Origin of the sequence: Catellatospora paridis, assembly GCF_009720365.1 — a bacterium.
GTDB lineage: Bacteria > Actinomycetota > Actinomycetes > Mycobacteriales > Micromonosporaceae > Catellatospora > Catellatospora paridis.
The window spans coordinates 54918-111835 of record NZ_WBZD01000045.1; the positions used below are offsets into that span (position 1 = coordinate 54918).

General features: G+C 71.8%; 51 protein-coding genes, 1 tRNA gene and 2 riboswitches (1 of these 54 only partly in view). Of the genes, 23 read left to right on the plus strand and 29 right to left on the minus strand.

Annotated elements, in window-relative coordinates; all coding sequences use genetic code 11:
- Positions 1 to 90: riboswitch (SAM riboswitch) on the plus strand (it extends 27 nt beyond the left edge of the window).
- A 38-nt stretch (positions 91 to 128) separates the two neighbouring features.
- A complete protein-coding gene (locus F9C41_RS39600; RefSeq protein ID WP_155391991.1) occupies positions 129 to 1403 on the plus strand; it encodes an aminotransferase class V-fold PLP-dependent enzyme in 1275 nt (424 codons plus the stop codon).
- Positions 1404 to 1538: 135 nt separating this feature from the next.
- Here the strand turns inward: F9C41_RS39600 and F9C41_RS39605 are convergent, their stop codons facing one another.
- Positions 1539 to 2696, minus strand: coding sequence for an FUSC family protein (locus F9C41_RS39605; protein ID WP_155391992.1), 1158 nt, complete (start codon positions 2694 to 2696; stop codon positions 1539 to 1541).
- A gap of 58 nt (positions 2697 to 2754) precedes the next feature.
- On the opposite strand from F9C41_RS39605, the gene F9C41_RS39610 reads away from it, so the two are divergent.
- On the plus strand, positions 2755 to 3396 hold the full coding sequence (locus F9C41_RS39610) for an HD domain-containing protein (RefSeq protein WP_155391993.1): 642 nt from the start codon (positions 2755 to 2757) through the stop codon (positions 3394 to 3396).
- A 45-nt stretch (positions 3397 to 3441) separates the two neighbouring features.
- Here F9C41_RS39610 and F9C41_RS39615 read toward each other — a convergent pair whose 3' ends face one another.
- A complete protein-coding gene (locus F9C41_RS39615) occupies positions 3442 to 3729 on the minus strand; it encodes a DUF4031 domain-containing protein (RefSeq protein ID WP_155391994.1) in 288 nt (95 codons plus the stop codon).
- A 19-nt stretch (positions 3730 to 3748) separates the two neighbouring features.
- Here F9C41_RS39615 and F9C41_RS39620 point away from each other — a divergent pair, with 19 nt between their 5' ends.
- Entirely contained in the window at positions 3749 to 5140 is a 1392-nt protein-coding gene (locus tag F9C41_RS39620) for an FAD-binding oxidoreductase (protein ID WP_155391995.1), read from the plus strand.
- Positions 5141 to 5251: 111 nt separating this feature from the next.
- On the opposite strand, the gene F9C41_RS39625 is transcribed toward F9C41_RS39620, so the two are convergent.
- A complete protein-coding gene (locus F9C41_RS39625) occupies positions 5252 to 6991 on the minus strand; it encodes a glycerol-3-phosphate dehydrogenase/oxidase (protein WP_155391996.1) in 1740 nt (579 codons plus the stop codon).
- A 70-nt stretch (positions 6992 to 7061) separates the two neighbouring features.
- Here F9C41_RS39625 and F9C41_RS39630 point away from each other — a divergent pair, with 70 nt between their 5' ends.
- The 3 genes from F9C41_RS39630 to F9C41_RS39640 are packed head-to-tail and all read left to right on the plus strand — an operon-like array spanning position 7062 to position 12079.
- Positions 7062 to 9695, plus strand: a complete 2634-nt coding sequence (locus tag F9C41_RS39630; protein WP_230690370.1) for a S8 family serine peptidase — start codon at positions 7062 to 7064, stop codon at positions 9693 to 9695.
- 11 nt (positions 9696 to 9706) lie between these two features.
- Positions 9707 to 10600, plus strand: a complete 894-nt coding sequence (locus F9C41_RS39635) for a GNAT family N-acetyltransferase (RefSeq protein ID WP_155391997.1) — start codon at positions 9707 to 9709, stop codon at positions 10598 to 10600.
- A gap of 57 nt (positions 10601 to 10657) precedes the next feature.
- Positions 10658 to 12079 carry a sugar porter family MFS transporter gene (locus tag F9C41_RS39640; RefSeq protein ID WP_196280160.1) on the plus strand — a complete coding sequence of 474 codons (1422 nt, stop codon included), beginning with the start codon at positions 10658 to 10660 and terminating at the stop codon, positions 12077 to 12079.
- Positions 12080 to 12257: 178 nt separating this feature from the next.
- Here the strand turns inward: F9C41_RS39640 and groL are convergent, their stop codons facing one another.
- The 4 genes from groL to F9C41_RS39660 all read right to left on the minus strand — a co-directional run bounded on the left by groL (position 12258) and on the right by F9C41_RS39660 (position 15755).
- Positions 12258 to 13880 (minus strand): chaperonin GroEL, encoded by a 1623-nt coding sequence (gene groL, locus F9C41_RS39645; RefSeq protein WP_144127789.1) that lies wholly within the window; start codon positions 13878 to 13880, stop codon positions 12258 to 12260.
- A 325-nt stretch (positions 13881 to 14205) separates the two neighbouring features.
- Complete coding sequence (locus tag F9C41_RS39650) at positions 14206 to 14409, minus strand: hypothetical protein (RefSeq protein WP_155391998.1); 204 nt, start codon at positions 14407 to 14409, stop codon at positions 14206 to 14208.
- Positions 14406 to 15392 carry a hypothetical protein gene (locus F9C41_RS39655; RefSeq protein ID WP_155391999.1) on the minus strand — a complete coding sequence of 329 codons (987 nt, stop codon included), beginning with the start codon at positions 15390 to 15392 and terminating at the stop codon, positions 14406 to 14408. The genes F9C41_RS39650 and F9C41_RS39655 overlap by 4 nt, the downstream gene beginning before the upstream one ends.
- A 159-nt stretch (positions 15393 to 15551) precedes the next feature.
- Positions 15552 to 15755: a cold-shock protein gene (locus F9C41_RS39660; protein ID WP_033342363.1), complete on the minus strand. Its 204-nt coding sequence runs from the start codon at positions 15753 to 15755 to the stop codon at positions 15552 to 15554.
- A gap of 306 nt (positions 15756 to 16061) precedes the next feature.
- Between F9C41_RS39660 and F9C41_RS39665 the strand changes: the two genes are divergently transcribed.
- Positions 16062 to 16853: a serine hydrolase gene (locus F9C41_RS39665; protein WP_196280161.1), complete on the plus strand. Its 792-nt coding sequence runs from the start codon at positions 16062 to 16064 to the stop codon at positions 16851 to 16853.
- A 107-nt stretch (positions 16854 to 16960) separates the two neighbouring features.
- Here the strand turns inward: F9C41_RS39665 and paaN are convergent, their stop codons facing one another.
- Complete coding sequence (gene paaN, locus F9C41_RS39670; RefSeq protein WP_407924782.1) at positions 16961 to 18604, minus strand: phenylacetic acid degradation protein PaaN; 1644 nt, start codon at positions 18602 to 18604, stop codon at positions 16961 to 16963.
- A gap of 110 nt (positions 18605 to 18714) precedes the next feature.
- Here paaN and F9C41_RS39675 point away from each other — a divergent pair, with 110 nt between their 5' ends.
- Both F9C41_RS39675 and F9C41_RS39680 read left to right on the plus strand, forming a co-directional pair.
- Entirely contained in the window at positions 18715 to 19164 is a 450-nt protein-coding gene (locus tag F9C41_RS39675; RefSeq protein ID WP_155392001.1) for a hypothetical protein, read from the plus strand.
- Positions 19165 to 19185: 21 nt separating this feature from the next.
- On the plus strand, positions 19186 to 19917 hold the full coding sequence (locus tag F9C41_RS39680; protein WP_155392002.1) for a TetR/AcrR family transcriptional regulator: 732 nt from the start codon (positions 19186 to 19188) through the stop codon (positions 19915 to 19917).
- Between the two features lie 6 nt (positions 19918 to 19923).
- Here the strand turns inward: F9C41_RS39680 and F9C41_RS39685 are convergent, their stop codons facing one another.
- The 11 genes from F9C41_RS39685 to F9C41_RS39735 all read right to left on the minus strand — a co-directional run bounded on the left by F9C41_RS39685 (position 19924) and on the right by F9C41_RS39735 (position 32281).
- Positions 19924 to 20721, minus strand: coding sequence for a hypothetical protein (locus tag F9C41_RS39685; protein WP_155392003.1), 798 nt, complete (start codon positions 20719 to 20721; stop codon positions 19924 to 19926).
- Positions 20722 to 20795: 74 nt separating this feature from the next.
- Positions 20796 to 21845: a GNAT family N-acetyltransferase gene (locus F9C41_RS39690; protein ID WP_155392004.1), complete on the minus strand. Its 1050-nt coding sequence runs from the start codon at positions 21843 to 21845 to the stop codon at positions 20796 to 20798.
- Between the two features lie 103 nt (positions 21846 to 21948).
- Complete coding sequence (gene thrC / locus F9C41_RS39695) at positions 21949 to 23229, minus strand: threonine synthase (RefSeq protein WP_155392005.1); 1281 nt, start codon at positions 23227 to 23229, stop codon at positions 21949 to 21951.
- Positions 23230 to 23239: 10 nt separating this feature from the next.
- Positions 23240 to 23353: riboswitch (SAM riboswitch) on the minus strand.
- A 191-nt stretch (positions 23354 to 23544) separates the two neighbouring features.
- Positions 23545 to 24294 (minus strand): hypothetical protein, encoded by a 750-nt coding sequence (locus F9C41_RS39700; protein ID WP_155392006.1) that lies wholly within the window; start codon positions 24292 to 24294, stop codon positions 23545 to 23547.
- A complete protein-coding gene (locus tag F9C41_RS39705; RefSeq protein ID WP_155392007.1) occupies positions 24284 to 24571 on the minus strand; it encodes a hypothetical protein in 288 nt (95 codons plus the stop codon). Before F9C41_RS39705 ends, F9C41_RS39700 begins: the two co-directional genes overlap by 11 nt.
- Positions 24572 to 24743: 172 nt before the next feature.
- Positions 24744 to 25640, minus strand: coding sequence for an ABC transporter permease (locus tag F9C41_RS39710; RefSeq protein ID WP_155392008.1), 897 nt, complete (start codon positions 25638 to 25640; stop codon positions 24744 to 24746).
- Positions 25641 to 25834: 194 nt separating this feature from the next.
- Positions 25835 to 28681: an alpha/beta fold hydrolase gene (locus tag F9C41_RS39715; RefSeq protein WP_155392009.1), complete on the minus strand. Its 2847-nt coding sequence runs from the start codon at positions 28679 to 28681 to the stop codon at positions 25835 to 25837.
- A gap of 99 nt (positions 28682 to 28780) precedes the next feature.
- Complete coding sequence (locus F9C41_RS39720; RefSeq protein ID WP_155392010.1) at positions 28781 to 29182, minus strand: DUF3263 domain-containing protein; 402 nt, start codon at positions 29180 to 29182, stop codon at positions 28781 to 28783.
- Between the two features lie 154 nt (positions 29183 to 29336).
- On the minus strand, positions 29337 to 30317 hold the full coding sequence (locus F9C41_RS39725) for an ABC transporter permease subunit (RefSeq protein ID WP_155392011.1): 981 nt from the start codon (positions 30315 to 30317) through the stop codon (positions 29337 to 29339).
- A 64-nt stretch (positions 30318 to 30381) separates the two neighbouring features.
- Positions 30382 to 31374 carry an ABC transporter ATP-binding protein gene (locus F9C41_RS39730; protein ID WP_155392012.1) on the minus strand — a complete coding sequence of 331 codons (993 nt, stop codon included), beginning with the start codon at positions 31372 to 31374 and terminating at the stop codon, positions 30382 to 30384.
- Between the two features lie 121 nt (positions 31375 to 31495).
- The gene (locus tag F9C41_RS39735; protein ID WP_155392013.1) at positions 31496 to 32281 is read right to left on the minus strand and encodes a DeoR/GlpR family DNA-binding transcription regulator; all 786 of its coding nucleotides are present in this window, start codon (positions 32279 to 32281) and stop codon (positions 31496 to 31498) included.
- Between the two features lie 189 nt (positions 32282 to 32470).
- Between F9C41_RS39735 and F9C41_RS39740 the strand changes: the two genes are divergently transcribed.
- From F9C41_RS39740 to F9C41_RS39770, 7 genes are all read left to right on the plus strand, one after another.
- Positions 32471 to 33346 carry an SIS domain-containing protein gene (locus F9C41_RS39740; protein WP_155392014.1) on the plus strand — a complete coding sequence of 292 codons (876 nt, stop codon included), beginning with the start codon at positions 32471 to 32473 and terminating at the stop codon, positions 33344 to 33346.
- Positions 33343 to 34284: an ROK family protein gene (locus tag F9C41_RS39745; RefSeq protein ID WP_155392015.1), complete on the plus strand. Its 942-nt coding sequence runs from the start codon at positions 33343 to 33345 to the stop codon at positions 34282 to 34284. Before F9C41_RS39740 ends, F9C41_RS39745 begins: the two co-directional genes overlap by 4 nt.
- A 117-nt stretch (positions 34285 to 34401) precedes the next feature.
- Complete coding sequence (nagA, locus tag F9C41_RS39750) at positions 34402 to 35493, plus strand: N-acetylglucosamine-6-phosphate deacetylase (protein WP_155392016.1); 1092 nt, start codon at positions 34402 to 34404, stop codon at positions 35491 to 35493.
- A complete protein-coding gene (locus tag F9C41_RS39755) occupies positions 35493 to 36338 on the plus strand; it encodes a class II fructose-bisphosphate aldolase (protein WP_155392017.1) in 846 nt (281 codons plus the stop codon). Before nagA ends, F9C41_RS39755 begins: the two co-directional genes overlap by 1 nt.
- A gap of 33 nt (positions 36339 to 36371) precedes the next feature.
- Complete coding sequence (locus tag F9C41_RS39760) at positions 36372 to 37331, plus strand: 1-aminocyclopropane-1-carboxylate deaminase/D-cysteine desulfhydrase (protein WP_230690371.1); 960 nt, start codon at positions 36372 to 36374, stop codon at positions 37329 to 37331.
- 9 nt (positions 37332 to 37340) lie between these two features.
- Positions 37341 to 37673 carry a hypothetical protein gene (locus F9C41_RS39765; protein ID WP_155392018.1) on the plus strand — a complete coding sequence of 111 codons (333 nt, stop codon included), beginning with the start codon at positions 37341 to 37343 and terminating at the stop codon, positions 37671 to 37673.
- A complete protein-coding gene (locus F9C41_RS39770; RefSeq protein ID WP_155392019.1) occupies positions 37670 to 37993 on the plus strand; it encodes a type II toxin-antitoxin system PemK/MazF family toxin in 324 nt (107 codons plus the stop codon). Before F9C41_RS39765 ends, F9C41_RS39770 begins: the two co-directional genes overlap by 4 nt.
- 3 nt (positions 37994 to 37996) lie before the next feature.
- On the opposite strand, the gene F9C41_RS39775 is transcribed toward F9C41_RS39770, so the two are convergent.
- The 3 genes from F9C41_RS39775 to F9C41_RS39785 form a co-directional block, all read right to left on the minus strand.
- Positions 37997 to 39214: an APC family permease gene (locus tag F9C41_RS39775; protein ID WP_155392056.1), complete on the minus strand. Its 1218-nt coding sequence runs from the start codon at positions 39212 to 39214 to the stop codon at positions 37997 to 37999.
- A 129-nt stretch (positions 39215 to 39343) separates the two neighbouring features.
- Positions 39344 to 40018: a phosphatase PAP2 family protein gene (locus F9C41_RS39780; protein WP_155392020.1), complete on the minus strand. Its 675-nt coding sequence runs from the start codon at positions 40016 to 40018 to the stop codon at positions 39344 to 39346.
- 162 nt (positions 40019 to 40180) lie between these two features.
- Positions 40181 to 41503: a trypsin-like serine peptidase gene (locus tag F9C41_RS39785; RefSeq protein ID WP_155392021.1), complete on the minus strand. Its 1323-nt coding sequence runs from the start codon at positions 41501 to 41503 to the stop codon at positions 40181 to 40183.
- Positions 41504 to 41625: 122 nt separating this feature from the next.
- Between F9C41_RS39785 and F9C41_RS39790 the strand changes: the two genes are divergently transcribed.
- Both F9C41_RS39790 and F9C41_RS39795 read left to right on the plus strand, forming a co-directional pair.
- Positions 41626 to 42912 (plus strand): DUF4032 domain-containing protein, encoded by a 1287-nt coding sequence (locus F9C41_RS39790; protein WP_155392022.1) that lies wholly within the window; start codon positions 41626 to 41628, stop codon positions 42910 to 42912.
- Positions 42913 to 43196: 284 nt separating this feature from the next.
- The gene (locus tag F9C41_RS39795) at positions 43197 to 43961 is read left to right on the plus strand and encodes a phospholipase A2 (protein WP_155392023.1); all 765 of its coding nucleotides are present in this window, start codon (positions 43197 to 43199) and stop codon (positions 43959 to 43961) included.
- Here F9C41_RS39795 and F9C41_RS39800 read toward each other — a convergent pair.
- Positions 43873 to 45657 carry a potassium channel family protein gene (locus F9C41_RS39800; protein ID WP_155392024.1) on the minus strand — a complete coding sequence of 595 codons (1785 nt, stop codon included), beginning with the start codon at positions 45655 to 45657 and terminating at the stop codon, positions 43873 to 43875. The two genes, F9C41_RS39795 and F9C41_RS39800, sit on opposite strands and share 89 nt — an antisense overlap.
- 165 nt (positions 45658 to 45822) lie before the next feature.
- On the opposite strand from F9C41_RS39800, the gene F9C41_RS39805 reads away from it, so the two are divergent.
- On the plus strand, positions 45823 to 47661 hold the full coding sequence (locus F9C41_RS39805) for a hypothetical protein (protein WP_155392025.1): 1839 nt from the start codon (positions 45823 to 45825) through the stop codon (positions 47659 to 47661).
- A gap of 175 nt (positions 47662 to 47836) precedes the next feature.
- Here the strand turns inward: F9C41_RS39805 and F9C41_RS39810 are convergent, their stop codons facing one another.
- Positions 47837 to 48253, minus strand: coding sequence for a DUF3224 domain-containing protein (locus F9C41_RS39810; RefSeq protein WP_155392026.1), 417 nt, complete (start codon positions 48251 to 48253; stop codon positions 47837 to 47839).
- A gap of 250 nt (positions 48254 to 48503) precedes the next feature.
- On the opposite strand from F9C41_RS39810, the gene F9C41_RS39815 reads away from it, so the two are divergent.
- Positions 48504 to 48743, plus strand: coding sequence for a hypothetical protein (locus F9C41_RS39815; protein WP_155392027.1), 240 nt, complete (start codon positions 48504 to 48506; stop codon positions 48741 to 48743).
- A gap of 90 nt (positions 48744 to 48833) precedes the next feature.
- Here the strand turns inward: F9C41_RS39815 and F9C41_RS39820 are convergent.
- Positions 48834 to 48906 (minus strand) — tRNA-Thr (locus tag F9C41_RS39820).
- A gap of 266 nt (positions 48907 to 49172) precedes the next feature.
- Between F9C41_RS39820 and F9C41_RS39825 the strand changes: the two genes are divergently transcribed.
- Both F9C41_RS39825 and F9C41_RS39830 read left to right on the plus strand, forming a co-directional pair.
- Positions 49173 to 50264 carry an ABC transporter ATP-binding protein gene (locus tag F9C41_RS39825; protein WP_155392028.1) on the plus strand — a complete coding sequence of 364 codons (1092 nt, stop codon included), beginning with the start codon at positions 49173 to 49175 and terminating at the stop codon, positions 50262 to 50264.
- Positions 50265 to 50366: 102 nt separating this feature from the next.
- Positions 50367 to 51758, plus strand: a complete 1392-nt coding sequence (locus F9C41_RS39830) for a class II fumarate hydratase (RefSeq protein ID WP_155392029.1) — start codon at positions 50367 to 50369, stop codon at positions 51756 to 51758.
- 116 nt (positions 51759 to 51874) lie between these two features.
- On the opposite strand, the gene rlmB is transcribed toward F9C41_RS39830, so the two are convergent.
- The 4 genes from rlmB to F9C41_RS39850 all read right to left on the minus strand — a co-directional run bounded on the left by rlmB (position 51875) and on the right by F9C41_RS39850 (position 55934).
- Entirely contained in the window at positions 51875 to 52996 is a 1122-nt protein-coding gene (rlmB, locus tag F9C41_RS39835; protein ID WP_155392030.1) for a 23S rRNA (guanosine(2251)-2'-O)-methyltransferase RlmB, read from the minus strand.
- Positions 52996 to 54411 carry a cysteine--tRNA ligase gene (gene cysS / locus F9C41_RS39840; RefSeq protein ID WP_155392031.1) on the minus strand — a complete coding sequence of 472 codons (1416 nt, stop codon included), beginning with the start codon at positions 54409 to 54411 and terminating at the stop codon, positions 52996 to 52998. The genes rlmB and cysS overlap by 1 nt, the downstream gene beginning before the upstream one ends.
- 13 nt (positions 54412 to 54424) lie before the next feature.
- A complete protein-coding gene (locus F9C41_RS39845) occupies positions 54425 to 55144 on the minus strand; it encodes a hypothetical protein (RefSeq protein ID WP_155392032.1) in 720 nt (239 codons plus the stop codon).
- Positions 55145 to 55268: 124 nt separating this feature from the next.
- Positions 55269 to 55934 (minus strand): HAD family hydrolase, encoded by a 666-nt coding sequence (locus F9C41_RS39850; protein ID WP_155392033.1) that lies wholly within the window; start codon positions 55932 to 55934, stop codon positions 55269 to 55271.
- Between the two features lie 213 nt (positions 55935 to 56147).
- Here F9C41_RS39850 and F9C41_RS39855 point away from each other — a divergent pair, with 213 nt between their 5' ends.
- A complete protein-coding gene (locus F9C41_RS39855) occupies positions 56148 to 56765 on the plus strand; it encodes a helix-turn-helix domain-containing protein (protein ID WP_155392034.1) in 618 nt (205 codons plus the stop codon).
- Positions 56766 to 56918 lie beyond the last annotated feature (153 nt).

Here is a 56918-nt window from a genome sequence, read left to right on the forward strand (position 1 = left end):
TTGCTGACCGGCAACCCTCTGTAGTTCGCGGTGGGGTGCCCCGGGTGATGACCGGGCCCAGCCCGTTGTCGTGCTGGGCAAGCGCGGACCACTGCCCTGCCAGGGGTCCCTGACCCCGGAGGTGCCTCATGACCGCGATCGCCCAACGACCCTGCAGCGTCGTCGAGACGGCCGACATCACGTCCGTACGCGTGACCGAACCCCAGTTGACCGTGCTCGGCGTGCCCGGCCAGATCAACCTCGACTACGCCGCCACCGCGCCCTGCCTGCGCGCCGCCGCCGACGCGGTCACCGCGCTGCTGCCCTGGTACGGCTCCGTGCACCGGGGCGCGGGCGCGCTGTCGCAGCGCTGCACGCTGGAGTACGAACGCGCCCGGCAGACGGTCGGCGACTTCGTCGGCGCGCGCGCCGAGGACCACGTCGTGTTCACCCGCAACACCACCGACGCGCTGAACCTGCTCGCCCACGCGCTGCCCGCGGGCACCACCGTGATCACGTACGCCGGCGAGCACCACGCCAACCTGCTGCCCTGGCCCAACGCGGTGCGCCTGCCGGTGCCAGCCTCGCCCGACGCCGCGGTGCGCTACCTGGCCGCCGCGCTGGCCGAGGTGCGCCGGGGCAACGCCGACGGCCGGATCCTGGTCGCCGTGACCGGTGCCGGCAACGTCACCGGCGAGCTTTGGCCGGCCGCGCAGCTGGCCCTGATCGCGCACCGGTTCGGGGCCCGGATCGTGCTCGACGCCGCGCAGCTCGCCCCGCACGTGCCCGTCGACGTGTCCACGCTGGACGTCGACTACGTGGCGCTGTCGGGACACAAGCTCTACGCCCCGTTCGGTGCGGGCGTGCTCGTCGGCCGGGGCGACTGGCTCGACGAGGCCCAGCCCTATCTGGCGGGCGGCGGGGCGACCAGCGGGGTCGGCGACGCCACCCACGACGTACGGTGGACCACCGGCCCGGCCCGGCATGAGGCCGGCACCCCCAACCTGCTCGGCGCGGTGGCCCTGGCGGCCGTGTGCGCGACCCTCGACGCCGCCGACCGGTACGCGCTGCACGCCGAGGAGCAGCGCCTGCTGGCGAAGCTGCGGGCGGGCCTGGCCGAGCTGCCCGACGTCGCCGAGCTGCGCACCTTCGACGCCGACGCGGCCCGGATCGGCGTGGTGTCGTTCGCGGTGCGCGGCCGCGACTCCGCCGACATCGCCCAGCGGCTGGCCCGCGAGCACCACATCGGGGTGCGCGACGGCCTGTTCTGCGCCCACCCGCTGGCCCGCCGCCTGCTCGGCGAGGCTTCGGTGCGGGCCGGCTGGGACGGCGTGCCGGCGACCGCGCTGCGGGCCAGCATCGGCATCGGCACCACCGACGCCGACGTGGACACGTTCCTCGGCGCGCTGCGCGAGATCGTCTGACGCCCGGAAAGCACCGCGGCCGGTGACCCGCAGGGGTCACCGGCCGCTTGCCGTCACTGAGCGGTCAGGCGTCGACCTTCCGGCGGCGCGTCACCAGGTAGAGCACGATGCCCACGGCTACGACCGCACCGCCGATCACCCCGCCTGCTCCGAGGTTCCACCGGCCGAACGGTGCGAACCTGACTGGTCGATCCGGCCGACTGCCCGCCTGACCTGCCGTTCCGCGTCCTCCCGGGACATTCCACAAGCGCGCAGCAGATCCGTCGCGGTCGACCTGACCTGTGCGAACACGACCTCCCCGGAGAACCCCAGCCCGGTCTGGTGCGCCTCGCGCCCCTCCCGGACGGCACGTACCGCCGCTTGCTCCGCCTGCTCCGGCTCGACCGCGTCGGCCAGCTCCCGGCGCAGCGACGACACCGACTGCGCCAGCGCGTGCACGGCCACGACCAGCGACGCCGGCACCGGTTCCGCGTCACGGATCATCGACACGATGCGGCGTACCAGCACCCGGCTGTTGCGCAGCGAGCGCGCCAGATGGTCCGCGGCCTCGATGTACGCCGCCAGCAGGCCCTGCTTGCCCCAGTGCAGCGGGGCGATGGTCGCCAGCTCCTTGCTCGCCTTCAGCGACTCACCGAACGCCCGCAGGTGCGACTCCGCCTCCCGCATGCGGTCCAGCGCCTCCTGCGCCGCCGCCGCGTCGCCGTGCGCCAGCGCCTCGGCTGCCTGGTCCAGGCCGTCGGCGAGCGCCTCCATCAGCGGGCTGACCGCGCGCTTCACCTCGGTGAGCGGGTTCAGCGGCAGCAGCAGCGCCATCACCAGCAGCGCGATGCCGCCGCCGACGACCGCGTCGACGAAACGACTCAGGTAGTAGTCGCTGGTGATCGGCAGCAGCGTGGCGACCAGGATGCCGGACGAGGCGGCCTGGCTCACCAGTGACGCCGAGCCGCCGATGAAGATGGCCAGGTTGATCGCGAGCAGCACCACCAGCGACACCTGCCAGGCGCCCCGGCCGATGACCAGGATGAGCAGCTCGCCGAGCAGGATGCCGACCGCGTTGCCGGCCACGATCTCGGCCGCGCGCCGCATCCGCTGCCCCACCGAGATGGCCAGCGTGACCACGGCCGCGATCGGCGCGAAGAACGGCTGGAAGTGACCGAGCAGGTCGTGCGCGACGTACCAGGCCAGACCCGCCGCGACCGCGGCCTGCACGGAGAGGATGACGCTGCCCCGCACCCGCCGCACCCGGTCACGCAGCGTCACCCGCGTGCGTCGGCCCAGCTCGGCGGCGTCCATGACCTTTACTGTGGCGCACCTCGCACCGCGAGCCGGACGGATGCGCCAAGATTTGGCCATGGCCACCGAAACGACCCTGCTCACCGCCGACCGGTTCGCCACCGCAGCCCGGGCCGCCGGGGCCACCGCGCCCGACAGCGTGCTGGCCGAGGTCGGCACCGAGCTGATCAACCGCTGGTCGGAGCCGCAGCGGCACTACCACACCGTCGAGCACCTGGCCGCCTGCCTGGATCTGGTCGGCGACGAGCCGGTGGTCGCGCTGGCGGTGTGGGGCCACGACGCGGTCTACGACCCGACCGCCGCCGACAACGAGGAGCGCAGCGCCGTGCTGACCGGCGAGCTGCTGACCGAATGCGGGTTGCCGGTCGCGTTGGTCGAGGAGGTCACCCGCCTGGTACGCCTCACCGCCGGTCACTCCGTGTCCCCCGGCGACCGCGACGGCGCCCTGCTGGCCGACGCCGACCTGGCCATCCTCGCCGCCCCGTGGCCCGACTACGTGCGTTACGTCGCCGCCGTCCGCGCCGAGTACGCCCATGTCCCCGACGACCTGTGGCGCATCGGCCGCAGCACCGTCCTGCAATCCCTGCTGGCCCTGCCCACCCTCTACCACCACACCCCGGCCCTGGAGCCTTCCGCCCGCGCCAACCTCCAACGCGAACTCGACTCCCTCACCCACACCCCGCCCCAGGATCGATCATGAGGTTATGGCGGTGACACGCCGTCGAGCCGTGCCATAAGTTCATGATCAACGCGGGGGTGGGGGTGGGGTCGGGCGGGTGAGATGTTTGGGGATGCGGAGGTTGGCGGCGCGGAGCATGCGGGCGATGTCGCGGGAGGTGGCGTAGCGGGCGCCGAGCCAGCGGGCGACCGGGACGCGTTCGGCGGGGATGTCGTAGTGGTCGCGGTCGAAGCCGCGGCGGGGGGCGCCCAGCATCTCGGCGAACACGTGCAGCTCCGCCAGGGACACGTCGCTGACCAGATGTGCCCACAGGCGGCCGTGGGCGGGCCAGACCGGGCTGTCGACATGGATCACGGGTCCACGCTAGCGTGCGATGGTGACCTTCCTCGACGAGCTGACGGCTGCCCTGGGCCCCGACCGCGTGATCACCGATCATGACCTGCTGATCTCGTACCGGCGCGACGAGGCGGATCTCTGCGACGCGGGTATGCCGCTGGCCGTCGTACGCCCGGAGGAGACCGCGCACGTCGCCGCCGCGCTGACGATCGCCGCGCGGCACGGCGTGCCGGTGGTGCCGCAGGGCGCGCGGACCGGCCTGGCGGGCGGCGCGAACGCGGTCGACGGCTGCCTGGTCATGTCGATGCTGGCGATGAACCGCATCGTCGACCTCGACACCGCCAACCGCATCGCCACCGTCCAACCGGGAGTGGTCAACGCCGTACTGGCCCGCGCCGCGCTCGCCGAGGGGCTGCGCTACCCGCCGGACCCGGGCTCGTGGGAGTCGAGCACCATCGGCGGCAACGTCGCCACGAACGCGGGCGGCATGTGCTGCGTGAAGTACGGCGTCACCACCGAGTACGTGCTCGGCCTGGAGGTCGTGCTCGCCGACGGGCGGGTGCTGCGCACCGGTCGCCGCACCCCGAAGGGGGTCGCCGGATACGACCTGACCAGGCTTTTCGTTGGTTCGGAGGGCACCCTCGGCGTCATCACGGAGATCACCGTGGCGCTGCGGCCGGCCGCCGAGGAGTCGCTGACCATGGTCGCGGTCTTCCCGACCACGGCCGCGGCCGGCGACGCGGTCAACCGGATCTTCGCGGCGGGGCTCTCCCCCAGCCTGCTGGAACTGCTGGACCGGGTGCACCTGGCGGCGCTGGAGGCATACCGGCCGATGGGGCTGGACACCTCCGCCGCCGCGGTGCTGCTGGCCGCGGTGGACACCGGGTCGCGGGCCGCCGCCGACCTGGAGGCGCTCGCCGAACTGGCCCGGCAGGCCGGCGCGGGCGACGTCTGGCAGGCCACCGACGCGACCGAGGCCGCCGAGCTGCTGCAGGCCCGCCGCCTGGCCCACCCGGCGATGGAACACCTGGCCCTTTCGCTGTACGAGCACGGGGGGCTGATCATCGACGACATCGCGGTGCCGCGCACCCGGCTGGCGGAGCTGCTCGACGACATCGTGGAGATCGCCGCCAAGCACGACGTGCCGGTCGGTGTCGTCGGCCACGCGGGCGACGGCAACCTGCACCCCAACATCGTGGTCGACCGCGCCGACCCGGCCAGCGTCGCCGCCGGCCAGCGTGTCTTCGACGAGATCATGGAACGCGGCCTGGCCCTGGGCGGCACCTGCACCGGCGAGCACGGCGTCGGCCTGCTCAAGCGCGACTGGCTCGCCACCGAACTCGGCGAAGTCGGCGTAGACGTCCAACGCGCCATCAAATCCGCCCTCGACCCCACCAACCTCCTGAACCCCGGCAAGGTCCTCCGCTGACGACGGCCGACCCCGTCTGGTGGTCGCTGTTTCGTGTCAGGATCTGCGGTTCGGCTGCAGATCCTGGGACACGAAACGCTGATCAAACCCCGTCCAGCGTTTCCTTCGTCGCTAGACGGCGGTGAGGCGGGCGGCGTCGGCGGCGGCGTCGTCGGGCATGCGCTGGGACTCGCGTTCGGCGTCGACGCGGGCCAGGTAGGTGGTGATCTCGGCTTCGGTGGTGGCCGGGGACCAGCCGAGGACGGGGGCCATGAGTTCGGCGGTGCGGCGGGCCGTCTGGACGCCGCGATGGGCGGTCTCGATGGAGATCCGGGTACGCCGGGCCAGCACGTCCACCACGTGCAGCGCGCCCTCGTGGCGGGCCGCGTAGACGACCTCGGCCGACAGGTGTTCCGGGGCGCCCGGCAGCGGCTCGGCCAGCGTGCGGTCCTCGTCGATCAGTGCGAGCAGTTCGGTGGTGAGTGTGCCGTAGCGCTCCAGCAGGTGTTCCACCGCGCCGACGCTCAGCTCGTGGCGGCGGGCCAGGTCGGCACGGTCGCGCCACATCGCCTCGTAGCCGTCGGCCCCGAGCAGCGGCAGGTCGGCCGTGCCGCTGTGCCGCACGTCGCCGAGCCGCCGGACCGCCTTGTCGATCACGTCCTGGGCCATCACCCGGTACGTGGTGAACTTGCCGCCCGCGACGAGCAGCAGCCCGAGCAGCGGCTCGACCACGGCGTGCTCGCGCGACAGCGCCGACGTCGAGTCGGACTCCCCGCGCAGCAGCGGACGCAGTCCGGCGTACACACCCTCGATGTCGCCGCGCGTCAGCGGCCGGTCGAGCACCTCGTTGACGTGCGAGAGCAGGTAGTCGATGTCCTTTGCCGACGCCGCCGGATGGGCGCGGTCCAGCTCCCAGTCGGTGTCGGTGGTGCCGATGATCCAGTGCCCGCCCCACGGGATGACGAACAGCACGCTGGACGCGGTACGCAGGATCAGGCCGACCTCGCCGGTGATCGCCGAACGGGGCACCACCAGATGCACACCCTTGGAGGCGCGGACCCGGAAGCCGACCCGCGCGTCGGGCAGCCAGGACGACACGTCGTCGCTCCACACGCCCGTCGCCGCGACCACGGTCTTCGCGCGTACGTCGAACTCCTCGCCGTCGGCGCTGACGCGTACGCCCGTCACCTGGCGCGCCTGCCGTAGCAGACCGACCGCCTTGACCCCGGTCAGCACGGCCGCGCCGAGGCTGGCCGCGGTGCGGGCCACCGTCACCACGAACCGGGCGTCGTCGACCTGCCCGTCGTAGTAGCGGATCGCCCCGGCCAGGCCCTGCTCGCGCAGCGACGGGAACAGCCGGCGCGCGCCGTGCTGGGTCAGGTGCTTGTGCAGCGGCATGCCGCGACCGCCCCCGACCAGGCCCGCGAAGGCGTCGTAGAGCGCCACCCCGGCCCCGTAGTAGAGCCGGTGCCAGGCCCGCTTGGCCGCCCCGGCGACGCCGGGCGTCTCGGCGGGCAGCGGCACCAGGAACGGCACCGGCCGCACGAGGTGCGGGGCCAGCCGCGTGGCGAGCAGGCCCCGTTCCCGCAGCGCCTCGTGCACCAGCGGGAACTCCAGCTGCTCCAGGTAGCGCAGGCCGCCGTGGATCAGCTTGGACGAGCGCGAGGACGTGCCCGCGGCGAGGTCGCTCGCCTCGATCAGGGCCACGCGCAGGCCGCGGGACGCGGCGTCCAGCGCCGCGCCGACGCCGGTCACCCCGCCCCCGACGACCAGGACATCGAACTCTTCGTCGCGGAGCCTGCGCAGGTCAGCGGCGCGGCGCTCCGGGGATAGAGCACCCGCGGCGAAGCGGGACACGCTGCGGTCACGCATCCCTCCAAGGTACCGTGCGGCTGTGCTCCCACACGGTGACCGGCAGGGTGTTCCGCCTCATGTTCCGACCGTGCCCCCATCCGCGTACGCGGATGCCCCGCCACGGTCCCCCGTCGGCGCGATCGTCGCCGCCGTCTTGGTCGGAGTGTGGGCGGTCGCCGTCGCCGTGCTCTCCCAGTACGGCATCGTGCTCGCCGACCAGGTGCTCGCCCAGCTCGGCATGCACCTGCCCGGGTTCCTCTGGCCGCTGGCCGGGATCATCGTGGGCCTGCTGGTCGGCGTGCCCGCGCTGATCCTGGCCCTGCTGCCCAAACACGAGCCGGTACGCGCGACCGGCCGCGCCTTCCTGCTGGGCGCGCTGGTGCTGGGCGGGGGCAGCGCGCTGCGCCTGATCCCGGCCACCGCCAACGAGCTCTACCTGCTGTCGTACGCGGTGCTGGCCGGTGCTGCCGCCTTCGTCCTCTACCGCCGCGCCACTGTCCAGCTCGCCCCCGCCGCAGCCGCTGCCGCTGCCGACCGGCCCGAGGCCGGCCGGGTCGAGGCCAGCCCGGTCGAGGCCGACCAGGTCGCGACCACGACGGCTGACGCCGCCCGTGCTGACGCCACCCCTGCTGACCTCGCCGCCGGCGGCGTGACGCCTGCGGCAGGCGACCCCGGGTCGCTCGGCTGGGCCGTGCTCGCCGGCGTGCTGGTGCTGGTGCCTTACCTGTGGGCGGGCGCGCTGGGCGGGTTCACCGAGTCCATCGCCGCCGCCCTGGCCGCACTCGGCGCGGGCGCGCTGGCCATGGCGATCCTGGGACCGGGCCTGTGGCGGCACTTCACCGACCGCGGACGGCCGACCCTGGTGCTGGCCGGCGGCCTGGTGGCCGGGGTGGTGCTGGCGCTGATCGCGGGCGGCACCGGCGCGGCCGGGACACAGGTGCTGACCCTGCTGGTGCTGCCACCGCTCGGCTTCGCGGTCGCCGCGCTCGCCCCCGGCTCGCCCCGCGGCTGGACCACGCTGGCCCTGGTGGCGCTCGCCGCGTTCGGGCCGCTGGGCTTCGTCGACCCGGACGAGCTGAACCTCGGCCTGCTCGGCCGCGACGTGCCGTACTACGCGCTGCTCGCCGCCCTGATCGCCTGGCTGGTGGCGCTCGCGCTCGGCGTCGCGTACGGCATCGGCCTGCTGCGCACCGTCCACGACCCGGCCGTCGCGCCGGAGCAGGAGCAGCTCGGCCCACCGAGTCAGTGGCCCGGCGCGCGGCCGGTCGGGACCGCGTGGCCCGGCGCGCAGGCGCAGTGGCCGGGCGCGCCCGCGCCGGTCGTGCGCGAGCGGCGGCATGTCGTGCCGCGTACCGGTGGGCGGACGCTGGCGGCCGGGCTGGCCGCCGCGGTCGCCGTCGGCGCGGGCGTCTACTACCTGGCCGCGGGCCAGCCGGGTTTCTTCGGCGACCAGCTGTTCGTGGTGCTGAAGGAGCAGGCCCCGCTGGCCGGGCTGCCCACCACGACCGGGCTCGGCGCGGGCCGCGACCAGCGGGTGGACGCCGTCTACCGGCGGCTCGTCGAGCACGCCGACCGCACCCAGGCCGCCCTGCGCACCGAACTGGACCGCTGGAACCTGGACTACCAGCCGTACTACCTGGTCAACGCGATCCTGGTGGAGGGCGGCCCGGAGGCGCGGGTGTGGCTGGAGTCCCGGTCCGACGTGGACCGGGTGCTGACCGATCAGCGGCTGCGCCCGCTGCCCGCCGAGATCCCGATCGGGCGCGGCCCGATCCAGCAGGCCCCGGCCACCCCGCAGTGGAACCTGAAGATGGTTGGCGCGCCGGACCTGTGGCAGCGCGGCGTGACGGGCAAGGGCATCGTGGTCGGCTCCTCCGACTCCGGGGTGGACGGCTCGCATCCCGCGCTGGCGGCCAACTTCCGCGGCGGCGACGACTCCTGGCTCGACCCCTGGTCGGACAGCCGCACCCCGATCGACCACAACGGCCACGGCACGCACACCACGGCCACCGCGGTGGGCCGGGACCAGGTCGGCGTCGCGCCGGACGCGCAGTGGATCGGCTGCGTCAACCTGGAACGCAACATGAGCAGCCCGTCCCTCTACCTGGACTGCATGCAGTTCATGCTCGCGCCGTACGCGCACGGCGGGAACCCGTTCACCGACGGCCGCCCGGCCCGCGCCCCGCACGTGCTCAACAACTCGTGGGGCTGCCCGCCGCTGGAGGGCTGCGACTCCACCGTGCTGCAGCCCGCCACGTCCGCGCTGGCCGCGGCCGGGATCGCCTTCGTCGCGGCGGCCGGCAACACCGGGCCGGACTGCGGCTCGCTGGACACCCCGCCCGCCACCGACCCGGCCGCGATCACCATCGCCGCGGTGGACCAGGCGCGCAGAATCACGTCGTTCTCCAGCCGGGGGCCGGCCGGGCCGAAGCCCGATCTGGCCGGGCCGGGTGAGGCGGTGCTGTCGGCGATGCCCGGCGGCACGTACGCCGAGCTCAGCGGCACCTCGATGGCGACGCCGCACGTGGCCGGCGTGATCGCGCTGCTGTGGTCGGCCCAGCCGGAGCTGGTCGGCGACCTGGCCCGCACCCAGCAGCTGCTCCGGGACACCGCGCAGCCCGCGCTGCTGGCCACCGCGGCACCCGCCTGCGCCACCGAGGCGGCCCAGGCCGGGGCGGGCATCGTCAACGCGGCCGAGGCGGTCGTGGCCTCCGCCAGGTAGGCTTCTCTGCCATGATCACCCCTTACGAGCCGCAGCACCGGGCCGCCGTGGTCGATCTGCTCGGCCGGTCCCTGCTGGCCGAGGACGCCGCCGAGGCGGCCGACATCGTGGCGCTGCTGCAGGGTTCGGCGGGCTTCGTCGCGATCGACGGCGACGCGCCCGACGGCGACGTGGTCGGGGTCGCGCTGGCCTCCACGGGCCGCAAGGACCCGACCGTCGGGCACCTGGACCTGCTGGTCGTGGATCCTGCCTTCCGCCGCCAGGGCCTGGCCCGCGAGCTGGTCGGGGCCGTCGAGGAGCAACTGCGGGCGCGCGGGCTGACCGCGGTGCGGGTCGCCGGCAACCCGCCCACGCACGCATGGCCCGGCGTGGACGTGCGCTACACCCCGGCCGTGTGCGCGCTGACCGCGCTCGGCTACGCCCATGACCGTACGGCCTGGAACATGACCGCCGACCTCACCGAGGGCTCGCCCGCGCTGCGCGACACCCGGAGCGCCCAGGAGCGGCTGGCCGCGGCGCACGTGATCGTGCGCGCGGCGACGGCCGACGACCTGCCGGAGCTGCGACCGCTGATCGCTGCTGAGTGGGGTCCGGCCTGGGTGGCCGAGGTGGAGCGGGCCGTCGGCGGGGCCGGGGGCTGCCACCTCGCCATCCGCCACGGGCAGCCGATCGCGTTCGCCGCATGGGGTGGCTGCCGCCCGAGCTGGTTCGGCCCGATGGGCACCCTGCCCGCCGCGGCCGGGCTGGGCATCGGCGGCGTCCTGCTGCGACGGTGCCTGCGCGACCAGGCCGACCGGGGCATCACGCGGGCCCAGATCGGCTGGGTGGGACCGGTCTCGTTCTACTCCGGAGCGGCCGGCGCGGTCATCGAGCGGGTCTTCTTCCTCTTCCATAAACCACTATGAGTCGGGCTTTTTTCGCATTTCAGATTAGAAGCGGGGATTTCCGGGGACGATGAGGATGTGGCAGCCCCGACCAGCCCGATAGCGGAACCCTACGAGACCAAGGGGGCGGCGATCCTGGTCGCTGCCGCGGCCGCGGTGGGCGGCTTCCTCTTCGGGTACGACACCGCGGTCATCAACGGCACCGTGGACGCCCTGCGCAACACCTTCCACCTGGGCTCGGTGGCCCTCGGCTTCGTCGTGTCGGCCGCCCTGCTGGGCTGCGCCGTCGGCGCCTGGTTCGCCGGCCCGCTGGCCGACCGGATGGGCCGGGTGCGGGTGATGCTGATCGCCGCCGGCCTCTTCATCGCGAGCTCGATCGGCTCCGGCCTCGCCTTCAGCCCCGTCGACCTGACGTTCTGGCGGATCATCGGCGGTCTCGGCGTGGGCGCGGCGAGCGTCATCGCGCCCGCATACATCGCCGAGGTCTCCCCCGCGCACATCCGCGGCCGGCTCGGCTCGCTCCAGCAGCTCGCCATCGTCAGCGGCATCTTCGTCGCCCTGCTCATCGACTACCTGCTGGCCGACGTCGCCGGCGGCGCGATGGAGCCGGTGCCGTGGGGCGGCGCGGCCTGGCGCTGGATGTTCGCCTCCGCCGCCATCCCCGCGGTGATCTACGGCGTGCTGGCGCTGCAGATCCCGGAATCGCCGCGCTACCTGGTGCGCCGGGGTCGCCTCGCCGAGGCCCGCGACGTGATCAAGCGGCTGATCGGCGGCGACGTCGAGAAGCGCATCACCGACATCAAGCGCACGGTGGCGGGCACCACCGAGAAGGTCCACCTGAGCATCCTCAAGGGCCCCCGGCTCGGGCTGCTGCCCATCGTCTGGGTCGGCATCCTGCTCTCGGTGTTCCAGCAGTTCGTCGGCATCAACGTGATCTTCTACTACTCGTCGGCGCTGTGGGCGTCGGTGGGGTTCAGCGAGTCCGACGCCCTGCTGATCACGGTCATCACCAGCATCACCAACATCGTCACCACGCTCATCGCGATCGCCCTGGTCGACAAGGTCGGCCGCAAGCCGCTGCTGCTCGTCGGTGCGGCCGGCATGGTGCTCACGCTCGGCGCGATGGCCTGGTGCTTCTCCACCGCCACGCAGACGATCGGGGCCAACGGCGAGACACTGACCACGCTCAGCCCGGCGATCGGCAAGGTCGCCCTGGTCGCCGCAAACCTGTACGTGGTCGCCTTCGGCATGAGCTGGGGCCCGGTGGTCTGGGTGCTGCTCGGCGAGATGTTCAACAACAAGATCCGTGCCACCGCGCTGGCCGTCGCCGCCGCCGCCCAGTGGATCGCGAACTGGCTGATCAGCACCACCTTCCCGGCGCTGTCGAACATCGGCCTGACCTTCGCCTACGGCCTGTACGCCCTGTTCGCCCTGCTCGCCTTCGTCTTCGTCTGGAACGCCGTCCGCGAGACCAAGGGCCGCGAACTCGAAGCCATGTGACCCGCCGCCACCCGCCCCACGTGCGGCGACTCTAAAGAGTCGCGGCCTCATCCCGGCCCTGTAGCCGCTAGTCGTTAAGAGTCGCGCCAGGTGGGCGGGGCGGGAGACGGGAAGGCCCCCGAGCTGTGCTCGGGGGCCTTCGTCGTGTTCAGGTGGTGCGGGTGCTGATCCGTCAGGATCAGAAGTCCATCTCGCCGCCGCCGGGGCCGGCGGGCGCAGCGGCCGCCTTCTCCGGCTTGTCCGCCACCACAGCCTCGGTGGTGAGGAACAGGGCCGCGATCGAGGCCGCGTTCTGCAGCGCCGAACGGGTCACCTTGGCGGGGTCGATGATGCCGGCCTTCAGCATGTCGACGTACTCGCCGGTCGCGGCGTTGAGGCCGTGACCGATCTCCAGGTTGCGCACCTTCTCCGACACGACGCCACCCTCGAGGCCCGCGTTGACGGCGATCTGCCGCAGCGGGGCGTCGAGCGCGACCCGGACGATGTTGGCGCCGGTCGCTTCGTCGCCGGACAGGTCCAGCTTGTCGAAGGCGGTCTTGCCGGCCTGCACCAGCGCGACGCCACCACCGGCGACGATGCCCTCCTCGACGGCCGCCTTCGCGTTGCGAACGGCGTCCTCGATGCGGTGCTTGCGCTCCTTGAGCTCGACCTCGGTGGCCGCGCCGACCTTGATGACCGCGACACCGCCGGCCAGCTTGGCCAGGCGCTCCTGCAGCTTCTCGCGGTCGTAGTCGGAGTCCGACTTCTCGATCTCGGCGCGGATCTGGTTCACCCGGCCGTTGATCTGGTCGGCGTCACCGGAGCCGTCGACGATCGTGGTCTCGTCCTTGGTGACCACGACCTTGCGGGCGCGGCCCAGCATGTCGAGACCGGTGCTGTCGAGCTTGAGGCCGACCTCCTCGGACACGACCTGGCCACCGGTCAGGATCGCGATGTCCTGCAGCATGGCCTTGCGGCGGTCGCCGAAGCCCGGGGCCTTGACGGCGACGGACTTGAAGGTGCCACGGATCTTGTTGACGATCAGGGTGGCCAGGGCCTCGCCCTCGACGTCCTCGGCGATGATCAGCAGCGGCTTGCCGCTCTGCATGACCTTCTCGAGGATCGGCAGCATGTCCTTGACGTTGGCGATCTTGCCGTTGACGATGAGCAGGTAGGGGTCCTCGAGGACGGCCTCCATGCGCTCAGGGTCGGTGATGAAGTACGCCGAGTTGAAGCCCTTGTCGAAGCGCATACCCTCGGTGAGCTCAAGCTCCAGCCCGAAGGTGTTGCTCTCCTCGACGGTGATGACGCCTTCCTTGCCGACCTTGTCCATCGCCTCGGCGATGATCTCGCCGACGGTGGTGTCAGCCGCGGAGATCGAGGCGGTGGAGGCGATCTGCTCCTTCGTCTCGACGTCCTTGGCGAGCTTCGAGAGCTCCTCCGCCACCGACGCCACGGCGGCCTCGATGCCCCGCTTCAGGGCCATCGGGTTCGCACCGGCGGCAACGTTGCGCAGGCCCTCGCGGACCAGCGCCTGGGCCAGGACGGTCGCCGTCGTCGTGCCGTCACCGGCGACGTCGTCGGTCTTCTTGGCGACCTCCTTGACCAGCTCAGCGCCGATCTTCTCGTACGGGTCCTCGAGCTCGATCTCCTTGGCGATGCTCACACCATCGTTGGTGATGGTGGGGGCGCCCCACTTCTTCTCGAGCACAACGTTGCGGCCCTTGGGGCCGAGCGTCACCTTTACGGCGTCAGCGAGGATGTTCATTCCCCGCTCGAGGCCGCGGCGAGCCTCCTCGTCGAACGCGATAATCTTGGCCATAACGGCGTTGTCCTCCTGGACAATCCGAGGTCGGAGAGCTGGCCCGCGACGACCGGCTGCCACCATTCGGCAGCCCCGCAACTCCGACTTCTGGTCTCGTATTTGGCACTCACACGAGGAGAGTGCCAATCACCTGTTTAGCACTCTCGACCCCCGAGTGCAAGCGAACACGGGATGATCACAACCTTTCCCGGACCCGCGTCACCGCGCCGGGTTCGCCCTCGCCCACAGGTGTATTACCTGGCAGTACCCATGCGGAACGGCCGTCGGCGTGATCGCGGACAGGCTCCGCGCCGACCGCCCGACCGGGCGGCGGGTGCGGGGTTCACCGGGCGCGACCGAGCTCGATCACCACGGGTTCGAGCGCCTCCGGCGCGGGCTCGGCGGCGGGCGAAGCGGGCAGGTCCGCCCGGCGCAGGTAGGCCAGCTCGGTGACGATGCCGATCACCAGCAGCGGCCGCCAGCAGAGCCGCAGCAGGGTCATCGTCTCGCGCAGCCAGGACGACCGGACCGGGCTCGGTTCGGTCACCGGGCCAGTTCCTCGACCAGCTGCCGGGTGGACACGGGGCCTTCCGCGCCACGGCGCTCGGCGTACGTGATGAGGATGCCTCCGAACAGCACCATCGTCAGCGGGATCTCGACGACGGCGGCGAGCAGGGTGGCGCCGCCGGCGACCGCGACGGCCATGGCGTCGTCGCCCGCGGGGACCAGCGCGGTGCCGATCCCGCTCACCATCTGCTCGATGACGGAGCCGGCGGCCAGGGTGAGTCCGAGCAGCAGCAGCCGTCCGGCGGTGGGCCAGAACGCGGCGTGCAGCAGCGTGCTCGACCGGCGCAGCGGGCCGCCGCGCTCGAACAGGAACACCGGCCCGACAAGCGCGATCACCATCATGAGGTACGTGGCGACGAGCAGCACCGGGATCAGCCCGAGCAGGGAGGCGACCTGGACGCAGCACGCGGCGACGGCGACGACGCCGAGGCCGACGAGCAGGTAGGCGAGCACGTGCCAGGCGGCCAGGCCGAGCATGCGGCGCAGCCCGTAGCGCATCGCCTCGCCGACCGTGACGGGCAGTCCGGCGGCCTGGCGGGTGGCGAGGTGGGTGGCCGCGGCGTAGCCGAGCATCTGCAGGAGCAGCACCACCACCACGTACGCGGCCGCGGTCGCCCCGAGGGTGGCGAGCAGTTCCTCGCCCGCGCCGGTGCGGCCGAGGCCGGCCAGGTCGATCCCACCGCTCGCGACCACACCCACGATGACCAGCACACCGAACACGACGGTCGGCAGCAGGTGGGTGAGCGCGAAGATGACGAGCAGCTGCTGCCAGCCGCGCCGCAGGACGCCGCCCACCCGGAAGCTCCAGCCGCTGAACCCCTGCGCTCCCGGATTGACCAGCGGGTCGTGTTCGGGTCCGAAGTCGGGCATGGCCTCGCGGTATGCCTCGTCGGGCGGCCGGAACCCCTGTTCGGCGGGCAGCGGTTCGCCGGCGTCGTACGGGTTCGGGGTCGACTCCGACATGCGCGCTCCAGCTCAGGGGAAGGGTCGCCCAGTGTGGCACGCCCGCGCGCACATCGCTGTCCCCCTGCACTGGTCGGCCAGCCCGGAACAGCTGGAAGGGCCCCGATCCTGTGGGATCAGAGCCCTTTCCGTTTTACTCAAGCTTTGATGGCCAAGCGGTCAGGCGATGACCCGGACCTTCTCAGCCTGGGGGCCCTTCTGGCCCTGGGCGATTTCGAACTCAACGCGCTGACCGTCGTCGAGCGCCTTGTAGCCGTCCATCTCGATCGCGGAGAAGTGGACGAACACGTCCTGCCCTCCGTCGACCGCGATGAAGCCGTAGCCCTTCTCGCTGTTGAACCACTTGACGGTGCCCTGTGCCACGGTGCACTTCCTCACTTCTGTAAAGCTGGGCGGTCCTCAGCGGGCCACCCCCGGCTGGTGTTGTCAGCCGTCCTCGCACGCTACACGAGCACCGGTGCCCTCGCACAGCCCCAAAACGGACCTGTAATGCTCCCATTACAGTTCGACAGTCGGCAATCTGACCATGAACGCGCTCTATCGCGTGACCGGGCGGCCCACCGGGGGGTTGGGTGGAACGTGGACTACCGCCGCCGCATCCGTTCGCGCCGTCTGCCGGCCGCTTTCATGCCCCTCATCGCGACGTCCGTGTGCGCCGTCGCCTTACTCGTGACCGGTGCGGCCCTGCAATGGGCACTGCACTACGGCACGAATGCGGCGCCGCCGGGCACCGCCCAGGACCGGACCACGGGAGAGCCGGCGTCACCCGCCCGACTGGAACTTCCCCCCGTACGGCTGGACACCGAGGGCTTCGCCAGCTGGGCGATGCTGGACCGGCGCACCGGCCAGATCGCCGGCTCCTCCAACCTGGACGCCCCGAGTGACACCATGTCCCTGATCAAGGTGTGGCTCGCCGCCGACTTCCTGCGCCGCACCGACTACCCGGACCAGCGCAGCCTGAACCGGTTGATCATCATGATCCGCGACTCGGACAACAAGGCCGCGTACGAGTTCTACGAGCGCAACGGCGGCCGCGCCGGCATCGAGCGCATGGTCGAGATCTGCGGGCTGACCGAGTCGAAGCCGTACAAGATCGACGGCTACTGGTCGAACACCGAGGTCTCGGCGCGCGACGTGGTCCGGCTGGGGGCCTGCCTGGCCGACGGCCGGGCCGCGGGGCCCCATTGGACGGACTGGCTGCTGACCCAGATGCGCCTGGTGCGCGGCGCCGGCGACTTCGGGCCGCGGGCGGCGTTCCCGCCGGAGGTCGCGGCGACCATCGCCATCAAGAACGGCTGGCTGCTGCGCACCGAGGACAAGCTGTGGCACATGGCCTGCCTGGCGGTCACCGACAAGTGGAGCATGAGCGTCCTGCTGCGCTACCCGGCCCGCTTCGGCTTCGACCACGGCCGCGACCTCTGCGCCTCGGTGGCCGAACAACTCAAACCCGCCCTCCCCTGACCCCGAGACGAAGGAAGGGCACCTTCACAACGCTATGCGTTGTGAAGGTGCCCTTCCTTACTATCCGGGGCTGTTCGCTGTGCGGATGCAGCCGCGGCGCGGGCCGGTCAGGCCGGGCGGCGGGACTGGACGATGCGGAAGCGGCTCGCCACGAACGCGCCGTCGGTCAGCGCCGCGTTGGCGGCCGGGTTCGCGCCGGAGGCGTGGAAGTCGGAGAACGCCGCCGACTGGTTGACGAAGATGCCGCCGGTCAGGTTCGCCGACAGGTGCACGCCCACCTCCATCGCCGCCTGCTCGACCGCGTCCAGCACGGACTCGTCGGTGCTGTAGACCGCCGCGGTGATGGCGCCCTTCTCCCCGACCGTCTTCCGGAAGATGCCGATGCTGTCCGCGGTCGACTCGGTCGGCACCGCGAAGGTCACCGGGCCGAAGCACTCGGCGGCGTAGCCGTCGGTCACCTTCACGATCATCGGGGTGCGCACCACCGCACCGGCGTACGCCGGGTGGGCCAGCTCGGCCGAGTCGAGCACCACGTCGCCCATCTTGCGGGCGGCCTCGATGCGGTCCACCACGTCGGCGTTGACGATCGCGCCGGTGAACTCGACGGCCTTGGCCGGGTCGGCGGTGACCGCGCGGACCGCGCCCGCGATGCCGTCGACGACCTCGTCGAAGCTCTTGTGCCCGGCCTCGGTCCCGATGCCGCCGGCCGGGATGAGCAGGTTCTGCGGGGTGGTGCACATCTGGCCGCTGTACAGGGTCAGCGAGAAGCCCAGGTTGCGGCACATGCCGGCGAAGTCGTCGGTCGAGTCGACGATGACCGTGTTGACGCCCGCCTTCTCGGTGTACACCTGCGCCTGGCGGGCGTTGGCCTCCAGCCAGTCGCCGAAGGCCGTGGAGCCGGTGAAGTCGATGAGGCGGATCTCGGGCCGCAGTGCCAGGTCGGCGGCGACCGGCGCCTCGCGGGTGTCGACCGCAAGCTGCACCGCGTTCGGGTCGAGCCCGGCCTCGGCCAGCACCTCGCGGGCGACCTGCACGGTGATGGCGAGCGGCAGCACCGCGCCCGGGTGCGGCTTGACCAGCACCGGGTTGCCGGTGATCAGCGAGGCGAACAGGCCCGGCCACGAGTTCCAGGTCGGGAAGGTGTTGCAGCCGACGACCAGGCCGATGCCGCGCGGCACCAGGTGATACGTCTTGGCCAGCGTGTCGGCCTTCTTGGTCCACACCACGGAGCCGACCTGCCGGGTCTGCTCGGCGTAGCCGTAGGCGACCGCCTCCAGCGCCCGGTCCAGCGCGTGCGGGCCGCCGGCCTGGAAGGCCATCACGAACGCCTGGCCGGTGGTCGCGTGCACCGCGTTGGCCAGCTCGAACACCCGCTTGTGCAGGCGGGCCAGGATCTCCAGGCACACCCCGGCACGGACCTGCGGCCCGGCGTCGCGCCACGAGGGCAGCGCGGCCTTGGCGGCGGCGATCAGAGCATCAGGGCTGGTCCGGGGGTATCGCACCCCGAGCGGGATGCCGAACGGCGACTGCTCCGGGGCCACCCACTCGTCGGCGGGCTGGTCCAGCGGGAAGTCCTTGCCCTGCAGGGCGGTGAAGGCGGCCTTGCCGTCGGCGGCGGCGGTCTCGCCGTACACCTTGGGGCTCGGCGACTCCGGGTAAGCCGACCAGTAGCCGCGCTCGGTGATCGCCCGTAGCGCGCTGTTCAGCAGCTCCTCATGGGTGGCGAAGAGGTCCGTGGTGGTGACAGTCATGCCCCTCATCATGCCCGACGAGGTGAGCGGAGCCACAGTTGAACATGTTCAAGTCGTGTGTCAGCATGAAAACGTCCGCAAGTTGAACACGTTCAAATCGGAGATGGGACATGGACCCGAAGCTGGCCGTGTACCTGGCCTACGCGGCCGTCACCCTCGCGCTGACCCTCTGGGTCGGCCACACCCTGCAACGTCACGGACAGGCGTTCCTGCGCGACGTGCTGCCCACCGGGGAGCTCGCCGCCGCCGTCACGAAGTTCCTCGTGGTCGGCTTCTACCTGCTCAACCTCGGCTACATGGCGATCGCCATGAAGACCTACGACGAGGTGACCGGCCCCGTCGACGCGGTCGAGACGCTCGCCACCAAGATCGGCATCATCATGCTCGCGCTGGTGGTGGTGCACCTGGGCACCGTGCTGCTGCTCGGCCGGCTCCGCCGGCAGATGCAGACGACGGTGACCAGGGCGTACCCGGTGCCCGCAGCCGCGCTCACCCAGCAGGCGACGGACCGGCGACCGGCTGACCAGGCCGACGCACGCCGCCTGACCCCGGCCGCGTGAGTCGCCGCTAGCGTGGGCAGCGTGACGCACACCGACAACGGCTCGTCCCCCGCCGCCGAGCAGGCGGCCCGGGGACGGGCCGCTGACACGTCCCGGGGCGAGCAGACCCGCCAGGCGATCGTGGCCAGCGCGATCCGGCTGTTCGGCGAGGCCGGGTACGAGAAGACGACGATGCGGGCGATCGCCGCCGACGCCGGGGTCTCGGTCGGCAACGCCTACTACTACTTCCCCGCCAAGGAGGCACTGGTCTCCGAGTTCTACCTGGAGTTGCAGCGCGAGCACCTGGCCCGGGTCGAGCCGATCCTCGGCAGCGGCACGTCCTTCGGCGACCGGCTGACCGCGATCCTGCGCGAGGGCATCGAGGTGTGGGCGCCGCACCACGCGTTCGCGGGCCGGTTCATCGGCATCGCGGCAGTGCCCGGCTCGCCGGTGAGCCCGTTCAGCGACGCGTCGAGCGAGGCCCGCGAGCTGGCCACCAGCATCTTCCACCGGCTGGTCGACAGCACCGAGACGAAGATGGACCCGCAGCTGCGGGCCCGGCTGCCACAGCTGCTGTGGCTGGCCCAGCTCGGGCTGGTCGTGTACTGGGTGCACGACACCACGCCCGGCCAGCGCCGCACCCGCGCGGTGGTGGACCTGGCCGTGCCCTACCTGGAGTACCTGGTCGGGGCATCCCGCATGAAGATCTTCAAGCCGCTGACCACCCGCGGCCTGACCCTGCTGGAAGCCGTCTGGCCGCGCGCGGCCGGGTGAGGCCGCTCAGCACTTGCGGGGCTTGGCCCCGTCGATCAGTCGGACGTAGGCGTGCGAGACGTAGATGCCGTCGCCGACCCGGTTCCACAGGTCGGTCGTACGCACCGTCCCCTTGACCTTGTCGCCTTTGACCTGGCACCGGATCGGCACCTGGGCGTAATCGCCCGCGCCGCCGCGCAGGTCGGCCTTGACCTTCGGGGCCGAGCGCACGCGCAGCCACTCGCCGCCGTCGGTGTCGACCACGCCCCGGTCGCCCTCGCCGGTCCACAGGAAGGTGACGTGGACCCAGTCGTTGTCGTCGAGGTCGAGGCCGTCCCAGAACGCGCCGTCGGCGATGTCGATGCCGGCCGGGTTGAGCACCTCGCGGCCGAACTCGTCCTCGCCGTCGTTGTGGTCATCCTGATACGCCGCCTGCGCCTGCGGCTTGCCGCGCGGCAGCTTCTCCCACATGTGCCGGTCGTCGGCCCAGTAGTCGTCCTTGGTGTTCCACGGGCCGACGTCCCACACCGGCAGGAACACGCACCGGTCGTTGCCCTCGTGGCAGACCCGGACGCTCTTGTCGCCCTCGCCGCGGTCGGACAGCCCGCGCCAGGAGGGCAGCGCGGCGAACCAGTCGCGTTTGGTGATCTTGTGGCCGTTCGCGGTCTTCCAGCCGACCAGACCCTCCCGGGTCGCGAAGACCTTGGTGGTGAGCGTGCCGCCCGCGGGCGGCGCGAGCGCCACGGCGGGAGTGGTCAGCGCGGCCAGCGCCGCGGGCACGACGGTGAGGGAGGCGATCAGGGACACGAGCAATCGAGGCCTCATGTCCCTGATCAACGATCACGACACCCGTCGGGTGCCGGGCGTACGGCCAGTCCGATTTAGGCAAATGGTCCGTTTTAGTTAGCCGACGCGGCGGGGCCGTCCTTCGCCAGGTCGAGCTGCCAGTTCTGGAAGGCGGCGACCTTGCGGAAGCCCATCTGCTCGTTGATCGAGATCATGAACCCGTTCGCCGCCGCGTTGAAGGTGTCCACCACCTCGACCTGCGGCATCTCGGCCCGGAAGAAGCGCAGGTTCTCCACCTTCACCAGCGCGCCGAGCCGGTGGCCGCGGTGGACCGGGTCCACGATGGTGATCTGCTGCCAGGCATGCCCGGGCGTCTCCTCGTCGGAGGAGATCGTGGTCCAGGCGACCAGGGCGCCGGTCTGCTCGTGTATCGCCCCGGTGTGGAACGTACGCCGCCTGCGCGCCGCGACCGCCTCCTCGAACCGGCGCAAGCGGCCCACGTCCGGCTTCTCCCCCTCGAGCGGCAGATCGCCCCTCGGCGCGTCGGTCATCAGCCGGGACTCCAGGTAGGCCACGCCCTCGGCCAGCTCCTCGGGGGCCGCGTCCCGCCAGCGCACCAGGCGGTAGCCGACAGCCTTGGCCTGCGCGGCGGACTGCATGCCGGCCAGCACGTCCTCGTCGACCTCCGCCAGCGTCAGCCGTCGTTGCAGCTCCGGCAGCGTGTTCGTGAACCCGAACGCCGCCGCGAACGCGGCCGGGGCCTCGTCGGGCGCGGGCAGGTCCGGCATGGACAGCGAGCCGCTGGTCACCAGGACACTGCGGTCGTACTCGCGGGCGTACGCCAGCACCTCGCCGAACAGCGCCCGGCCCACGCCCCGCCGCCGGAACCGCGGCGCCACCTCGATCGTGAAGAAGAGGAGCTTCAGGTTCTCCTCCGTCATCCGGGACACCTCGAGCCGCCCCACGGGCTCGCCGTCCAGCCAGGCCAGCCGATGCTCCACGGCCCGCGCCGGAAACTCGTGTTCGAGCATCAACTCCGCCATCCGCCTGGTCCGCGGCGGAAGATACGGGAACTCGTACTCGCGAATCCGTTCCATCACCTCCACCCAGGCGTCGATGGAAGCGGGATCGTCAACGCTGACGGGGGCGATACGCAGACTCATGCCCGCCAGCGTCCTCCGCCCCCTCCCCCACCGCACCCCGTTTTTCCCGAGCGTGACGAAGCGAGGCGCCCCTGCGGGCAGGGGCGCCTCGGTGGTTCAGGAGCTAGCCGAGCAGGCCCGCCTCGCGGGCGGCCTTCAGCGACGGCTTCACCCGGTACGTCGGGCCGACGAGTTCGGCCACCGCGTCCAGCGTCTTCAGGCCCTCGCCGGTGTTGAAGACGACCGTCTCCAGGTCAGGGTCCAGCTTGCCGGAGGCGACCAGCTTCGCGGTCACCGCGGTGGTCACCCCGCCCGCGGTCTCCGCGAAGACGCCGGTGGTACGCGCCAGCAGCCGGATCGCGTCGCGGATCTCGTCGTCGGAGGCGTAGTCCATCCAGCCGCCGGTGCGGCGCACCGCCTCCAGTGCGTACAGCCCGGCGGCCGGGTCGCCGATGTTCAGCGACTTCGCGATGCCGGTCGGCTTCACGGGGGTGATCACGTCGGTGCCGGCGTGCAGCGCGGTGGCGATCGGGTTGCAGCCCAGCGACTGCGCGCCGAACACCTTCCAGCCGCCCTCGGGCGCGACGGCCAGACCCGACGACACCAGCTCCTCGAACGCCTTGTCAATCTTGGTGAGCAGCTCGCCGGAGGCCATCGGGATGACCACCTGCGCCGGGATGCGCCAGCCGAGCTGCTCGGCGACCTCGTATCCCAGCGTCTTGGAGCCCTCGGCGTAGAACGGGCGCACGTTCACGTTGACGAACGCGGTGTCCTCGAACTCGTCGGTCTCCACCAGCTCCGAGCACAGCCGGTTGACGTCGTCGTACGAGCCCTCGATGGCGACCAGGTCACCGCCGTACACCGCGGTGGTGATGATCTTGCCCGACTCCAGGTCGTGCGGGACGAACACGATGGAGGGCACGCCCGCGCGGGCGGCGTGCGCGGCGACCGAGTTGGCCAGGTTGCCGGTGGACGCGCAGGCGTAGCGGGTGAAGCCGAGCGCCTTCGCGGCGGTCAGCGCCACCGACACGACGCGGTCCTTGAACGAGTGCGTCGGGTTGGCCGAGTCGTCCTTCACCCACAGCGGGGCCCGCAGGCCGATCTCGGCGGCGAGCGCGTCGGCGCGTACCAGCGGGGTCAGGCCCGGGTTGAGGGTCACCCGGTCGGCGGCGTGCTGGCCGACGGGCAGCAGGCCCGCGTAGCGCCAGATGTTCTGCGGTCCCGCCTCGATCTGCGCGCGCGTCACCTTCGCCAGGGAGTCCGCGTCGTACCAGACCTCGAGCGGGCCGAAACACTCGTAACAGGCGTGCTGGGCGGCGAGCGGAAAGCGGGCGCCACAGCCGCGACACTCCAGGCCGCGAGCGGGGGAATCGACACCGAGGGGCGCGATGACGGCAGACGTCATGAGATGTTTCCTCTCATCTTCCCGGCGTCACCGATCTGGCCCGCCGGACGGAGTTGGCACCTGCCATCGATGGTGGTTGCCGGAGCGTCGTCGGGCCGTGTCCCTCAGCTCCTCTGGATGAGGTATTCAGTTGTGCTTTGCAGTTAATCAGAACCGCGATCGCCGTTTCCAGCGTTCCCAGCGGATGAGATGCAGACCTCACCCGTCACAGCGGCGGAAACCGGCAGGCCGCGACGGTGGGGAGACCGTCGCGGCCTGCGGGCGTATGGCGAGCTGAGCTGCGCCTTTGTCTCGCCGGGAGGCGCTCCTTCTTCGTCAGGGCTTGAGGAGGTCGCGGACGGCCTTGGCGTCGGTCGTGGCGGCGCGCAGGTGGGTGCGGGCGGTGCGGGCGTCGGTGCGGGCGGCGGTGGTCTTGGCCTTGATCGCCGTGGCGTCGGGGCCGGGCGGGACGGCCAGCAGGTCGTCGACCAGGCCGGACAGGGCGGACTCCATCGCGTCGAGCGCGGACTTCATATGCGCCAGCTTGGCCTCGGCGTCGCCGACGTCCTTGCCTGCGGACTCGGCCGCCGTGACGGCCTCGGCGAGCTTGCCGTGCAGGGTGCGCAGGCGGGTCAGCGCCGCGGACTCCACGTCGGCCGCCAGCGTCAGGTGGACCTGGGGACGGACCAGCAGATACACCCGGTAGTCCTCGACCATGCTGCGGGTGTCGGCCCGGACCGCCTCGAGCGTCGTCTCGGCCGCGACCTTGGCACGCAGCTCGGTGAGGCCGGCGATGTCGGCGTCGAGGGTCTTCTGCAGCGCGGCCTGGTGGGCGTCGGTCAGGCGCGCCGCGTTGCGGATCGCCACGCCCTCGGCACGCAGCATGGCGAGCCGGCCGTCGATGCGTACGGTGGTCAGCTTCTTGGCGTTGGCCAGGTTCGCGGCCTGGTCGGCCGCCTGCACGGCGACCCCGGCGACGGGAGCCGCGGCCTGCGCGGGCACCCCGGTGGCGGAGGCGAGCGCGGCGGCGGTCAGGGTGGTGGCGGCGAACAGCAGGCCACGGCGGATCAGCATGTCAGTCCTCATCGTTCGGGCTCTCCTCTGCCTTCTTCAGCTGCCCGTCCAGTTCCGCCAGCAGCTTGTCGAGTTCCACGAGGTCCTTGTCCGCCTGGCTCACCGCGGCGGCCGCGTCCACGGGAGCGGTGGTCTTCGGCGCGGCCTCGGGGCTGTTCGTGGTGGTGGCCACGGTGCTCCCGGCGTCCGGCCCGGCCGGCTGCGACGCATCCGGGTCGCCCCCGCGGCACGCAGTCAGCGCGACACCTAACGCCACGGCAAGCGCCGTCATGGCAATGGCACGTCTCATGAACGGCACTCTGCCCACCCCGCGTCAGCCCGGCGCACGCCGCAATGTAAGCGCCACGTCAGGATCCCCACCCGCCCAGAAATAGACGCTGGCCTATCTGGATGAGAATTCGGCGATCGGACTCATCCAGATAGGCCAGCGTCAATGACAAACGGGGCCGCGCGGCGCACCCTCAGGAGACGACGTCCTTGCGGGAGAACCGGTAGAAGGCCAAGGCGCAGAACGCGGTGAAGTAGCAGACCGCGGAGATGGTGCCCTTGATGATGTCGTCGAACTGCATCGGTGTTGTCAGCAGGCCCAGATAGGCCTGGGCGAAGTGCGTCGGCAGGAAGTTGCGCAGCTCGCCCAGCGCCGTGATCTGATCCAGGATCGAGGACACGATGTACAGCAGCACCGCGCCGCCGACCGCGCCGAGCGGGGCGTCGGTGAGCACCGACAGCAGGAACGCCAGCCCCGCCACGACCAGCATGTTGATGCCGAGGAAGCCGGCGGTGGCCAGCAGGCGCAGCAGGCCCTCCCCCGGCGGGATCTCCGCGGCGATGCCCGACTGCAGCGGATGCCAGCCGTAGCGCACCGTGCCCAGCAGCAGCGCGGTGCCGAGCAGGGCCAGCACCGCCAGCGCCGAGTAGCTCAGCGCGACCGCCAGCTTGACGCCGAGCAGGCGCGCCCGCGGCACCGGCACCGCCAGCAGGTAGCGCAGGCTGCCCCAGCTCGCCTCGGCGGCGACCGTGTCACCGTGGAACAGCGCCACCACCACGACCAGCAGGAAGCTCGCCGAGACGAACAGCGCGAACATCGCGAAGTTCAGCCCGCCGGAGATCGCGGCGTCGGACAGCTGGGAGAACTGGCCCCGACCGGAGCGGCCGTCGTCGTCGCTGCCGCCCAGCTCGAACGCGATCAGGAGGATGACCGGCAGCACCACCATGAAACCCAGGGCGAGCTGGGTGCGCTTGCGCCGCCACTGCCGGGCGAACTCGGTGGCATAGGTCAGCGTGCGGCCCGCGCGGTATCCCTCCGCCGCCCCGTCGGCCTGCGCCGCAGCCCGTCCCGTCTTCAGTTCCACGCTCATGCCTTCTCCTCGCTGCGCTCGTCGGCGGCATGACCAGGCCCGCTGATTCGCTCGCGCTGCTCACTCATGCCTTCTCCTCGCTGCGCTCGTCGGCGGCATGTCCGAACCTGCTGATTCGCTCGCTGCGCTCGGTCATGCCTTCTCCTCGCTGTGCACGTCGACGGCAGGGGTCTCCGGCTTGCCGAGTCGCTCGCTCATCGGTCCCCGCTTCCCGCCGTCGAGTCGCCCACCAGGGCCAGGAACGCGTCCTCCAGCCGCCGGCGCGGCGTGACCCGGTCGATGCCGACGCCGGCCCGCACCAGCGCGGAGACCGCGTCGGTGCGGCTGACGTCGCCGAGGTCCACCACGAGCGTGCGCTCGCCGTCGACGGCGTACCCGGTGACCCCGTCGAGGCGGTCGAGGGTCTTGCTGGCGAGGTCGATGTCGGTCACGTCGAGCAGCGTGGTCGGGCTGTCCCCGACGATCTCGTCGACCCGGCCGGACGCCACGACCCGCCCCTTGTGCACCACGACGGCGTGGGTGCAGGTCTGCTCCACCTCGGCCAGCAGGTGGCTGGAGACCAGCACGGCCCGGCCGTCGGAGGCGTATCGCTGCAGCACCCGGCGCATCTCGGCGATCTGCGGCGGGTCGAGCCCGTCCGTCGGCTCGTCGAGCACCAGCAGCTCCGGCAGGCCGAGCATGGCCTGGGCGACGGCCAGGCGCTGCTTCATACCGTGGCTGTAGTTCTTGACCTTGCGCTTGACCGCGTCGCCGAGGCCCGCGATGGCGAGCGCGTCGTCGAAGCGGGCCTCCTCCCACGGCCGGCCGGTGGCCCGCCAGTATGCGGCGAGGTTCTGCTCGCCGGACAGGTGCGGCAGGAAGCCCGGCCCTTCGACCAGCGCGCCGATCCGGGACAGCACCGGCGCGCCCGGGGCCAGCCGGTGGCCGAAGATCAGCACCTCGCCGGCGGTGGCCTGGGTCAGCCCCATCAGCACGCGCAGGCTGGTCGTCTTGCCGGCGCCGTTCGGGCCGAGCAGGCCGACCACCTGGCCGCGCTCCACGGTGAAGTCGATGCTGTCCACGGCCACGAAGTCGCCGTACGTCTTGCGCAGGCCACGCACCCACAGCGGGGTGTCGGCGTGCGCGGCGGAGACCGAGTGGTCCACCCGCCGGTGCCGCCGCCGGGCCACCACGATCACGATCGCCAGCCCGACGGCCAGCAGCGCGACCAGGCCGAGCAGCACGTACAGCCAGAGCGCGTCGGCGGTGGCGATCGGGGTCCCGGGGGCCGTGGGCAGGGTGACCAGCCCACCGCCGTCGGCCGGGCCGACCGCCACGGTGTAGTCGACCGGCGCGGCCAGGCCCAGGTAGGACTGGTCGGCGGTGGCGATGGTGATCCGCAGGCGGTGGCCCGCCTCGAACTCGCGGACGATGCCCGGCAGGGTCACCTGCACCGGTCGCGCCTGGTCGATGGCGGTCGGCAGGCCGGTCAGCCGCACCGGCGCGATCAGGCCCATGCTCAGCGCCGCCGAGCCGTTCGGGTCGACGTCGTACAGCTTGACGTAGAGCACCGCCTCACCGGTCGGCGACGCCGCCCGGATCTGCACGCTCGGCGTGCCGACCACGCTCACCGCCTGCGCCAGCGGCGCCGACTCGAAGCGCGCGTGCTGGCCGGGCAGGTCGCTGACGACGCCGTTGACGAAGCTCGACAGCGCGCCCGACCCCGTGCCCGGCAGCGAGGACAGCGCGGCCGGGGTGCCGTTGGGCGGGTTCGCGACGGTACGCGGACCGCCGCTCACCGGCACCTGCACGGCGCTCTGCCCCGTCAGACCCGGATAGTCGGTGATCTGGTAGCCGGTCGCCATGGTGCCCCGGTCCACCGCGTCCAGCCCGGTGATGCGCGAATAGGTGAAGCTCGCCGCGGGCGCCTCGCCGTTGCCTTTGAGGTAGTGGTCGAACCACTGCGCGGTCAGGAACTTCAGCCGGTCGGCGTCGGACTGCGGGCCGTCGCCGCCGTCGTGGCCGCCGCTGAACCAGGCCACCCGCACCGGCGTGCCGTTCGCGGCGATGCCGCGCGCGTTGGCGTCGGCCTCGGTCAGCGGGAACAGCGAGTCGGCCAGGCCCTGGATGAGCAGCGTGGGGGCCTTGATCTGGTTGAGCACCGAGCCGGGGCTGCGCGCGGCCAGTTGCTGGCGCGAGTCCGCGTCGAGCCGACCGGCGGCCGCGACGCGCAGGTAGGTCTGGCAGATGTCGGCGGCCCAGCGGCCGCACTGCGGGTTGAGGTTCGCCGGACCGGCCCCGCCGGCGCCCGGCGCCTCGCCGCCCTCACCCGGCGCCTCGCCGTTCGCGCCGAGCGACTCCAGGTCCAGGCCGCCACCGCCGCCACGGCCGCCGGACATGCCGGAGCTGAAGAAGACGCCGGCCCAGGCCTGCTTGAACACGCCGTCGTCGGTGGTGGCCGCGGACTGCGCGAACAGCGACTTGCCGAGGTCGTTCCACGTGATCATCGGGACGATCGCGTCGACCCGCTTGTCCTGCGCCGCGAGCAGCAGCGACAGCGCGCCGCCGTACGAGCCGCCGAGCACGCCGACCCGCGGGTCACCGGACGCGTCGAGCTGGATGTCGTCCCGCTTGGCGAGGTGGTCCAGCAGCCGCTGGGCGTCGCGGACCTCGTAGTCCGGGGAGTTCAGGTGGATCTGCCCGGTGCTCGCGCCGAAGCCCTGCGCGGTCCAGGTGAGCACCGCGTACCCGAGCCCGGCCAGGTCCTGCGCGTCGAGGGCGACGCTTTCCTTCGTGCCACCGAACCCGTGCGCCAGCAGCAGCGCGGGCACCTTGTTCCCCGCGGACGCGCCGTCGGGCAGGTAGAGCCGGGTGTCGAGGCTGACGTCCTGGTCGCCGAGCGGGCCGGTACGCACCGACACCCGCTCGTCGACCGTGCGGTAGCCGGGGTCCTCGGGCCACACCGCCCAGGCTGCCAGCCCGGCCAGCAGCACGACGCCGACACCTCCGGCGATCCACCGTCTGTTGATCTTCGCCCGTACTCGGGCCGCGAGCGCGCGCATGACCGCCACAGTACGGCGCGACACCGGCGGACCCATCGGGGACAACCCCCACGCAAGCTGAGAGTTCTTTCAGCCGGCGTGCGGGTGGAGTTCAGGCTTCTATCGCGTGCTGCGGGTGCGGGCCCGGCTGCCGCGCAGCCGCCGCAGCCGGCCGACGAGCACCGGCTCGTGCTCCAGCGCGGCCGGGTTGTCGAGCAGCGCGTTCAGCAGCTGGTAATAACGCGTCGCGGAGACCTCGAACTGGTCGCGGATCGCCTGCTCCTTGGCCCCGGCGTGGCGCCACCACTTCTTCTCGAAGGCGAGGATGTGCCGGTCGCGCTCGGACAGCGCCTCGTCCTCGGTGACCACGACCGCGGCGGGCAGGTCGGAGTCGACCTCGTCGTCGCGCTCGGCCGGCGGGGCCAGGTCGACCGGGGACGGCTCGCGCCGGGGAGCCGGGATCAGGGGCAGTTCCTCCAGGTCGCTGCCGTCGGCTCGCGAACGCTGTCTGATCTGCTCCATTTTGTCCCCTCCCCATGGGCCACGTCCCACGAGTCTAGGTGTGCTGTCGTGATCAACGAAAGACCTGTGATCAGGGTTGCTGTGCCACAAAAGCGACCGGGCGGCCGGAGTATCCGATACCCCGGCCGCCCGGCCGTATGCCAAGTTCCGCGGGTCAGCTGATGTCGCGGCGGCGCATCTGCCAGAAGGCCAGCACCAGCACCACGGCGATCACGCCGAGCGCGATGGAGCCACTGCCCTGCCAGGTCAGCACCATCTCGGGCGCGTTGCACCCGTTCTGGTCACAGCTCACCGCGCCCGACCAGTCCTGCAGCACCGCTTCCTTGTCCATCCAGGCGAAGATGTGCATCGGCACCAGGTACTGGTCCGCGAACTTCACCCCCGCCAGCTCCAGCACGATGCGCAGGCCGATCTGGCCGACGATGACCACCCCGAGCGCCACTCCCAGCGCCAGGCCGGTGTGCCGCCCGATGGAGGCCAGACCGAAGCCGAGCACCGCGAAGGCCAGGATCAGCGCCAGGCCCCGCAGCGCCGACAGCCCGAAGGACTGCCATACGCCCGAGGTCAGACCGTCGGTCGTGCCTCGATAGACACCGGTGGCCCACAACGCCGCCGTCCACAGCGCCAGCGTGGTCAACGCGATGGCGGTGACCGAGCCCAGCAGCACGGTCAGCTTCGTGCCGAGCACCGACATCCGTTTCGGGCGCCAGGTCAGCAGGTTCATCATCGACCCGGAGGCCCACTCCGCCCCGATGAAGGTCGCCCCGAGCACGAACGCGATCATCCCGATGATCGACGCCCAGATCAGCAGCAGCGGCTGGAACATCCCCTTGAAGTCGAACGACGGCGGCATGAAGTTCTCGACCGGGAAGTTCTCGCGCCCCGGTCCCTGGCACGGCTGGCCGTTGTTGTGCTTCTCGCACTCCGCCTTGTACTGCTCGAAGTAGCCCAGCTCCTGCTGATATGCCTGCTCGGCCCGGACCTCCGCGGCGGCGCGCGCCTCGGCGGTCGGCTTGCTGTGCACGAAGAACAGCGCGGTGGCGATGCCGGTCAGGAGCAGGATGCCGATCGGCACCAGCCAGCGGGTCAGCCGCCGCTTGAAGAACCGCCGGCGCTCAGCGCGTACCAGACTCATGCCTTCTCCTCGCTGCGCTCGTCGGCGGCATCGCCGAGCCCGCTGATTCGCTCGCGTAGCTCGCTCATGCCCCCACCCCGTTCTGCGGCGTGAGCTCCGGCCGCACGCTCTGATCGACCGAGCGGACCTGGCCGGGCACCGGGGCGGTGCCGGTCAGCTCCAGGAACACGTCTTCGAGGTCGGCCGTCACCGGCGTGAGCTCGCTGACGTAGAGCTGCCGCTCGGCCAGCAGCCGCGCGACCAGCGCGGGCTTGTCCACGCCGGACATGAGCAGGTGGTCCTCGTTCGCCTTCAGGTCGAACCCGCCGGCGACGAGCACCTGCGCGGCGGCGCTGAGGTCTGCCGGCGTCTCGAGGGCGACTCGCAACTGACCCGACGAGTGCGCCTGCAGCACCTCGGCGACCGGGCCCGCCGCCACCCGGCGGCCCAGCGAGATGATGGTGACGCTGTCGCAGATCAGCTGGATCTCGCCGAGGATGTGGCTGGACAGCACCACGGTCATGCCACCGGCCGACAGCGTGGCCATCATGTCGCGCATCTCGCGGATGCCGCCCGGGTCCAGGCCGTTGGCGGGTTCGTCGAGGATCAGCAGCTTCGGCTGCTTGAGCAGCGCCGACGCGACCGCCAGCCGCTGCTTCATGCCCAGCGAGTACGTCTTGACGCGCTCCTTGGCCCGCTCGCGCAGGCCGACCAGTTCCAGCGCCCAGTCGACCCGCGACTGCGGCAGGTTGCCCGCGTCGGCCAGCAGCGAGAGCGTGTCGCGCGCGGTGAAGTGCCCGAAGAACTGCGGGCTCTCCACGATCGCGCCGACCTGGCCGACCACTTCGGGCAGCAGCCGCGGCAGCTCGTGACCGAGGATGCGCATCTCGCCGCTGTCCGGCTTGATCAGGCCGAGCAGCGTACGCAGGGTGGTGGTCTTGCCGGAGCCGTTGGGCCCCAGGAAGCCGTGGACCTGTCCGGCCTCCACATACATCTCGAAGCCGTCCAGCGCCCGACGGGGGCCACCCCGGGCTCGGTACGTCTTACGCAGGCCTTGGATCTCCAAGACAGCGGTCACGGGCGACCTCCTAGGTATCAGTGACTTCCGCACCCTACGGGGTATGCACCCGGAGACGCAGCCCTGATCTTCCCGGTTTCTTCACAACCGCACCCCGTAGGGAAACCCCTACGGACAGGGGTCAGGCAACGATGACGTTGAGGCCGGCTTCGCGGAAGGCGGCGACCGCGGCGGGGTCGGCGTTGGAGTCGGTGACCAGGGTTTCTATGCGCTCGACGGGGCAGATCCGGGCGAACGCGTGGCTGCCGAGCTTGGACGAGTCCGCGATGATCGCCACGCGCTTGGCGCGGGCCACCATCAGCGAGTTCATCGCCGCCTCGCCCTCGTGATGGGCGGCCGCGCCGAGCGTCACGTCGATCGCGTTGACGCCGAGCAGCACCAGGTCGAGGGTGACCTCGCGCAGGATGCCGCCGCCGAGCGGGCCGACCAGCTCGAACGACTGCGGGCGCACCACGCCGCCGGTCACCACGATCTTCATCCGGGAACGGACCAGCAGCTCGTTGGCGATGTTGAGCGCGTTGGTGACGACGGTGAGCTGCGCCCCCTCGGAGACCGAGTTGAGCTCGGGGCGCACGGCCAGGGCCCGGGCCACCTCGGTGGTAGTGGTGCCGCCGTTGAGGCCGACCACCATGCCGGGCTGCACCAGGGCGGCGGCGGCGGTGCCGATGCGCTGCTTCTCGGCCGAGTGCTTGGCGGTCTTGTAGCGCAGCGGGAGGTCGTACGAGACGCCGCTGGCGACCGCGCCGCCCCGGGTACGCGTGATCATCTGCTGCTGGGCGAGCTGGTCGAAGTCGCGGCGGATGGTGGCCTGCGAGACGTCCAGCCGCGCGGCGGCCTCCTCGACGGTCACCCGGCCGGAATCGGTGAGCAGCTCCAGCAGCGCGTTCCAGCGGGCGTACCGGTCCACCGAACCTCCGTTTGCGCGATTTCTGAGCGGATGCGTGCACACTAGTGCGCGAAACCAGCCCATGCAACGCGATGTGCTGCGCGTATGTGACTCTTGAGTTGCCATCGCCCGAGGCGTCACGCAGAATAGCGCGCGAAAACCCTTACTTTCGAGCCGTTCCGCGCACGCCTGCTTGGAGGAGCCCGCCTCATGACGTACGTCGCCGAAGAGATCAACAGCCAGCCTGAGCTCTGGCGACGAGCCGTGACCCAGGCCGCCGAGGTGACCGGGGCGCTGCCCCGCCCCGGCGAGCGCGTCGCCGTCGTCGGCTGCGGCACCTCCTGGTTCATGGCGATGGCGTATGCCGCGCTGCGCGAGGCCGCCGGCCAGGGCGAGACCGACGCCTTCGCGGGCAGCGAGTTCCCGATCGACCGGCCCTACGACCGGATCATCGCGATCACCCGGTCCGGCACCACCACCGAGGTCCTCGACATCCTGCGCAAGGCCGGTGACCGGAGCACGGTGCTGGTCGGCGACGTGGACACGCCGGCGGTCACGCTGGCCCGCGACGTGATCGCGCTGCCCTGGGCCGACGAGCGGTCCGTCGTGCAGACCCGCTTCGCCACCAGCGCGCTCACCCTGCTGCGCGCCTCGCTCGGCGAGGACCTGGCCCAGGCCGCCGACGACGCGCAGCGCGCCCTCGACCTGCCGCTGCCGCTCGACCCGGCGACCATCGAGCAGGTCACCTTCGTGGGCCGGGGCTGGACCAACGGCCTGGCCCAGGAGGCCGCGCTGAAGTGCCGCGAGGCGGCGACCTTCTGGACCGAGGCGTACCCGGCGATGGACTTCCGGCACGGCCCGATCTCGATCAGCACCACCGGCCGCGCGGTGTGGGCCTTCGGCGAGGTCCCGCCCGGCCTGCGCGAGGATGTCGAGGCGACCGGCGCGACCTTCGTGCACGACCCGTCGATCGACCCGGCCGCGCACCTGATCGTCGCTCAGCGCTTCGCCGTCGCCCTGGCCGAGCACAAGGGCCTGAACCCCGACACCCCGCGCCACCTGACCCGCTCGGTAGTGCTGTCATGACCGCGCACCAGCCTGATGACGTCGTCGTCTCCATCGACGTCGGCGGCACCGGCATGAAGTGCGCCCTGGTCGACGTCGCCCACCGGGTGCGCCACACCGAACGCCACGCCACCGGCCGCGAGCGCGGGCCGCAGGCGGTGCTCGGCACCATCCTCGACGTCGCCGCGGGACTGGCCGCGACCGCCACTGAACGCGGCTGGCGGCCCGTCGGCGCGGGCGTGGTCGTGCCCGGCATCGTCGACGAGGCCAACGGCATCGCGACGTACTCGTCGAACATCGGTTTCCGCGATGTGCCGCTGCGCCGCGAGATCGTCGCGCGCACCGGCCTGCCCACCGCGGTCGGCCACGACGTGCGGGCCAGCGGCCTGGCCGAGGCCCGGCTCGGCGCGGGCCGGGGACGCAAGCATGTGCTGGTGATCCCGATCGGCACCGGCATCGCCGCCGCGCACGTCGTCGACGGCACGGTCATGTCGGGCGCGCACGGCGCGGCCGGGGAGATCGGCCACATCGTGGTGCGCCCCGGCGGCCCGCTCTGCGGCTGCGGCCTGCGCGGCTGCCTGGAGGCGCTGGCGTCGGCCAGCGCGGTCGAGCGCCGCTACGCCGAGCTCGCGGGCAGCCCCGCCACCGCGGCGCAGGTCGCCGGACGGCTGGGCACCGACAAGCACGCCGACCAGGTATGGGCGGAGACCGTCGACGCGCTCGCCGACGGCCTGCTGACCGGCCAGGCGCTGTACGACCCGGAACTGGTCGTCATCGGCGGCGGCCTGGCCGAGTCCGGCGAGACGCTGCTGGCCCCGCTGCGCGACGCGCTGGGTAAGAAGGTCACCTTCCACCGCGTACCGGAGATCGTGCGCGCCGAACTCGGCGACGAGTCAGGCAGCCTCGGCGCGGCCCTGATCGCCCTGGACCTGCTCGAACGTAGCGAGCAGCAGGCATGAGCGAGCGGATCGGCAGCCGTGCCGCCGACGAGCACGACGAGGAGCACGCATGAGCGAGCATCGCGAGCGAATCAACAGGCTCAACTATGCCGCCGACGAGCGCAGCGAGGAGAAGGCATGACCGTCAGCGGACGGATAGTGACCCCGGACGGCGTCGTCGAGGGTTCCCTGCGCCTGGACGGCGACCGCGTCGCCTCCGTCGAGCCCGGCCCGGCGGCCGCGGACCGGTGGGTCCTGCCCGGCTTCGTGGACATCCACAACCACGGCGGCGGCGGCTTCACCTTCACCACCGGCGACGCCGCGCAGGCCCGCGAGGCTGCCGCGTTCCACCTGCGCCACGGCACCACCACGATGCTGGCGAGCCTGGTGTCGTCGCCGTTCGAGCTGATGCGCGACGCGGTGCTGGCATACGCGCCGCTGGTCGCCGAGGGTGTGCTGGCGGGCGTGCACTTCGAGGGGCCGTACCTGTCGCACGCGCGCTGCGGCGCGCAGAACCCCGAGTTCCTGCGCGACCCGTCGCTCGACGAGCTCACCGAGATCCTGAAGATCGCCGACGGCGCGCTGCGCATGGTCACCATCGCGCCGGAGCGGGCGGGCGCGCTGGACGCGATCCGGCTGCTGGCCGAGCACGGCACGGTCGCCGCGGTCGGGCACACCGACGGGTCGTACGCCGAGGTCATGGCCGCGGTCGACGCGGGCGCGACGGTCGGCACGCACCTGTTCAACGGCATGCGCCCGGTGCACCACCGCGAGCCCGGCCCGATCGTGGCGCTGCTGGACTCCCCGACCGTCGTCTGCGAACTGGTCGCCGACGGCGTACACCTGCACGACGGCACCCTGGCCTTCGCCGCGCACAGCGCGGGCAGCGCGCGCGCTGCGCTGATCACCGACGCGATGACCGCGGCGGGCATGCCCGACGGCGAGTACGACCTGGGCGGCCTGACCGTGACCGTCGCCGACCGGGTGGCCCGGCTGGCCAACGGCAGTATCGCCGGCAGCACCCTGACCATGGACGCCGCGGTGCGCCAGGCGCTCGGCGCGGGACTGTCGATCACGGACGTGGCGGCGATGGCGGCGACCACGCCCGCCCGCGCGATCGGACTGTCCGGCGAGCTCGGCGCGCTGCGTCCGGGGCTCCGCGCGGACCTGGTCGAGCTGGACGCCGAGCTGCGCGTCGTCCGCGTCATGAAGTCGGGAGAGTGGATCTGATGGCCCTGGTCTCCACCGGGAAGCTGGTCGCCGAGGCGGCCGCCGCCGGGACCGGCGTCGCCGCGTTCAACGTGATCACCCTGGAGCACGCCGAGGCGATCACCGCCGGGGCGGCCGCGGCGGGCCGCCCGGTCATCCTGCAGATCAGCGAGAACGCGGTGAAGTTCCACGGCGGCCGGCTCGGCCCGATCACCGCCGCCGCCCGCGCCGTCGCCGAGCTGGCCTCGGTCGACGTGGCACTGCACCTGGACCACGTGGAGTCGGTCGCGCTGCTGGACCAGGCGCCCGAGCACGGCTTCTCCTCGGTCATGTTCGACGCCTCGACCCTGCCGTACGCGGAGAACGTGGCCGCGACCAGGGCGGCCGCGGAGTTCTGCCACGAGCACGGCCTGTGGCTGGAGAGCGAGCTGGGCACCGTCGGCGGCAAGGACGGCGCGCCGCCGCTGGGTGCGCACGCCCCGGGCGCACGCACCGACCCGGCCGAGGCCGCCGCCTACGTCGCCGAGACCGGCGTGGACGCGCTCGCCGTCGCGGTCGGCTCCTCCCACGCGATGACCAGCCGCGACGCCGCCCTCGACCACGACCTGATCGCCGCCCTGCGCCAGGCCGTCACGGTCCCCCTGGTCCTGCACGGCTCCTCCGGGGTCGGCGATGCCGAGCTGCGCCGCGCCGTCACCGGCGGCCTCGTCAAAATCAACATCGGCACGGCCCTGAACATCGCGGCCACCACCGCGGTCCGCGAGGTCCTGTCCGGCGACCCGAAACTCGTCGACCCGCGCAAGTACCTGCGCCCGGCCCGCGACGCCATGTCCGCGACGGTCCGGCACTTCCTCACCCTGCTCTAGACCTGCTCGGCGAACAGGCGTGGACTGGTGGGCGTGACGCGTTCCGACCGCCCACCAGCCACGCCCGCCTCGACCGAGGCCGGGCGGCTGCCCGCGCCGGACGGCCGGCGGGCTCCGGAGGTCCGCGAGCTGCGTGACGAGCGGCTCGACCGCGCCGGGGTGGCGATGCTGCTGGTGCGCGACGACCTGGTGGATCCGGAACTGCCCGGCAACAAGTGGCGCAAGCTCAAGTACAACCTGTCGGCGGCACGCGAGCAGGGGTTCGGCACGCTGCTCACCTTCGGCGGGGCCTACTCCAACCACCTGCGCGCGGTCGCCGCCGCAGGCCGCCGCCACGGGCTGCGCACCGTGGGCATCGTGCGCGGCGAGCAGCACCTGCCGCTCAACCCGTCCCTGGCGTACGCCGCCGCCCAGGGCATGACCCTGGCCTATCTCGACCGCGACACCTACCGCCGCAAGCACACCGACGCCGTCCTCGCCGAACTGAAGCGCGCCTGGGGCGACTGCTACGTGATCCCCGAGGGCGGCAGCAACGCCCTCGCAGTGCGCGGCTGCGCCGAGCTGCCCGCCGAGATCGACGCGGCGTACGACGTGCTCTGCTGCCCGGTCGGCACCGGCGGCACCCTGGCCGGCCTCGCGGGCGGCCTGACCGGGACGCGTCGCGCGCTCGGCGTGGCCGTGCTCAAGGGCGCGAGCTTCCTCGCCGGCGAGGTGACCGAACTCCAGCGCCAGGCGTTCGGCGCGCCGACGGACAACTGGCGGATCGACCTGGACCACCACTTCGGCGGGTACGCCAAGCGCACCCCGCAGCTCGACGCCTTCGTCGCCGACTTCCACCGCCGCCACGGCCTGGCCCTGGACCCGATCTACACCGGCAAGCTCCTGGCCGCCCTGTTCGACCTGGCCGGACAGGGCGCCTTCCCGCCCGGCACCCGCCTCGCCGCGGTCATCACCGGCTCCGCACCGCTTGACGCACCACATCGTGGTGCATAGCCTGGTGCAATGAAGCGCTTGAGTGTCACCGTCACCGACGGGGTAGCCGACACGGTGCATGAGCTGGGCACCGAGTCCGTGCTGCGCAAGGCCCTGGAACTCTGGTATGCGCAGCGCGGGCAGACGCCCGATCTCACCAGCGAGGGCGCACGGCTGCGGGCGATGCTCGACGTCGCCGACGCCACCCTGCGCGACATCTGCCTGGAGATCGGCTACGAGCACATGGCCACCTGGCACAACGGCCAGGCGACGGCGGAGCGGGCAGCCCACCGGGAGCGCCGCGCCCGTTCGGTGGCGGAGTGGACGGCTGAGGAGTCCGCGGCGTCCGGCGAGCGCCGATGAGGGCTCCGGTCCGCGGCGAGGTCTACTTCGTCGACCTCGGTGCAGAACTCGGCCACAAGCCGTTCGCCGTCGTCAGCAACAACCGACGCAACCGCGCGTTGACCACCGTGCTCGCCGTGCGCATCACGACCACGAACCGGAACACCCACATCGAGACCGTGGTCGCCCTGGGACAGGACTGTGGAGATCTCGCGGGCTGGGCCCTCTGCGACGACGTCGAGAAGCTCTGGCGCGACGAACTGCCGACGCCCGCGGGCGCGCTCGGCCCATACACGATGGCCGCCGTGAACGTGGGGCTGCGCGCGGCGCTGGCGCTCTGACGGTCAGCCCTTGCGGCGGCTGACGGCGTAGGCCAGCACGCCGGCGGCGAGCATCCCCGCCCCGGCCAGCACGGTCGGCTCGGGCAGGGTCATCGCGAGCACGATGCAGCCGATCAGCCCGAGCGCCGCCACCGCGCGCAGGTGCTTCGGGCCGCCGAGCGTCCACGCGGCGGCATTGGTGATCGCGTAGTAGGTCAGCACGGCGACGCTGGAGAAGCCGATCGCGCCACGCACATCGGCGGCCAGCACCACCGCGATGATCACCGCGGCTATGGCCAGCTCCGCGAGCCACGGGGTGGCGTACCGGTGGTGCACCGCGGACAGCCGGCTCGGCAGGTCACTGCGCCGGGCCATGGCCAGGATCGTCCGCCCGACCCCGGCCAGCAGGCTGAGCAGCACCCCGCACACCGCGATGCCCGCGCCGATCCGCACGACCGGGACCAGCCCGGGCACTCCGGCCGCGGCCACCACGTCGGCCAGCGGCGCGGTGGACCTGGCCAGCGCGGGCAGCCCGAGCACGGACAGACAGGTCAGCGCCACGACGAGGTAGACCGCGAGCACGACGCCGAGGGCGACCGGCACCGCCTGCGGGATGGTGCGGGCCGGGTCGCGGACCTCCTCGCCGAGCGTGGCGATCCGGGCATACCCGGCGAACGCGAAGAACAGCAGCCCGGCCGCGTTGAACGGACCCGCCGGACCGACCGCCCCGGCTTCCGGAGCACCGCCGCCCCACAGTCCCACGGCCACAGCCGTGACCAGCACCAGCAGCGTGATCGCGACCAGCACCCGGGTCGCGGCGGCCGTCTTGGCGACCCCCCGAATGTTGATCAGGGTCAGCAGCACGACCGCGGCGACCGCGACCGGCCGGGCGTACGCGGGCCACAGGTAGTACCCGATGGTCAGCGCCATCGCCGCGCAGCTCGCCGTCTTGCCGATGACGAACGCCCACCCCGCCAGGAACCCGGTGAACGCCCCGAGCTGCTCGCGCCCGTAGACGTAGGTACCACCGGACTCCGGGTACCGGGCTGCCAGCCGCGCCGACCCCGTCGCGTTGCACGCCGCCACGACAGCCGCGATCAGCAAGGCCGTCAGTAACGCCCCGCTGGTGCCCGCGGCGGCCGCCGCCGGACCCCACACGACGAACACTCCGGCGCCGAGCATCGCCCCCAGCCCGATGACGACGGCGTCACCAAGCCCCAGCCGCCGCGCCAACGTCGAGATCACGCCCGCAGGCTAGCCCGCCCCCGTCGAAGAAAGGAAGGGCACCTTCTTAACGCTGTGTGTATAGGAGGGGCACCTTCTTAACCTTCCGACGGAGAACGCCGAGGTCAGCACGAATGCCGCGGGGTGTCAGCGGGCGGGCGGCAGGATCGCGTCCCAGTCGATCCGGTGGATGATCCGGTCCAGGAGCAGGCCCAGGGCGAGCGCGGCCAGCCCGTCGGTGACCCAGTGGTGCGACAGGTACGTCGTCGTGCACAGGACGATCACCGGCGGCGCGACCCGCATCCAGCGCACCAGCGTCGGCGGTAGCCGCCACAGCCGCGAGGCCAGGATGACGATCACGCCCCACCACACGATCGCATTCACCACGTGGCCGGACGGGTACGAGTTCGAGTACACCACCGCCAGCGGATTGAACAGCTCCACCGCGTTGGGCAGTCCGCTGCTCGGCGCGTCCCGGTGCGTCCACAGCTTCAGCGGCCCGATCGTGAGGTACGTCAGCAGGAACCCGGTCACCCCCGGCAGCAGCACCCGCAGGTCCCGGGTGCGCACCAGCAGCGTCACCGTCAGCGAGCCCGTGATGATCCACATCACCAGCCAGCCCTGCCCGAGGTAGTTCAGCCCCCGCGCGATCACGTGCGCCCAGCCGGGCTGGTGGCTCTGCACCCAGTCACGTACGCCCAGGTCCAGCCCTTCCGTCACGCCGCGCGCCGCCAGCACTGTGATCAGCGCCAGCACCGCCACCAGGGTGACGTCCCACCACCAGCTGTCGAACCGGCTCAGCCGCCGCGTCGGAATCCGCACCGGCCCACTATGCCTGACCGCCCCGATGACCCGGCACGCCTGCACCGCCCCACCACACGATCTCCACCACGCCCACACCCCAAGGTGATCATGAAGTTATGGCGACGACACGCCGTCGACCCGTGCCATAAGTTCATGATCACCCCGAGGCCGGGTGGGCGGTCAGAGGAGGTCGGCGAGTTTTTTGTTGATCAGTTCCATGCGGACGCCGGAGTTGGGGCAGCCGCCGAAGTGGTGCAGCGCGATGACCTTGTCCGTACGCCGGGACAGCACCGGCGAGCCGGACGAGCCGCCCTCGGTGTCGCAGTAGTAGGAGATGTCGGTGTCCTTGGCGTACCCGTCGTAGTCGCTGTCCTCCACCGCGCAGTTGCCGGCCCGGTCGCGGTCGCTGCTGATCGCCACCATCGCCGGCGCACCGGCCGGGTGCTGCGGGATGTAGAGCTCCTCGCCCTTGTCCGGGCGGCGCAGGTCCAGCTCCAGGTAGCCGAACTTCTGCACCAGGTCGAAGTCGGTCACCGAGAACAGGCTGAAGTCGAGGGTGCGGTCCGTGGTGACCAGCTCGCTCAGCCACACCTTGGTCGGCCGGAACACGTCGAAGCCGCCGCACTCGGCGCACTGGTAGTTGAACCACACCTCGACGTCGGTGGTCTCGCTCTTGTCGGCGACGCAGTGGTTGTTGGTCAGCAGCAGGTTGCGCGGCCCGACCCGCCAGGCGGTGCACAACTCGACGCCGCCGATCAGCATGCGGGCCACGGCCTTGGAGCGCCGGTAGACCACCGGCTCGGTGGTCCGGTAGCAGACCGCGTCGGCCTTCTGGTCGGAGCCGCAGATGGTCTCCTCGCGGCCGGTGCGCGCCGCATCCCGCTTGACCCGCTGGTACGACTCCGACGCGGCGGCCCGCTCCGGCTCGGTGTGCCCGCGGCTCACCTTGTCGATCACTACGCCGAGCCGCGCCACGGCGCCGCCCAGCCCGAGCAGGTCGAGGTTCGAGCTGTGCAGCTCGACCAGGGCGGTGTCCCCGGTGACCGACATCGCCCAGCGGCCCGCGGTGCCGAGCACCGAACCGACGGCGTCACCGTCGATGCGGTGCACCTCGGCCCGCTTCGGGTCGCTGACCGTCAGGTAGTCGCCGGGAAGTAGCAGCAGCTGCGAGAAGTGCACCTTGACGTATTCGGCCCCGGGATAGCGCAGGGTGGCGCTGCGGTCCGCGTCGAGGTAGCCGAGCACCGCGTGGGCGGCTTCGAGCCGGCCCGCCTCGGCCCGGCCGGCCTGGCGTACCGTCGCGTCCTTGCCTTTCGCCGCGACCGGGGCGACGACCTCGCCCGCGGCCGGGGACTCGGCGCCCTGCACCGCGGTGACCATCGATCGGGCGGCGTCCGACCCGGCTGCGGGTGGGGATCCCTCGCCGAGCACCGCGGCGCCCGCCGCCGTGGTGAGCGCCAACACGGCAGAGATTCCCATCACCAGCGCGACCGTACGGCGCATGCGACCAGCCTCCTGAACGACTCCGGACAAGCTCCCTACGTGCAACGACGCAGCGCTTCGGCCGGTGCATCGGCTGAAAAGAGGATTCGCGGCAGGTGTGGGCCAATCCGTAGGCTGTTCGCGTGCGGATCACCTCGGCCCTAGTCGACCCTGCCCTGATCGATTTACCCTGGTCCACTCCACTGGAGGAGTGGCCGGCCGACCATCTGGTCGCACTGCCCCAGGGCATCTCGCGGCACGTGGTCCGCTTCGTCAAACTCCAGGGCACCGTGTACGCGGTGAAGGAGACCCGCGAGAAGATCGCCGAGCGGGAGTACGACCTGCTGCGCGCGCTGGAACGGATCAGCGCGCCCTCCGTCGAGGCCGTCGCGATCGTCGCCGACCGCATCGCCGCCGACGGCGAACACCTCGAACCGGTGCTGGTCACCCGGCACCTCAAGTTCTCCCTGCCGTATCGGGCGCTGTTCTCGCACACGCTGCGCCCCGACACCATGAACCGGCTGCTGGACGCGCTCGCCGCGCTGCTGGTGCGCATGCACCTGCTCGGCTTCTTCTGGGGCGACTGCTCGCTGTCCAACACCCTGTTCCGCCGCGACGCGGGCGCGTTCGCCGCGTACCTGGTCGACGCCGAGACCGGCCAGCTGCACCTGCGGCTGTCCCCCGGCCAGCGCGGCGAGGACCTGGAGATCGCCCGGACCAACATCTTCGGCGAGGCGCTGGACCTGCAGGCCGCGGGCCTGCTGCACGAGGGCATCGACCCCGAGCACGTCTCCGACGAGGTGGTGCGCCGCTACGAGACGCTGTGGCACGAGCTGACCCATGAGCAGGCCGTCGAGACCGACACCCGCCGCCAGATGGACAAGCGCATCCGCCGCCTCAACGAACTCGGCTTCGACGTCGAGGAGGTGTCGATGTCGGTCGTCGAGGAGGGCGGGCACCGCAGCATCATGCTGCGCCCGAAGGTCGTCGACGCCGGTCACCACACCCGCCGCCTGCTCCGCCTGACCGGCCTCGACGCCGAGGAGAACCAGGCCCGCGCGCTGCTCAACGACCTCGACGCCTACCGGGCCGAGTCCGAGGACCTGCCCGACGAGTCCCAGGCCGCGCACCGGTGGCTGGTCGAGGTCTTCGAGCCGGTGATCCGCGCGGTGCCGGCCCACCTGCGCGGCAAGCTGGAGCCGCCGGAGCTGTTCGTGCAGATCATCGAGCACCGCTGGACGCTGAGCGAGAACGCGGGGCGCGACGTGGGCCTGGCCCCCGCGGTGCAGTCGTTCCTCAACGACGTGCTGGTGCACCGCCCCGACGAGCAGGCCGTCCTCGGCTACGACCCCGACGACGAGCCCGACCCGGACCTCATCCCCGACGACGACATCACCGAGGACGACGACCTCGACCCCGCCCCCCGCTGACCCCACCGGCCCCACCGCGCCCGACCGGCCCCACCGCTCCGTACCGCGCCGGGCCACTCCGCTTTTCATAGACGTTGGCCTATCTGGATGACTTTTTCGCGATCGTCTTCATCTGGATAGGCCAACGTTTATGCGTGGGGGGTGGGGGTGATGTGGGCGCGAACGGGTGACAGGGCTGGGCGATCCGTAAAACCGCAGGTAGCGTGGCTGCCCGGTCCGGACTCGCCGCTGTGCCGAGCGGCGTGGCACCCCGTCGGGCCGTGCGCAGCGAGAGGGTCGCGACGATGCGATCACGGACGCGCCTGGCCGCCCTCGCCAGGCTCTCCGCGGAACGGGCCAGGCCCGACGGCCGGGCACGCCGCCTGCCGTCCGCCGGCCGTCGGCCGCTGCCGGGCTGGCTGCGCTCGTTGCTGGTGCTCGGCGTCGGCATCGCCGCGGCGCTGACCGTCGCGACCCCCGGCAACGCCCAGGTCAGCGCGGACGCCGCCGCCACCCACATGATCCACGCACTGCCGACCGGCGACCTGACCGCCGTGCCGGAGGACTTCGCGCAGGTCATGCACTACACCCCGGGCACCGCACGGCTGGCCGACGGCTCGCTCCGGGTGATCAACCCGAGCGGCTCGTGCTCGGTGCCCGGTGAGGGCCGCCCGTTCGACTTCGCGACGGCCTGCAAGGCGCACGACTTCGGCTATGACCTGCTGCGGTATGCCCAGCGCCGGGGCGCGCCGCTGGATCCGGCGGCCCGCGCCGACATCGACCTGCTGCTCGACCACGACCTGCGGGTGCAGTGCGTCGCCGACTCGACTCCGGCCAGCTGCGACGCGACCGTCACCCTGTTCGCCGCCGGGGTGGGCTTCAACTCCTGGCGTCAGGTCTCCGGGCCGCCCGTCGACACGTCCGGGCTGCCGCGCACCGCGGGCCTCGTGCTGCTGGCCCTGGCCGGTGGCGGCTGCCTGGTCACGGCACGCTCGCGCCTGCTCCCTGCTCGATCGGGTCCGCGTCGTCGTCCACGCCGTTTCCGGCGGCCTGGCGCATCAGCCGGCTGAGCCCGTCGCGGCTGGCGACCACGGTGATCCGGTCACGGGCCTGGAGCACCCGGTTGGGCGCGGGCCGCCACAGCGGGCGGGGCTCGCCGAACTCGGCCAGCGCGATCACGCGTACCGCGCCGGCGGCGTCCGCGACGGCCACTCGCTGGCCGGCGAGCGCCGAGCCCGTGCCGACCACGACCTCCGCCACGAGCAGCACCCGGCGTTCGACCGAGATGGTGCCGATGACCTCGCGTTCCATCAGCGCCTCGGCGAAGGCCGGCGCGGCCAGGTAGGACACGCTCCGGGTGAACCGGATGCTGAACGTCTTGCGTACCCGCGCGGCGAGGTCGCCGTCGAACAGCCGGACCAGCACCCGCAGCTTGGGCTGCAGGTTGCGGCCGTGCAGCGCCGCCTCCAGGTTGATGACGTCGTTGCTGGCCAGCGTCATCAGCGCGCGGCAGTGCTGCACGTGGGCCGAGCGCAGCGTGCTCTCCCGGCTCGCGTCGCCGATGATCAGCGGCACGCCCAGCTCGCGGGCCAGCGGCACGCCGCGCGCCTCCTCCTTGACGTCGATCGCGACCAGCGGGATGTCCCGGTCGTGGAGCAGCCGCAGCACCCGGGTGCCGACGTTGCCCAGGCCGACCAGCACGACGTGGTCCTCCTCGGGCAGCCGCAGCCGCCCCTGCGCCACCGCGAGCCGGGCGTTGACCGCGCCCTCGACGACCATGGCGGTGATCAGCGGCACCAGGGCCAGCCCGGCCAGTGCGACGAGCAGCTGCAGCACCTGCTGCCAACCGGGGATGTCCGCGTCGAGCTGCGGGCCGCCGAGCGCGTTGACCAGCGTGACGTAGACGCCGTCCCAGAACGAGGCGACCTCCGGCCGGGTGCGCGCGAACGCGAAACCGGCCCCGACCAGGATCAGCAGCACCACCACGACCGCGATCCGGAACTGGCGCGAGATCAGCGTCTTCGCGGTGTCCACGACCGCGGGCAGCCGCCAGCGGCGCGCGTTGCGGCGTACGGTGCGCGCGACGGTGGTCACCGTGTCGGCGACGCTGTCGGCCACCCCGCTGCTCACCCGTGCCTCGGCCAGCACCAGGTCGGCCCGTCCCGGGTCGGCGGGCAGCAGGTCGGGCGCGGTGCCGCCGGTGGTGGTGTCCACCAGCCCGCAGACCACGTCGCCGGGAGCCACCTCGGCCCGCCGGGCGACCACCAGGGTGCGGCCGCCGACGGGCAGCGGCACCGCGTTGACCTCGTCGAGGGCCAGCGCGACCAGTGCCGGTGAGGCGATCTCGGCATCGGACAGCACCCGGGCGTTGCCGAGCAGTTCCTCGATGCCGCGGCCGAGGTGGGAGTTGTACATCCGGACCACCAGCCGCAGTCCCGGCACCAGATCGCGGGCCTGCAGCGCGACGTGGATGTTGCCGACGTCGTCCTGGACCGTGAGGGCCAGCCCGATCGCGGTGGCGACGTCGGCCTTGACCAGGGCGCGTTCGTCGACGCGCTCGACCACCACGACGCGCACCCGCGGCAGCTCGTTGAAGTCGCGGGCGTCGCGCCGCTGATCGGCGGTCATCAGCACCACCACGTCCACGCCGTAGCGCGTGGTCAGCTGCTCGGCCAGGCGGTATGCCAGGCCGTCGGAGCCGTTGATCACGAAGTGGTTGTTGCGGGTACGGCGGAGGTTGGCCACTACCGAGGAGGGGGTGAGCACGCCCGGATGCTATCGACCACGCACCACCCGTACTACCCCTGAGGGATCGCCAGACATGTCTTTCCCGCGACGATATGCCCCTTTTGGTCGTTGCTCCATCAGACGAATGCACCATGCAGCACCCTGCGGTTCGGGGTGCATCGGTCAGCAATCGAATGGATGGACATGAACAAGTGGTTCTACCGTGCCGTCGGCGCCGTGGGCGTGGCGGGCGGCGTCATGCTTCTCGGCAATGGCGTCGCGCACGCTGAAACGGCCACCGAGGCCCAGCCGACCGCCGATCTTCAGGCCATGCGAGGGCTGGTGGCCGACCTCTTCTCTCCGACGGGCGGCCTGCACGACCTCGGCCTGTCGCTCGACATGCCCGACACGAGGCTGAACGCAGGGCTGCTCGCAGAAGGCCCGCTTTCGATCACGCGCGGCACCGGCGACCTCGGCGTCACCGCGTACGCGCCCGGGGTGCAGGACATCTCGCTCACCGGCAAGGTGCCGGATCTGACCCGCGCGCTGCCGAGCACCGGCCTGCTGAACAGCACCGGCCTGCTCAACGGCGCCGCCAAGGAGGAGGGTCTGCCGGGCCTGGACAGCGTGACCGGCATGCTCTCCGGCGGACCGCTCGGCGGCCTGCTCGGCGCGCAGCCGGGCGGAAGCCCGCTCGGCGGCCTCACCAACGGTCCGCTCGGCGGCCTCACCAGCGGTCTCATGGGCGGTCCCGACGGTGGCGGCACCCTGGGCGGACTGCTCGGCGGCGGCGGCAGCCCGCTGGGCAGCCTGACCGGTGGCGGCGGCCCGCTCGGCGGCCTCACCGGGGGCGACGGTCCGCTCGGCGGCCTTACCGGCGGCCTGGGCGACCTGACCGGCGGGCTCAGCGGCGGCCTCAACGGCGGCGGCCAGGCAGCCGACCCGCTCGGCGGCCTCACCGGCGGTCTGACCGGCAGCCTCACCGGCGAGCGCAACGACCTGGCCGGGCTGCAGCCCACGCCGGCGCCCGCACCGGTCTCCGCCGACGGCGACGCCGCCCAGGACACCTTCGGCGAGTGGGTCGACGAAGCGCCCACCAGCATGCCGTCCGACATGCTGATGCGCCAGGACGTCGTCGACCCGCTGCTGGACGTGGACGCGCTCGACCCGTCCGACAGCCAGGGCATCACGCTCGACCCGGCGCTGTCCCAGCAGGTCGCCGACGCGACCTCGCAGATCGTGCCGGCGCTCATCGCCGACGCGATGGGTCACAAGAGTGTCGACGACGACCTGCTCGCGACCGAGGGACTGCCCACGGCCGAGGGCCTGCCGTTCGTCGACAAGCTGCCGATCCTCGACGGCGTACTCGGCAACGGCGGCCCGCTGGACAGCATCCTGGTCGTCGGTGACATCGCCAAGCAGCTGCCCGGCGTACGCGACCTGGCCAACGGCAAGCTGAGCCTGGACACCGTCACCAAGATCCCGGTCGTCGGCGGCATGCTCACCGGCGGCATCGTGCAGGGCGGCAAGCCCGGCACCGCGCTGCCCGTGGTCGGCTCGCTGCCGCTCGTCGGCGACGCACTGGGCAAGATCACCGGTGGGCTGAACGGCATCAGCCCGGGCCGCGGCGCGAACCTGCTGAACCCCACCCCGGTCGTCGACACGCAGCTGCCGGTGGGCCAGCAGATCACCGCGCCGACCACGCTGGCTCAGCCGCAGCACGTCGGCCGGCACCGGGCCACCGAGCGCCCGATCGCCGGCGAGGACGCGGAGTACGCCGAGTCGGCGACCACCGAGGCGGGCCTGCCCGGCCTGGGCGAGCTGCCGCTGCTGGGCGGCCTCACCGGCGGCCTGACCGGCGGCGCCGGTGGTGCCGGCGGGCTCGGCGGCCTGCCGGTGGGCAGCCTGCTGGGTCAGCTGCCGCTCGTCAACGACCTGCCGATCCTGGGCAACATGGCCACCTCCATGGAGGTGCTGCGCGCGCTGCCGCTGGTCGGCACCGCCGCGGGCCTGCTGCCGCTGGAGAGCGACACGCTCGTCTGACAGGCGTACAAGCGAGGGGGCGGATGCGACACGCATCCGCCCCCTCGCGCACGTCACCGGGTCCAGGCCCGTGAGACGGCCCCGTCGGGGACGCGCTCGCCCACAGGCTCACCGTCGACCCATCCGGCGCACGATTCGTGCCGACGAGCGCATAGTCGGTCGGCGAGATGGATGCTCAGCGCAGGACGAGGGTCACGTGGGCGCCGGACTCGCCGTGTACCAAAGTGATCTCTCCAGCGAGCCCGGCCAGCTGTCCGGTCCCCGAGCCGGGCACGACGTGCCCGAAGGTCTGGGGATCCTTGCCGTCGTCGAGCCCCCCGTGCTGGAAGACCACCGTGCCGGCCCGGCCGTCGATGGTTCCGGTGAAGCGCTCGGAGGCGACGTAGCCACGGCCGTCCGGGCCGGCCGCGGTGAGAACTTCGGCGACGCTGGCACCGTCGACGACCCCGCGGAAGTTCTTGCGGACCGTGACCCGCGCGAGGGCCGGGCCCTCGCCGGGCTCGTCGTAGACACTCGGGTCCCAGCCGCTGACCTCGAACTCTGCGATGAGAGTCCGTGTGGCGGCCGGCGCTGGGCTGTTCGGATCCGTCATGCACGAAACCGTATTTCCGGTCGCCCGCGCGGTCTTGAAAATTTGCGACAGGCAACGGTGATGGCCGGACTCGGCCGAGAGCGGGCGACGGTGTTGCTGTACATCGCTGCTGTACAGCTACAACGTCCAAGCAGCGGGCGCACCGATGCGACCGATCGCCTTCGCCCCGGTACGGTGCTCTACTGCCGTAACCGCGCGTAGGCCTCGTCCGGACAGTCGAGATGTGGGGTGACCGCCGATGGTCGTTCTTATGGGGCTGCTGTTCTGTATATCGGTGTGCCTGGTCGTGCCGGCTTGCATCACACCCACCAGCCGGATCAACCGCGAGGTGTATCTGTGGGCCTACCTTGCGGTGCTGGCGGTCCTCTTCGGGAGCATGTCTGCTTATGAGACCGAGATGACTGCGCTCTGGTTGATGATGGCGCTGCCGGGGGTCATGGTCGCGGCGTTCCGCCTGGTCTTCTTCCCCGGTGACCGAAAGCGGCGCTGACCATGCAACTTTGCTGTCACCACGGGCCGGGGAAGCGTCAATGCCCAGACCCGCTGTCGGGTTCTGGGCATTGACCTGGGCTTATCTCGGAGCCGACCAGGGGACTTGAACCCCTAACCTTCCGATTACAAGTCGGGTGCGCTACCAATTGCGCCAGGCCGGCATGCACGGTGCGAGGAGCCGCCGTACCCAGCGATGGTACGCGGCGGGAGCACCGGGTCCGCTACCGGATTCCCCGGAGTTTCGTACCGATCATCACCATACCGTCCGTTTTGCCTGGCAGACGCGTTCCACCTGATGATCCACGGGCTTGTTTACACGCCGTTACGCGGTTACTTTGGCGAACGCCGGGTTCGTGCGAACGTAGTCGGCACTTCACTTTCACTCGGATCGTCCGGCACGTTCCTGCCGGTGGAAGGACACACCCCTGTGGCTACCGTCACCTATTCCAAGGCCTCCCGGATCTACCCGGGCACGGACCGCCCCGCTGTCGACCAGCTCGACCTCCAGATCAACGACGGCGAGTTCCTCGTCCTCGTCGGCCCGTCCGGCTGTGGCAAGTCCACCAGCCTGCGGATGCTGGCCGGTCTCGAGGACGTCGACCAGGGCGCGATCTACATCAACGACAAGGACGTCACGAACCTCCCGCCGAAGTCGCGGGACATCGCGATGGTCTTCCAGAACTACGCCCTCTACCCGCACATGACGGTGTACGAGAACATGGCGTTCGCGCTGAAGCTGCGCAAGACCCCGAAGTCGGAGATCGACGTCCGGGTCAAGAAGGCCGCGCAGATGCTGCAGCTGGAGGAGTACCTCAGCCGCAAGCCGAAGGCGCTCTCCGGCGGTCAGCGCCAGCGTGTCGCCATGGGTCGCGCCATCGTGCGTGAGCCGCAGGTCTTCCTCATGGACGAGCCGCTGTCGAACCTCGACGCCAAGCTCCGTGTGCAGACCCGTTCGCAGATCGCCACGCTGCAGTCGCAGCTGGGCATCACCACCGTGTACGTGACGCACGACCAGGTCGAGGCCATGACCATGGGTCACCGCGTCGCCGTGCTGCTCGACGGTGTGCTGCAGCAGTGCGACACCCCGCGTGCGCTGTACGACCGGCCGTCGAACGTCTTCGTCGCGGGCTTCATCGGCTCCCCGGCCATGAACATCAAGACCGTGCAGCTGACCGACGGCGGCGCGGTGTTCGGCCAGATGGTGCTCCCGCTGACCCGCGAGCAGGTCGCCCTGGCGCAGGCCGAGGGCGGCAACGGCCAGGTCACCGTGGGCTTCCGTCCCGAGGACTCGGACCTGGTGGGCGCGAGCGAGGGCGGCATGCCGATCGTCGTGGACCTGGTCGAGGACCTGGGCGCGAACGCGAACGTGTACGGCCACGCCGCGATCAACGGTGGCGAGGAGCGGTTCGTGGTCACCACGACCCGTCAGGCGATGCCGACCCTCGGCGACACCGTGTTCGTCAAGCCGGTCGTCGGTAGCCACCACGCGTTCCACGCCGCCTCCGGCGTGCGCATCTGACGCAAGCAGTAGGTAAAGGGCGGGACCGGAAACGGTCCCGCCCTTTTGTGATGCGCGCGCCGATCTTCGCTTAGCCGTGCTCCACCGGGTAAGGATGGAGCCATGACGGAGTATCGAGTCGAGCACGACACGATGGGCGAGGTGCGGGTGCCCGTCGACGCCCTGTGGGGTGCGCAGACCCAGCGGGCCATAGAGAACTTCCCAGTTTCGGGCACTCCCCTGCCGTACCCCCTGATCATCGCCCTTGCCCAGATCAAGGAGGCTGCGGCCGAGGCGAACGCGGCCACCGGGGACCTGGATGCGCAGACCGCGGGCGCGATCGCCTCCGCCGCCCGCGAGATCGCCGACGGCGACTTCGCGCCGCACTTCCCGCTCGACGTGTTCCAGACCGGCTCGGGCACGTCGACCAACATGAACATGAACGAGGTGCTGGCCCGCCTGGCCGGGCAGCGCCTGGGCCGGGCCGTGCACCCGAACGACCAGGTGAACGCCTCGCAGTCCAGCAACGACGTGTTCCCGTCGGCGATCCATCTGGCCGCGCTGCGGCTGGTGGCGTACGAGCTGCGCCCGGCGCTGCTGGAGCTGGAGAACGCGCTGTCGCGCAAGGCCGGCGAGTTCGCGCACGTGGTGAAGTCCGGCCGCACCCACCTGATGGACGCCACGCCGGTGACCCTGGGCCAGGAGTTCTCCGGTTACGCCCAGCAGGTGCACCGGGCCGCCGAGCGCATCGCCTCGACCCTGCCCCACGTCGCCGAGCTGCCGCTGGGCGGCACCGCCGTCGGCACCGGCGTCAACGCGAGCGCCGAGTTCCGGCGCGAGGTCTACCGCCGGCTGGCCGCCAACACGGGCCTGCCCGTCAAGGAGGCCGAGAACCACTTCGAGGCGCACGGCGCCCGGGACGCGCTGGTCGAGCTCTCCGGGCAACTCCGCACCGCCGCGGTCAGCCTCTACAAGATCGCCAACGACATCCGCTGGATGGGCTCCGGGCCCCGCGCCGGCCTCAGCGAGCTGCGTATCCCCGACCTGCAGCCCGGCTCGTCGATCATGCCCGGCAAGGTCAACCCGGTCATCTGCGAGTCCGTCCGCCAGGTCTGCGCCCAGGTCATGGGCAACGACGCCGCGGTCGCCTTCGCCGGCTCCCAGGGCGACTTCGAGCTCAACGTCATGCTCCCGGTGATGGCCCGCAACCTGCTGGAATCCATCACCCTGCTGGCTAACGTCAGCCGCCTGTTCGCTGTCAAGTGCATCGTGGGCCTGCGGGCCAACGAGGAGGTGGCCCGCCTCTACGCCGAGGGCTCGCCGTCGATCGTGACGCCGCTCAACCGGCACATCGGCTACGAGGAGGCCGCCGCCGTCGCCAAGCAGGCCCTCGCCGAGAACAAGACCATCCGCCAGGTCGTCGTCGAACGCGGCCACGTGGAAGCCGGCAGGCTCACCGAGGAGCAGCTCGACGCGGCCCTCGACGTGCTCGCCATGACCCGCCAGCCCGACTGACCGCCCGCCGGCCTGCTCTTAAATAGACGCCAGCCTATCACGTTGAGTATTTGTAGATCAAACTCAACGTGATAGGCCAGTGTCTATGAGAAAACGACGCGCCGAGCGCGACCCCGTCACGCCGCCCGGCGGCGCGCCACTTCGGCCAGGGTCACGGCCGCAGCCACGGAGGCGTTGAGCGACTCGACCTCCGACACCATCGGAATGCTCACCCGCATGTCACAGGTCTGCCCGACGAGCCGACCCAGCCCACGCCCCTCGGACCCCACCACCACGATCAGCGGCCCGACGGCCGCCTCCAGCTGGTACAGGTCGGTCTCCCCGTCGGCATCGAGCCCGACGACCACGAAGCCCTCGGCCTGCGCCTGCTTCAGCGACCGGGTCATGTTGGTCACCTGCGCCACCGGCAGCCGCGCCGCGGCACCGGCACTCGTACGCCACGCCGTCGCGGTGATGCCCGCGGCACGCCGCTCGGGCACGAAGATGCCCTGCGCGCCGAACGCGGCCGCCGACCGGATCACCGCGCCCAGGTTGCGCGGGTCGGTCACCCCGTCCAGCGCCACCAGCAGCGGCTCCGGGTGCTCGATCGACGCGGCGAGCATGTCGTCGAAGCTCTCGTACGCGAACGGCGGCACCTGGATGCCGATGCCCTGGTGCAGCACGCCGCCGGTGAGCCGGTCGAGCTCGGCGCGGCTGATCTCCAGGAGCGGGATGCCACGGTCGGCCGCGGTGCGCACGGCTTCGGTGACGCGCTCGTCGATGTCGAGGCCCTGGGCCACGTAGAGCGCGGTCGCGGGCACGTGCGCGCGCAGCGCCTCGACCACCGGGTTGCGGCCGACGAGCAGCTCGGGCGCGTCCTTCGGGGTCTGCGACTTGCGCCCGGGGGCGACCCGGGGGCCGCTGCGCACGGGTGCGCCGCCCCGGCCGGCCGGGGTGCGCCGGGTCGGGGCGCCCTTGCCGCCGCTGCCGCGGCCCCAGGTGGTGTCCTTGCTGCCGGGCTTGCCGATCTTCGGAGCACGCCCCTCGACGGCGGCGGCCTTGCGCTCCTTGTCCTGCTTCCAGGCGGTCTTCGAGGGCAGCTTCTCGGTGCCCGAGTAACCCTTGTGCCACGGACGCTCGTCGGCGGGCAGCGTCTTGCCGCGGCCCTTCAGGGTGTCCTTGTTCTTGCCGCCCGTGCCCTTGGCGGCGCTCTTCTTGCTGATCTGGCGTATGTTCCGGCGTTGCGAGTTGCCCGGCATTACAGTTCACTTCCGATCGTCCAGCGTGGACCGTGCGGGGTGTCCTCCACCACGACTCCGGCCTGTTTCAGCTGATCCCGCACGGCGTCCGCGGCGGCCCAGTCCTTACGTTCACGTGCGGCCGTGCGCTGCTCCAGGGCGAGCGCGACCAGCGCGTCGACCGTGCTGCGCATGCCGCTGCCGCCCTTGGCGTCGGCCCAGGCCGCGTCCAGCGGGTCGATGCCGAGCACGCCGAGCATGGCCCGGACGCTGCCCAGCGCGCCCGCGGCGTCCTTGTCGTTCCCGGCGGCCAGCGCGGTGTTGCCCTCGCGGACGACCTCGTGCAGGGCCGCGAGCGCGGCCGACGTGTTGAGGTCGTCGTCCATCGCCGCGGTGAAGTCGGCGCACAGCGCCGTCGGCTCGACGACGCCGACCAGTTCCACGGCGCGCTGCACGAAGCCCTCGATGCGGCGGTATGCGGTCGCGGCCTCTTCCAGTGCGCCCCAGCTGAAGTCGATGCGGGCCCGGTAGTGCGGGGCCAGCATGTAGTAGCGCAGGTCGACGGGCCGGAGCCCGCGCTCGACCACCGACTCCAGGTCGATGACGTTGCCCAGCGACTTGCTCATCTTGGCCTCGCCGAGGTTGAGCAGGCCGTGGTGCACCCAGAACCGGGCGAACGCCAGCCCGGCGGCACGCGACTGCGCCTGCTCGTTCTCGTGGTGCGGAAAGACCAGGTCGAGGCCGCCGCCGTGGATGTCGAACTCCGCGCCCAGGTAGCGCTTGGCCATCGCGGAGCACTCGATGTGCCAGCCGGGCCGGCCGCGGCCCCACGGCGAGGGCCACTCGGCGTCGTCGGGTTCCGCGGTCTTCGCGCCCTTCCACAGGGCGAAGTCGCGCGGGTCGCGCTTGGCCCGCTCCGGGCCGTCCGGCGCGGCCAGCATGTCGTCGGGCCGCTGCCCGGACAGGGCGCCGTACTCGGCGAAGGAGCCGACGGAGAAGTAGACGTCGCCGCTGCCGTCGTTGCTCGGGTACGCGTTGCCGCGCTCGATCAACTCGGTGATCAGCTCGTGCATCTCGGGCACGTGCCCGGTCGCGCGCGGCTCGTAGGTCGGCGCGAGCACGTTCAGCGCCCGGTAGGCGGCGGCCAGCGTCACCTCGTTGGCGTACGCGATCGACCAGAACGGGCGACCCTGCTCCAGCGACTTGGCGAGGATCTTGTCGTCGATGTCGGTGATGTTGCGCACGAACACGACGTCGTAGCCCGCGTGGAGCAGCCAGCGCCGCAGCACGTCGTAGTTGACGCCCGAGCGCAGGTGGCCGATGTGCGGGCCGGACTGGACGGTGAGACCGCACAGGTACACGGAGGCCTGACCGGGAACGCGCGGCACGAAGTCGCGCACCTGTCTGGTCGCGGTGTCAAAGAGTCTCAACGTCACCGCATAAGGATAGTCAATGCGGGGCGATCCATCGCGACTGCAGCCACCGCAACGCATCAAGCTCATCCGGATCGACGGCGATTCGATACTCACGGCCATCAGTGCCGGTGACGCCGATCACGGCCGCGTCCCCGATCGCCGCCCGGTCCGCCTTCGTCGACGGAGTCTCCGGCAGCGCCGAACCACCGAGCACGGGGATGGCCCGGCGGGCGATGCCGTCGCCCTGCGAGATGCTCAGCGAGACGGTGTCGGCCCGCAAGTGCCCGCGCAGCCACCCGTTGCGGGCATATCCCGACGTCGTGCCGTACACCTGGCCGGGGATCTCCAGGGGTTCGCCGGATTGCACCAGCTGCAGCGAGACCTCGCCCACCACGACGATGTTGGCCTGCTCCGCAGCGACCGGCGCGCCGAGCGAACGCGGCTCGCCGTGACGCGCGATCTCCGCGCGGACCGTGTCGATCATGTCCGTGCCGGCCCGCCAGCCCTTGACCTTGCCGTAGTAGCGCCACCGCCGGCCCTCGGGCGACCTGCCCCGGGCCACGATCAACCACGGCGCGCCGAACAGGAAGCGGGCCAGCACCCACAACGGCAGCAGCAACAGCACCAGCAGCCACTCGACCGCGAGCACAACCAGGACGACCAGCACCGGCAGCGCCAGCACGATCATCAACACGGAAGCGCACCCCAGCGAGCCGTCAGCCAGCTTCAGAAACTCGGGCTCGCCCTCCGGCACGCTGCGCCGACGGCGCGGTCGCCATGGCAGCCAGCGCCGCCCGACCCACCACTGCCGCCCGTCCGCCCCCGTGATCCTGTCGACCATGCCGGGCATGGTGCCAGAACTCGGCAAGCGCGCTGGATCAGCCGTTGAGCGCCGCCACCGCGTCGGGCAGCTCGGCCAGGTCGGCGATCACCACGTCCGCCCGGACCGGTCCGGGCGCGGGGGCGCCCGCCCGGTTCAGCCAGACGGTACGCAGACCGGCGCCCGCCGCACCGGCGACGTCATGGTCGTAGGAGTCCCCGACGTACACCACCTCGTGCGCCTGCGCCGACGCCGCCGCGAGCACCGCCTCGAAGAAGCCCCGGGCCGGCTTCTTCGGCACCCCGTTCTCCAGCGCGTACAGCTCGAACGCGAACCGGCCGCCGAGCCCGCACCGGTCGGCCAGGCTGTTGGCGTTCGTGGCATACCCGAGGCGGTAGTCCCGGCTCAGCTTGTCCAGCACCGCGGTCACCCCGTCGAACGGGCGCGAGTGCGCATACCGCACCTCGAAGAACAGCTCCAGCCACCGGTCCAGCTCGTGCTCGCGCCCCGCCCGGGCCAGGGTGTGCCGCATCGCGGCAGCCCGGATGTCGCGCGCGTGGCGGTCGGCCAGCAGCGTCCAGTGCTCCTCGGCGTCCGCCGTGAACAGCTCCAGGGTCAGCGCCGGGTCGGCCACCGCGGCGGTGACCGCGCTCAGGCCCGCCGTCACGGCGGCGCGGATGTCCACCAGCGTGTCGTCGGCGTCGAAGGCGACAGTTGTGATCATCGGTACACGTTAGCGGAACCGCAGGTCAGCGCCTTGCACCGTCACTCGCAGGGGGTACCTGGTCCCATGTCGCGAGACGGCGCGGCCCGTCCGGCAGTTGCGCCAGGCGCTCATCGATCGCCGGACGCAGGTCGAGCAGCGTCTCGTCCGCGTCGTACGCCGCCTTGATCACTCCGCTCTCGACTCACGTCCGTCGACGCCTACGCTTAGCCCGTGGACACCGCACAGACGCTCGACCGTGGGCTGCGCCTGCTGACCCTGGTCGCGGACACCCCCGGCGGGCTGACCGTCACCGAGGCCGCCAACCGCCTCGGCGTCGGCCGCGCCGTGGTGTACCGGCTGGTCACCACGCTCACCGAGCACTCCCTGGTCCGTCGTGACTCCGGCGGGCGGCTGCGGCTCGGCCTCGGCCTGCTGCACCTGGCCCGGCGCGCCCAGCCGCTGCTGGCCGACGCGGCACTGCCCGCGCTGCGGCGCCTGGCCGACCAGGTCCACGCCACCGCCCACCTCACGGTCGCCGACGGCGACGAGGCGGTCGCGGTCGCCGTCGTCGAACCCAGCTCGACGATGTTCCACGTCGCCTACCGCACCGGCTCCCGGCACCCGCTCGCCTCCGGCGCCGCCGGCCGCGCCATCCTCTCCGACGCCGCAGGCTGGACCGTCTCCACCGGCGAACTCCAGCCCGGCGCATACGGCATCGCCGCCCGCATCCACCACGTCGAAGGCCTCCGCGCCTCCGTCGGCGTCGTAGCCCTGGCCCCCCTCGACACCCCCACCGTCGGCCCCCTCGTCGTAGCCGCCGCCACCACGATCGCCACCGCCCTCACCTGACCCACCGCCCGCCGCCGCGGACCGCCGCTGGTCGCCGCTGACCGTGGGCCGTGGGCCGTGGGCCGAGATCGTCCGACTTGCCTGGCGCCTGTGCGTATCTTGAAGCGCCATTCGCCCAGGTGCCTGGCAAGTCGAGTGACCTTGAGCGGGCGT

What these genes read in the sequence shown, in the direction of transcription:
- F9C41_RS39600 (WP_155391991.1), top strand. Translation starts at nt 129, where the DNA reads ATGACCGCGATCGCCCAACGACCCTGCAGCGTCGTCGAGACGGCCGAC.
- F9C41_RS39605 (WP_155391992.1), bottom strand. Translation starts at nt 2,696, where the DNA reads ATGGACGCCGCCGAGCTGGGCCGACGCACGCGGGTGACGCTGCGTGAC.
- F9C41_RS39610 (WP_155391993.1), top strand. Translation starts at nt 2,755, where the DNA reads ATGGCCACCGAAACGACCCTGCTCACCGCCGACCGGTTCGCCACCGCA.
- F9C41_RS39620 (WP_155391995.1), top strand. Translation starts at nt 3,749, where the DNA reads ATGGTGACCTTCCTCGACGAGCTGACGGCTGCCCTGGGCCCCGACCGC.
- F9C41_RS39625 (WP_155391996.1), bottom strand. Translation starts at nt 6,991, where the DNA reads ATGCGTGACCGCAGCGTGTCCCGCTTCGCCGCGGGTGCTCTATCCCCG.
- F9C41_RS39635 (WP_155391997.1), top strand. Translation starts at nt 9,707, where the DNA reads ATGATCACCCCTTACGAGCCGCAGCACCGGGCCGCCGTGGTCGATCTG.
- groL (WP_144127789.1), bottom strand. Translation starts at nt 13,880, where the DNA reads ATGGCCAAGATTATCGCGTTCGACGAGGAGGCTCGCCGCGGCCTCGAG.
- F9C41_RS39655 (WP_155391999.1), bottom strand. Translation starts at nt 15,392, where the DNA reads ATGTCGGAGTCGACCCCGAACCCGTACGACGCCGGCGAACCGCTGCCC.
- paaN (WP_407924782.1), bottom strand. Translation starts at nt 18,604, where the DNA reads ATGACTGTCACCACCACGGACCTCTTCGCCACCCATGAGGAGCTGCTG.
- F9C41_RS39675 (WP_155392001.1), top strand. Translation starts at nt 18,715, where the DNA reads ATGGACCCGAAGCTGGCCGTGTACCTGGCCTACGCGGCCGTCACCCTC.
- F9C41_RS39685 (WP_155392003.1), bottom strand. Translation starts at nt 20,721, where the DNA reads ATGAGGCCTCGATTGCTCGTGTCCCTGATCGCCTCCCTCACCGTCGTG.
- F9C41_RS39690 (WP_155392004.1), bottom strand. Translation starts at nt 21,845, where the DNA reads ATGAGTCTGCGTATCGCCCCCGTCAGCGTTGACGATCCCGCTTCCATC.
- thrC (WP_155392005.1), bottom strand. Translation starts at nt 23,229, where the DNA reads ATGACGTCTGCCGTCATCGCGCCCCTCGGTGTCGATTCCCCCGCTCGC.
- F9C41_RS39700 (WP_155392006.1), bottom strand. Translation starts at nt 24,294, where the DNA reads ATGAGGACTGACATGCTGATCCGCCGTGGCCTGCTGTTCGCCGCCACC.
- F9C41_RS39705 (WP_155392007.1), bottom strand. Translation starts at nt 24,571, where the DNA reads ATGAGACGTGCCATTGCCATGACGGCGCTTGCCGTGGCGTTAGGTGTC.
- F9C41_RS39710 (WP_155392008.1), bottom strand. Translation starts at nt 25,640, where the DNA reads ATGAGCGTGGAACTGAAGACGGGACGGGCTGCGGCGCAGGCCGACGGG.
- F9C41_RS39715 (WP_155392009.1), bottom strand. Translation starts at nt 28,681, where the DNA reads ATGCGCGCGCTCGCGGCCCGAGTACGGGCGAAGATCAACAGACGGTGG.
- F9C41_RS39720 (WP_155392010.1), bottom strand. Translation starts at nt 29,182, where the DNA reads ATGGAGCAGATCAGACAGCGTTCGCGAGCCGACGGCAGCGACCTGGAG.
- F9C41_RS39725 (WP_155392011.1), bottom strand. Translation starts at nt 30,317, where the DNA reads ATGAGTCTGGTACGCGCTGAGCGCCGGCGGTTCTTCAAGCGGCGGCTG.
- F9C41_RS39740 (WP_155392014.1), top strand. Translation starts at nt 32,471, where the DNA reads ATGACGTACGTCGCCGAAGAGATCAACAGCCAGCCTGAGCTCTGGCGA.
- F9C41_RS39745 (WP_155392015.1), top strand. Translation starts at nt 33,343, where the DNA reads ATGACCGCGCACCAGCCTGATGACGTCGTCGTCTCCATCGACGTCGGC.
- nagA (WP_155392016.1), top strand. Translation starts at nt 34,402, where the DNA reads ATGACCGTCAGCGGACGGATAGTGACCCCGGACGGCGTCGTCGAGGGT.
- F9C41_RS39755 (WP_155392017.1), top strand. Translation starts at nt 35,493, where the DNA reads ATGGCCCTGGTCTCCACCGGGAAGCTGGTCGCCGAGGCGGCCGCCGCC.
- F9C41_RS39765 (WP_155392018.1), top strand. Translation starts at nt 37,341, where the DNA reads ATGAAGCGCTTGAGTGTCACCGTCACCGACGGGGTAGCCGACACGGTG.
- F9C41_RS39770 (WP_155392019.1), top strand. Translation starts at nt 37,670, where the DNA reads ATGAGGGCTCCGGTCCGCGGCGAGGTCTACTTCGTCGACCTCGGTGCA.
- F9C41_RS39785 (WP_155392021.1), bottom strand. Translation starts at nt 41,503, where the DNA reads ATGCGCCGTACGGTCGCGCTGGTGATGGGAATCTCTGCCGTGTTGGCG.
- F9C41_RS39795 (WP_155392023.1), top strand. Translation starts at nt 43,197, where the DNA reads ATGCGATCACGGACGCGCCTGGCCGCCCTCGCCAGGCTCTCCGCGGAA.
- F9C41_RS39805 (WP_155392025.1), top strand. Translation starts at nt 45,823, where the DNA reads ATGAACAAGTGGTTCTACCGTGCCGTCGGCGCCGTGGGCGTGGCGGGC.
- F9C41_RS39810 (WP_155392026.1), bottom strand. Translation starts at nt 48,253, where the DNA reads ATGACGGATCCGAACAGCCCAGCGCCGGCCGCCACACGGACTCTCATC.
- F9C41_RS39815 (WP_155392027.1), top strand. Translation starts at nt 48,504, where the DNA reads ATGGGGCTGCTGTTCTGTATATCGGTGTGCCTGGTCGTGCCGGCTTGC.
- F9C41_RS39830 (WP_155392029.1), top strand. Translation starts at nt 50,367, where the DNA reads ATGACGGAGTATCGAGTCGAGCACGACACGATGGGCGAGGTGCGGGTG.
- rlmB (WP_155392030.1), bottom strand. Translation starts at nt 52,996, where the DNA reads ATGCCGGGCAACTCGCAACGCCGGAACATACGCCAGATCAGCAAGAAG.
- F9C41_RS39850 (WP_155392033.1), bottom strand. Translation starts at nt 55,934, where the DNA reads ATGATCACAACTGTCGCCTTCGACGCCGACGACACGCTGGTGGACATC.